The organism is Lactobacillus agrestimuris (assembly GCF_943193025.1).
GTDB lineage: Bacteria > Bacillota > Bacilli > Lactobacillales > Lactobacillaceae > Lactobacillus > Lactobacillus agrestimuris.
Genome location: NZ_CALPCQ010000017.1, coordinates 1 through 40,797 on the forward strand (window position 1 = coordinate 1; position 40,797 = coordinate 40,797).

The following is a 40,797-nucleotide window of genomic DNA, read 5'->3' on the forward strand; positions in this document are numbered from 1 at the left end:
ACCAGCATGGTCAGTATTTGATTTAGGAATATTTGCACAAAGCATTATGTTAGTTGCAATTAATAATGGTTTATCTGTTATGCCAGCACATTCATTAGTTTCATATCCAGATATTATTCGTAAATATGCTGAAATTCCAGAAGATGAATCAATTGGTATGGCAATTGGTCTTGGTTATAAAGACCGTAACGCTGAAGTAAATGATCCAAAATTCTACCCAGCAAGAGTACCATTTGAAAAGATTTTTAAATTGAAAAAATAGTATTGTTTTTTGATGATTGTGATTCATTGAAATTGTTGTTAAAAAGGTGACATAATTTTGAGTGATCCTGAAATAATTGAGAAGTTGATAGCTACCTTAGTTATCTTTGTTTTTGCTGCATTCTTTGTTGCAGCCGAATTTGCTTTAGTCCAAACACGTGTAAGTCAACTTGAAGATATGATTGCTAATAAGCAAGGAAATACCAAAAAGTTAAAGCGTGCTTTACATATGGTGCATAACTTGAATGAGTATTTATCCACAACTCAGGTTGGTACTACTTTAGTTGGAGCAATCCTTGGTTGGTTCTCTGCAGATACTTTTGCGGCAATGTTACAAAAATTGTTTAATTTTACTCCGATGAGCCCATCTTTGGTAAAGTCGGTGAGTGCAATTTTAGGCTTGATTTTGCTTACTTACTTAGAAGTTGTTGTAACAGAAATTGTTCCAAAAAATATTGCGATTGATATGCCAGTTAAAATGCTGATGGCTATTATTACACCACTTCAATGGTTCCATACGTTGGTGTATCCATTTGTTTGGTTACTTAACAGTAGTTCAAATGGGCTTTTAAAATTATTGGGTTTTCAATCTGCAGATGAAGAAAATCAAATCTATTCCCAATCAGAAATTATCAAATTATCTCGAAATGCCGTTCATGGTGGAGCTCTTGATAAGTATGATTTAACTTATATGGAGCGTGCATTTGAGTTAAATGATAAAGTTGCTAAAGATATCATGACAGACCGAACACGGTTAACGGTCTTAAATTCAACAGATACAATTGAACGTGCATTGAAGATGTACTTAGAAGAGGGATTTAGTCGTTTTCCAGTTGTTCGAGACAATGATAAGGATGATGTTGTTGGATACGTATATGCATATGATATCGTTCAACAAGCTCAAATTGATCAAACCGTCCCTGTAACTAGAATTATTAGGACAATTATTACTGTACCTGAATCAATGCCAATTCAAGATATTCTTCACTTAATGATTAAAAAGCATACTCCAATCGTGCTTGTAGTAGATGAATATGGTGGTACCAGCGGAATTGTGACTGATAAAGATATCTATGAAGAGTTGTTTGGAAGCGTTAAAGATGAAATTGATGATGTTTCAGATGACTATATTATCAAAGATAAAGACGGTAAGATTCATGTATCTGGTAAGACTACGCTTTATGACTTTGAACGATATTTCCACACAGATATGCAGGCCTTTCAGGATAGTGATATTATCACTATAGGTGGATATATGATGGAACATTATCCAGATTTAAAGAAAGGCTCATCAATTGATTTGGATGGCTATAAGTTTGTACTTGATAATATTGAACAAGGATTTATGCGTTGGTTTATTGTTAGTCCAATTTCTCAAGAAAATGATGATTCCGATCAATCAAATGATAAAAAATAGAAATATTACGGAAAAAGGCGTCAAGAGTGGCGCTTTTTTTTGATAATAATGATATAATTTTCAATATTAAGAATTCTTTTATGATGCGAATTGAAGGGTATACTAATGGTAAAAAGCGACAATATAGATAATATTATTGATCATAAATTATTTACACAAGAAGACATTCACAATATGTGTGTACGTTTAGGTAAGCAATTAACCGAAGATTATGCAGGTAAGAAGCCAATTGTGGTTGGTGCGTTAAAAGGTGCAATTTACTTTTTAACTGATTTAACCAGAGAGATGGATGTTGCCCATCAACTTGATTTCCTTGATGTTTCAAGTTATGGTGATGGTTTTGAATCAAGTGGTAAAGTTGAAATTATCACAGATTTATCAGCTGATGTAAAAGATCGTGATGTTTTAATCGTTGAGGATATCGTTGATACGGGTCTTACCCTTCAATATATGAAGGATTTGATTAAAAAAAGAGGAGCTAAGAGTGTAAAGTGTTGTGCTCTTCTTAATAAGGATGCTCGTCGTGAAAATGATGTTGTAGTAGATTATTATGGTTCCGATGTTGGTAATGAATTCGTTGTTGGATACGGACTTGATTTCTTAAATATGTACCGCAACTTACCATACATTGGTGTTCTTAAACCAGAAATTATTCAAAAATATGTGAATAAATAAAATTTAAAAATCAACAGAAAATTAGAAAGTAGCCATCGCAAATTTGCAATGACTACTTTTTTCATGGATAAATACCTGCTCTGATACTTGGTATTAGTGTGTATATTGGGTAAAATAGTAAAGAAAGGATGATTTCATGAAAAGATTTCATCATAAAGTCACTTTACCAGCAATTTTAGTTTTGTTGATTCTAGCAGTTGCTTTTTTAGTGATCGGATTCATTAACTTTAGAAAGCAAACTACTCAACCTGCTAATTCAAATCCAAGCGCGATTGGAGTCGAACTTGATCAAGATGTTGATTATGTTGATTTGCACAAATTACAAACTAATGGAATTTCGTTTGTATATTTAAGAAGTACTCAAGGCCGATCTTATTTTGATGAGAATTATTTATCATATCGTGATCAAATTTTAGGGACACAATTGGCTTTTGGAACTGAGATGTATTATAGTAATGAATCGACTGCTTTGCAGCAGTACAATTTCTTTATGAAAAAAGTAGAACACAATACTGGAAGTTTGCCAATAATGGTCATTCCGGCCGTAGAAAATCGTGATAAAAAGTTTTTACAATCGATGGCACATTTTACGAAAATGTTGGAAAACAATAGTAAAAAAGTTCTCATTGTAGTTGATGAAAAATATCATAATTTTTTTCCTAAAGGAACTCAGTTTGTTGCTGAAAGTAAAAAAAGACCAAGTAAAATTAAATATTCATTTTGGCGCTACACTACTAACGGTAGAGTAAATGATGTTGATGGATTAGAAAAAGGTGTAACTATGTATGCCTATAATGGTACGGTTGCACAGTATAAGCAGAAATATGGACAATTAACGCAATAATAATGTATCAAGAAAAAGTAAAAACAGTTTTAGAGAAAGAACACAAAAATAGGCCGACTTTAATTCAAACTGCAACATATGATGCAATTAAAAATGGTGCAAGTTTGGTCGCTCTTGCAAAGACAGGAACAGGAAAAACTTTGGCATATGCCTTGCCAAGTTTAGAAAGATTAGAACCTGGTCAAGCAAATAGTTTAGTTATTTTTGCACCAACCACTGAATTGGCCGTTCAAATTAGAAGAGCAATTAACCCTTATATTCATGCATTAGGTTTACGTGGGGTAAGTCTCGTAGGAGCAGGTAATCGTAAGAGACAGGAAGATAATTTAAAGAAGAAGCATCCAGAAGTTGTAATTGCAACTCCAGGAAGATTTTTTGATTTCTTTTCAAGTGGCAGAATTAAATTGAATCAGATCAAGACTCTAATTATTGATGAAGCCGATGATATTTTAGAATTTACTAAGATGAATTTGCTCAGTTCGTTAGGTCAAAATCTCGGTTCGGATTCTCAAATTCTTTTATTTGGAGCAACTGATTCCGAGATTACTAGAGAAGCCGAAGAATTGTTTGAACGTAATTTCTTACTAATTGATGTTAGAAAAGAACAAGAAACCGAAAATAAAAATTATTTTTTACAGGTTGATAATGCCCACAAGATTGAATTTTTACAGCGTCTTACAAGACTAGAGAATTTTAAAGGTATTTTATTCTTTGACTCAAATCAAACTATGCTTAAGTTTGCGGGAATTTTTTCTCACACAAAAACTAAGTTTGACTTATTGGCAACTGATTTTGGTAAAGAACGCCGACAAAAAGCTTTGCATAATTTGGCATCGGGTAAGACTAAGTTGTTACTGGCTACTGATTTAGCAGCGCGTGGTTTAGATATTCCAGGATTAACGTATGTCATCAACTTCGATATTCCAAGGGATGTAAATACCTATTTACATCGAGCAGGAAGAACTGGGCGAATGAATGCGGTTGGTTATGTTGTATCGCTTGGGAACGATCATGACTTTCGTGATTTAAAGAAACTATTAGAAGATCATGTTGAACTTACACGGGTATATTTCTCAGGTAATAAACTGACCACCAAATTGCCTAAAAAGAAGAAAAAAGTCGAAAAGATAACTAAAGAAGAACAGAGTGAAAATAAAGTAGTTAAAGTGAATAAGAAAAAGCGGAAAAAACGTAATAACAAAAATAAAGGGTATCATCCCCACTACTTGAAGGTGAAAAAATGAGTCGAATAGTAAAATGGCTGGAAGACTATATATTACCAATAGCCAATCGACTGGCACAAATACGTTGGTTAGTTGCACTTAGGAATGCGTTTATTTCTATGCTTCCTATTACAATTGCCGGATCACTCGCTGTGCTAGTCAAAAGCTTAATAACAGCGTCCAAAACTCAACTTGGATGGACGACATTTTCAGCCATCATGAGTCCACTTAGTATGATTAGTGATGTTGTGTGGCGTGGAACATATGCGCTTTTTGCCTTATTTTTAGCAGTAGCATTAGGTTATCAGTTAGCTAAAACATTTGAAATCAACCGCTTAATGGGGGCGCTTGTTTCACTTGCATCATTTATGATGAGCATTGCTAATTATGTGAAGGTTAAGATTCAAGGAAATGTAATTACTGCAAAAGATGCCTTCGATATTTCTCAATTTTCAACAACAGGAATTTTTACCGCAATTTTGTTTGGTTCACTAGGCTTTTTAATTTACTTTTTATGTTACCGAGCAAGATTATTGTTGCATATTAATGCCAATTTACCTCATGCAGAGCAGGTAGCGTTCGATGCATTGATTCCTGGAATAATTTCAATTTTTGGAATTGGAACTATCAATTACATTTTTCAAGTTACTACAGGAACTTATTTTGGAAATTGGCTGTTAAATTCAATCCAAGGACCACTCGTAAGAATGGGACAAGGTTTTGGAATGGTCGTACTTGTAACGGTTCTTGTGCAAGTATTCTGTTTCTTTGGATTCAATGGTCTTGGTGTCTTGGCACCAATTGTTGATTCGATTTGGTTGACAGCACAAAATATCAATATTACTGCAGCTAACAATGGGAAAATTCCTGATTATTTATGGGTCAGTGGATCTTTTAATGCTTTTGCCTGGTTTGGTGGAGCAGGGGGCACTCTTGCTTTAATAATTGCAATTTTAGTTTTCTCGAAGAGAAGCGATTATCGAACTGTTGCAAAAATTGCGTTAGCTCCGGGAATTTTTAATATCAATGAACCAATTGTCTATGGGATTCCAGTAATTTTAAATCCTGTTTATTGTATTCCATTTGTCGTTGCTCCTTTAGTTAATGTATCCTTTTCATATTGGATAACTAAGATGGGATTAGTTAATCCAGTTCAAGTGGCAGTTCCTTGGATAATGCCACCAATAATTGGACCATATTTAGCATGTAATTATGATTGGCGCGCAATTGTTTTAAGTATTATCAATATAATTATTGCGGTAGCAATTTGGACGCCATTTGTTTTTGCAGCTGATAAGATTGAAGCAGACGATAAACCACGTAATATGTTTGCAAGTATTGAATAAATTAAAAATAATTAGCTTTTATCAAGTATTTTTGATAAAGTTAATTATGGTATTGGTCTGGTAGCTCAGCTGGATAGAGCATCGGTTTCCTAAACCGTGTGTCGTGAGTTCGAATCTCACCCGGATCATTAAAAAACTAGGACAGCCGTCCTAGTTTTTTTGTTAATCTGGTCATCCTTATGGTTTAATAGATATAGAAAATTTAAAAGGATGAAATGAAGATGTTAACTCTATTATTAGCTGCAGCAGTCATCATAATTGGTAGTTTTTGTTTAGTCTTCGGTTTAGATAAAAAAAGACCCGCTAAAACTCGGAAGTATCTTTTATATACAGCTCTAATTTGTGTATTTATCGTTTGGGGATTAGCTACAGTTATTATGGCAAATCCAATGAAATAAGGAGTTTGAAAATGGCAAAAATTAAAGTAATGACGGTTTTTGGTACCCGTCCTGAAGCAATTAAAATGGCACCTTTAGTTTTAAAGTTAAAGGCTGATGATCGCTTTGATGAAGTGACAGTAGTTACTGCTCAGCACCGTGAGATGCTTGATCAAGTTTTGGAAATCTTTAAAATTAAACCTGATTATGATTTTAATATCATGCATAAAAATCAAACTTTGGCAGATATTACTTCTAAAGTTTTGACTGATATGAGTAGAGTAATTCAAGAAGAAAAGCCAGATATTGTTTTGGTTCATGGTGATACTACTACTAGTTTTGCAGCAGGACTTGCTAGTTTTTATGAACAAACTACTTTGGGTCACGTTGAAGCTGGTCTTCGTACTTGGAATAAGTATTCACCATTTCCGGAAGAAATGAATCGTCAAATGACTGATGATTTGACGGATTTATACTTTGCCCCAACTGAACTCTCAAAATCAAATTTAGTTAAGGAAAACCACAAGCAAGAAAATATTTTTGTGACAGGTAATACTGCAATTGATGCGCTTCAACAAACTGTCCAAAAAGATTATCATCATGATGTTTTGGATGAAATTACTCCGGGTAACCGCATTATCTTAGTTACTATGCATCGCCGTGAAAATCAAGGTGAACCAATGCGCCGCGTCTTTAGGGTGATGAAGCAAGTAGTTGATAGTCATGATGATGTTGAAATTATCTATCCAGTTCACTTATCACCAAGAGTACAAGAAGTGGCCAAAGAAGTACTTGGTGGCGATCCAAGAATTCACCTAATCGATCCGCTTGATGTAGTAGACTTCCACAATTTGGCTAAACGCTCATATTTCATTATGACTGACTCGGGTGGTGTTCAAGAAGAAGCCCCAAGTTTAGGTAAGCCAGTACTAGTTCTCAGAGACACTACGGAGCGTCCTGAAGGTGTTAAGGCAGGTACTCTAAAGTTAGTCGGCACTGAAGTTGAACCAGTTAAGAAGGCCATGATTGATCTTTTAGAAGATCAGGCAGCTTATGATGAAATGGCCAATGCCAAGAATCCATACGGAGACGGTCATGCATCAGACAGAATAATGGATGCTATCTATTATTATTTTGATAAAGAAAACCGGAATCGTCCGGAAAATTTTGAATAGTGACAGCAATTAAAAAAGTAGCAAGATTACTTGCTACTTTTTTGTTTTGCATGTTTTTCTTTTTGCTGTTCAACTCGCATTTTTGCTCGTTCGATCATCGTATGTTCCTGTTTTTGGAAAACTGAACGAGTAGTTAAGTAATTAAAGATACCAACTAAAATTTGATCAATAATTTTTACAAATAAAGCATTTAAATGAAGCCAAGATAATCCAACTAACATAATTAAGGTATCTGGAATTAAACTTAGTATTCGGTAAGTAAAAAATACTATTATTTTATGCCACGTTGAGTGGTCGTGATCGACATTATTTGTAAAAACCGCTTTTTGATTGAAATAAAATGAAGCCAAATTAGAAATTATAAATGCGACAGTATTCGCAATAATAACAGAATTATGCCACCAATTATGAAGAGCAACAAAGGCAATTGTGTTGATTAAAGCTGCTAGAAATCCAAAAATCATATATACCCAAACATTACGGTGTCTTTTAAAGATTTTTTCGCCTAGCTTACGAATATTAGCTTCATCTGTAATTACAGATTTACGTTTATCCATTTAATTTATCATTCATTTCTTCAGCCGCATGATCAATTAAATCGAGGGCTTCATCTTCAGGTGCATTTTCGATAGTTACAGGCTTAGTGACTTCTTTAGCACCAATCTTTTTAAATAATTTTTCAAAGTCAAAAACATTTTCACAGAAGTGTTCACCATAAGTTTTATCTCCTGAGCCCATTACGGCAAAATATTTTCCACTCAAATCTAATTCGGCAAGTTGTTCATAAAAGTCAGCAATTTCGTCAGTCATCTTACCTTCACCGTAAGTGTAGGTAACAAAAATACAGAGATCACTTTCTAAATAATCGCTAGCATCAGCAAAACTTACATCATTATTTTCTACATCAAAGCCGAAATCTTGTAAATCTTCTTCAAGTATTTCTGCCATATCTTCGTTATTTCCTGTCATGCTAGCATATACAATTGTCGCTTTCATGAAGCCCTCCATATTTTATTAATTACTTTTTTTATATGTATTATACATGAAAACAGAAAATATCAGTAATGCTTTAGTAAAGTTTTAAAAAACGTTATAATAAAAGTAACTTTCTGAAAAATATAAAAATAAAAGGAGAGAAAATATTTGATTACAATTAAATCTATTCGTGAACTTAAAGGAATGCAAAAATCAGGTCGTCTTTTGGCTTCAATGTTTGAAGCATTACGTGATGTTATCAAACCTGGAATTACTACTTGGGATATTGAAGAATTCTGTCAAGATTTTGTTTCAAGTCGTGGTGGTCGTCTTTCAGAACAAGGTTTTGAAGGCTATAAGTATGGTACTTGTATTTCAACTAATGATGAAATTGCTCACCAAATTCCAAGTAAGAAGCGTGTTTTAAAAGAAGGTGACATTGTTAAGGTTGATGTTACTTGCAATGTAGATGGATATGAAACTGATTCATGTACTACTTATCCAGTAGGAAAGATCTCAAAAGAAGATCAAGACTTAATTGAAACTACTAAAAAAGCAATGTACCTTGGTATTGATCAAGCTGTTCTTGGCAATCGTATTGGTGATATTGGTGCAGCTATTCAAAATTACGTTGAAGTTGAACATAATTATGGTGATGTACGCGAACTAGTTGGTCATGGTATTCAACCTACTATTCACGAAGATCCAGAGGTTCCTCATTGGGGTAAAGCAGGACATGGTTTGCGTCTTCGTGAAGGCATGACTATTACTTGTGAACCAATGGTTGAAGCTGGCGGAGACTGGAGAATTGATCAAAGAAGCGTTGATGATCCTAATGATGATTGGGTTTACTATGCAACTCCAGATGGTTCAAATTCTGCTCAATTTGAACATACTTTCGCAATTACCAAGGATGGTCCAAAGATTTTGACTTTGCAAAAGCCATATGATGGATATGAAAAATACATTCCACATTTTGATGAGATGGAAGATTAATCATTAATTTATGAAAACCATGCCTAAATCTCTAGGAGTCAAGATAGGACACGCATACAAATTAATAATGCAAATTATGTCTGAAGGAGAAATTACTCAAAGTGCAATTGTAATTGCATACTATATTTTATTTTCAATTTTTCCTATCATAATTATTGTCGGTAACATTTTGCCATTATTTCATATTGATACAGCGCCAATTGCAGATTATTTGAGATTAATTCTACCAGATGAAGTTTCAAAATTTATTATGCCTATCGTGATGTCACTGCTAGAAAGTCATTCTACAGGATATATTTCTTTTGGTATTGTGCTTGCGATTTGGTCATTTTCAAATTTAGTTAATGCAATTAGAATAGGGATGAATAAGCTCTATGATGTGCATAGAATTGAATTGAAATTATCAATGTTGAGTTTCTTATGGACAAGATCAATTACGGTGTTATTGACAGGATTATTAATCTTGGTTTTAACGGCAATCAGTTTGACTTTGATTTTTGGTCAGCAGATACTAGATTTATTGCATCCTATTTTTGGTTTTTCAATTGGTGAGATTAAAAAGATCTTTAGCTATCGTTATCCGGCAGTAATATTTATTATGACAATCGCAGTCGCATATTTAAATTATGTTCTGCCAAATATTAAAATCAAAAAGAAAGTAACTTGGCCTGGTGTATTCATTACAGTAATTGGTTGGATGCTTTTATCAATTGGTTTTAGTTTTTATCTTCATAATTTTCCTATCAGTTGGGAAAACTATGGAATTGTTGGAACTTTTATTATTTTCATGTTGTGGTTAAATTTGGCTTCATTAATGCTTTTAATTGGAACAAGTGTTAATGCTGCTATTGTCCGGAAAAGATATGGAAAAATGGATTTTACAGCTGGCAGAATAGCTTCAGTGATTCAAAAGAGAAGGCAATTAAATAATAAAAGTTAGTTTTTAATAGAAAGTGTGTATTTATGAAAGTCAGAAAAGCTGTTATTCCAGCTGCAGGCTTGGGTACTAGATTTTTACCAGCAACTAAGGCAATGCCTAAAGAAATGTTGCCAATAGTTGACAAGCCAACTATTCAATTTATTGTTGAAGAGGCAAAAAAATCTGGAATTGAAGATATCTTAATCGTAACTGGTAAAAACAAGCGCTCAATCGAAGATCACTTTGATGCAAATCCAGAACTTGAACAGGATCTTGAAAAAACTGGCAAAAAAGAATTATTGAAGCTAACTCAAGATATTACCAATTTAGGAGTTAATTTATATTTCACTCGTCAACCACACCCAGCTGGGCTTGGTGACGCAATTTTAAGAGCTAGAAGCTTTGTTGGTGATGAACCATTTGCAGTAATGTTAGGTGATGATTTGATGGCTGATAAAGTTCCATTGACTAAGCAATTGATTGATCGCTATGACAGAACTCATGCTTCAACTATTGCAGTAATGCCTGTTCCTCATGAAGAAGTTTCTAAGTATGGTGTGATTGAACCCGCAGATGAAATTGAACCAGGTTTAATCAATGTTAAGTCATTTGTCGAAAAACCACCTGTAGAAAAGGCTCCAAGTGATTATGCCATTATTGGTAGATATCTATTGACACCAGAAATTTTTGATATTTTAGCAACTCAAAAACCTGGTCGTGGTGGAGAAATTCAATTGACTGATGCAATCGATACGATGAACAAAACTCAAAGAGTATTTGCTCACGTATTCAATGGTGATCGTCATGATGTTGGTAACAAAGAAGGATACCTTGAAACATCAATTGAATATGGTTTAACCCATCCAGAAACTAAAGATGATCTTCGTAAATATATCATCAAATTGGGTAAAGAGTTAGAAAAAGATTCTAAGAATAATAAGTAAAATAAAACGAGTCAGAATAATCTGGCTCGTTTTTACATTATAGTAGCTTGACCTTTTTCAATTGAAATTTGCATTCCATATACAGGGATTTTTTCTTTTTTATCATTAACTATCCAAACAGTTAGAGTATGACAGTGGATGTTTTGAATTAATTTAAATAATTTTTTCTTAGTAAATGCTTCTTTACCAGGAATTAATAAGCACTCTGAAGCAGTTAATTTTACCTGACCAAGAGGAACTTTTTGATCATTCACTTGTAAGAGAAGTTTAGTTTCGGTGTTAATATTATTTAAAAATTCTACTAAGTTGTATAATCTCATTTTTACCCCTTTTCTATATGAAAATTGAAATGCTATACTTGTTGATATACTAATTTAAATAGAATATCAGGTGTTAAGATGAAGAAAAAGAAAGTTTGGATTTCACTTATAGCAATAATAGTACTTGTTGCTGCGGGACTAATTGGAGCAGGGATGTATTTCTTTAATGTTGCTTGTGTCCCAAGTAAAAAGAATTTTATTAGTGCAAATTCAGATGTGGTAAAGAAATCAGATCCATTATATCAAGAAAAGAAATGGTATTATGACCAAAAGAAAGATCATTGGTATATGAAGTCAGCCACTGATAATTATAAGTTAGATGCAAACTACATCCCAGATAAAAATTCTAAAAAAACTGCCATTATTTTACATGGATATATGAATAATAAGAACACTATGGCTGCTTATGCTAATTTATTTCATAAGTTGGGTTATAATGTTTTGCTTCCAGATGCTAGAGCCCATGGAGAAAGTCAGGGTAAATATATTGGATATGGTTGGGTTGAAAAAGCTGATGTGAAAAAATGGGTAAATGAAGTAATTGCCCATAATGGATCTGATAGTAAGATAGTTATCTTTGGTGTAAGTATGGGTGGTGCAACCACGATGATGACGAGTGGAGAAAAACTCCCTAAGCAGGTTAAAGCATTTGTTGAAGATTGTGGCTATACTAGCGTAAAAGATGAAATCGAGCATGAGGCACAGGATTTGTATAATATGCCAGCTATTCCAAGATTTCCATTAGTTGAGGTTTTAAGTGGAATTAATAAAGTTAAAGTAGGGTATTACCTAGCTGACGGTTCTTCAATAAATCAACTTAAGAAAAATAAACGGCCAATGCTTTTTATTCATGGTGCTAAGGATACATTTGTTCCAACCAAAATGGTTTATAAAAATTATGCGGCTTCACGCGGACCAAAAGAATTATGGATAGTTCCGGGAGCTAGTCATGCAAAGTCATACGCTACTCACCCTAAGACCTATGAGCAACATATAAAACAATTTTTGAATAAATATATAAACTAGGGGTATATGCAAGCGTTTACATTTATGGTATAGTAGGAGTGTGGAAGAGGTAAAAATTAATTTAACAATAAATATAAGTAAGTTTTTATCTCCAAAGAAGAATTGTATTGTTGGAAACAGTAGTCCATTTGATACTACTTAATCCAATTCAAAGTTACGTTAAATGTAAAGACCCGAACAAGTGAATGTTGGTTGCGATGATTATCTATCAGATGTCTAAAGTCGCGACTATCAATCGATAGTTTTACCTCGTCCACTATTACAAAAAACCAGCTATTCTTATGATAGCTGGTTTTTTGTATATAAATTATTTTCTTAAAGTAAGCTTTACAATACATTCACAACGTGGAGTTTGAGGTAACATATCGATATTTTGAATTAAACGTACATCATATTCTTCTGAAAGAAGAACAAGATCTTGTGCTAAAGTAGATGGATTGCATGAAATATAGACAAATGTCGTTGGCTTTACACGAAGAATGGTCTTAAGTAGGCTTTTTGCCAATCCTGTTCGTGGTGGATCAACGATTAAAGCATCAATAGAAAGTCCTCCCTTTTGAAGTTCAGGTAGTACCTTTTCAACACTTCCTTGAAAGTAGTCGGCGTTTCTAAGTTGATTTAATTTAACATTATGACGGGCATCTTCGACTGCTTCTGGAATAGTTTCAATTCCTACTACTTGTTTAACTTGATCGGCCGCAAGAATTCCTAATGTACCAACACCACTATAGGCATCGATTAAGGTTTGTTCCGGAGTTAAGTCAAGATATTTTAATGCTTCAGAATATAAGGTCACAGTTTGAACTGGATTTAATTGGAAAAATGCTCGAGGTGATAATTCAAACTTTTTACCTAAAATGACTTCTGTAATCTTATTTTTTCCAAAAAGCTTTTCAGTTTTATTTCCCCATACCTGTGGATTGCGCCAATCAGTTTCATTTTGGAAGACACTTACAACATTTGGTAGTTTCATAATGTCTTTAGCTAATGGAATCAAATTCTTAATTTTGTGTCCAACCGTAATTAAAGTTACTTGGATTTCTTTAGTTGCCTCAGATTGACGAACTACAACTGTTTTAATTCCATCCAAATGTTTCTGACGACTTGCAATAAAGACGTGATGTTTTTCAATTAACTTTTTGATTTCACGTTCAGTTTTTTGAGTACCGACACTTTGAGTTGGCATTTCTGGTAAGTCAATTAAGCGGTGTGAATTTGGTGCAAATAAACCTAACTTAACTTTACCATGATCAAGTTCAATTTGATATTGAGCTTTATTGCGGTAATGCCATTCATCCGGAGCCGGAATGGTATTTTTGATCTTGTATTTGTTGTAACCACGAGGATGGTACTTTTTCAAGGCTTCTAAAACATTGTCTTTTTTGAATTCCAATTGCTTTTTATATGAAAGGTGAGCTAATTCAAGTCCACCAATTTCAGGATTAACGCCGCTTGGAAAATCAACACGATCAGCACTTTTTTCTTTTATACGAACAAGTTCAGCATCGATGTAATGTGGATATTCTTTTACAATTTTTGCAACAACTACTTCATTTGGAAGAGCACCAGGAACAAAAATAATCTTTTTGCGGTAATATCCAATTCCTTCACCATTAATTCCTAAACGTTTAATAGTGATAATAACATTCTTTTCTTTTTCTTCTTGATTTCTGTGTTTGAAATTAGTATTTTTCTTCATTTTCATTTTCTTTCTACAATAATCTAACTAATGGTTTGCATTCTATTGTACTATGATAAAAAAGTTCTTAGCAAGGATTAGAAATATTTGTTAGCATTAATTATAAATAAAGGAAAGGTTGATCTCATGTCGACGATTACTAAAATTAGTAGTCAAAAAAGACCTGGACGTTACAATGTTTTTATCGATAATCAATATGCTTTTTCTGTTACTGAGAGAACTTTAGCCGAGTTTGTCTTACTTAAAGGAAAAGAAATTAGCGATGAAGAAATTGAGCGAATCCAGCAATTTGATGATGATGCAAGAGCCAGTGAGCTTGCAGCTCGCTTTTTAAGTTATGAGCCTAGGACTGTTTATGAAGTTTTGCAATACCTAAAAAAGTATAATATCTCTGATGAGGCAGCAAATGCGGCAGTTGAGCAATTAACTGAGTTAGGTTATATTGATGATGAACAGTATACTAAATTATTTTTGCAAAATAATTTACATGTTGGCTCTGATGGACCTAAGTCTTTGCAAAAGAAGTTGCAACAAAAAGGTGTGAATTCAGAAACTATTGCCATAGAAATAGAAAATATTCCTGAAGAAGAGTGGATACCAGTTGGGAAAAAAGTAATAAAATCCATGCAACATCAGGTCGGAAAACTTTCATCTAATGAATTATCGCAAAAAATGAAAACAAAATTGTTGTCTCATGGTTTTGATAGCTCATTGGCTAGTATAATTATTGATGAAACTGAATTAAACTTAGATGAGACGGATCAATTTGAGGCTTTGAAAAAACAGGGAATTAAGGCATTTAAACGTTTTAGAAAGTTCGATGAAAAAACGCGAAATTTCAAAATTAAACGCTACTTATATAGCCATGGCTTTTCAAGTAATGAAATTGATATGTTTTTGAATGGTGAAATTATTGATTTAGAAGAACTTAGTGAATATTAGGAGGATAAAATGAAAAAAGAAAATCTTAAAGAATTAACATTTGTTGGTCGTCCATTTGTGGAAACTATGATGGATGACCAAAAGACCTTTACACAAGCAAATGCTCAAATGGAAAATGATGAAGTTTTTAAAAAGTTTTTGAAAGATAATCAACTTGAAAACCAAAGAGCCAGCATGGTTATCTTTGGACCAGAAAACTTTATGTACTGGTATGGTGTAACTGTTGAAGGTAATGTAGAAGTTCCTGCTGGTCTCATGAAATTTGCTTTACCGGCAGCCGAAGTTGCTAAAGACGACGCAAACGGACAAATTAACGCCTTCGATGTACCGCTAAACTTTGTACTTCCTAAGTTTTTTGAAAAAGTTTCTGAAGCTGGATTTGAAGTCTATGAAAATCCAGGTGATAGTGAGACTCCATACTTTGTTCAAAACTTAGATTTAGATACAAAAAAGCTAGCCCAAATGTGGTACTTAAAGGCTAGCAAATAATACTAATGCTGGTTTGGATCAATTGAAAGATTGTCGTATTCAACGTATGCTCCAAGACAGGTTGAGACAAACATAACTAATAAAACGACTCCGGCTGCATTTCCAACAATTTGATCTAGAGTTAAAACTGATCTAACAAGGTATGTGGCTAAAAAGCATAAAACAAAGTCCAAAATGACATTGGCAACCAATAAGAAGTATCGTCTGCGAATACTAAAAAATCTTAAAAGCTGTCTAATGATACCATCGTGAGTTTGCATCGCAAGAAGATCAACTGGCCTTTGAATTGTTGCTTTAATTGCAAACATAATGATTGCGCCAACGAAGGCGCCAATAATAGTTCTTACTATTTCGCCTGAATGGAGAACTAGAGCATTATAGCCAATTCCGATAATTGCTAGACTACAAAAGTATGGTACTAACAATAAAAAGGTGAAGACTAGTAAAACATGGCTTTTTTTCATGATAATATACCTCATTTCTTATCAGTATTTTAGCATAATAATTGGACAAACATGCTATAATATGGGTATTTAGTGACATTTTAAAGAAAGAGAGTAACTAATTATGAGTAGCGACCCTGCTGCGGAAAATTTATTTAATCGTTTAAAAAATAGATTTTCAGGTGATAAGGCCGAGGGAAATCGTGAGCATTTAATAAAAGAAATTGAATCCCTACATAATAATCACCAAATTAATGATACAGAGTACTTAATGTTAGAAGGTATTCTTAATTTTCAAGGAAAGACGGTTCGGGAAGTGATGGTGCCCCGAACTGATGCCTTTATGATTGATGATGCAATCAGTTTTCAGGATAATTTAGATGAAATTTTACATCAGCCATATTCTAGAATTCCTGTTTATCATAAAGATAAAGACAAGATAATTGGAATAATTCATATTAGAACAGTCTTGAGAAAGGCAAGAGAAAAAGGCTTTGAAAATATTGATTATGACGATGTAATCAATGAACCTCTCTTTGCTCCCGAAACAGCAGATTTAGGTGAATTACTTGTTGAAATGCAACAGACTCAGCGTCAAATTGCAATTTTACTTGATGAATTTGGTGGGGTAGTTGGTATTGCTACAATTGAGGATTTAATCGAAGAAATTGTTGGTGATATTGATGATGAGGTTGATCGTGCAGAAGTCTTGTTTAATCAATTAGCACCAAATAAATATGTCATTTATGGAAAAATGCCATTAGATGATTTTAACGAACAATTTGAAACTAATATCACAATAGAAGACGTCGATACAGTTGCGGGATATGTCATTACTAAATTAGGGGTTATTCCCGCTAAGGGTGAAAAGCTCAAAGTTAAGTTAGATAATGGAATGACATTAACAACTGGTAGAATGAAAGGTTCTAGATTGTTAACTGTTATTTTGGACATTCCAGAAAAGCTAGAAAAGGAAGAAGCAATAGAAGATTAATGGATAAGAAATTACTAGATAAAGTAAAACTAGAAGAACATTTGCAATTATTTCTCACCCTGATGCAGGTAAAACAACCATTACAGAACAATTATTGTTATTTGGTGGGGTAATTAGACAAGCTGGTACAGTTAAAGCTAGAAAGACTGGAAATTACGCAACTTCCGACTGGATGGAAATTGAAAAACAACGTGGTATTTCGGTTACTAGTTCGGTTATGCAATTTGAATACAAAGGTAAAAGAATTAATATCCTGGATACACCAGGACACCAGGATTTCTCTGAAGATACTTACCGTACTTTAATGGCAGTGGACGCAGCCGTAATGGTGATTGACTCTGCTAAAGGTATCGAACCACAGACTAAGAAGCTTTTCAAAGTTGTTAAGCAACGTGGCATTCCAATTTTTACCTTTATGAACAAGTTGGATCGCGATGGACGTCCACCACTTGATTTGATTGCTGAAATCGAAGATTTACTCGGTATTGAGGGAGTAGCAATGAATTGGCCTATTGGTTCAGGTCAAACTTTAAAAGGACTCTACGATATTGCTAACAACCGTGTAGAGCTTTATCATAAAGATTCTGATGATCGTTTCATTCCACTTGATGAAAATGGTAAGTTACCTGATAGTAATGAATTAAGCCACGATCCACAATTTGAAGAAACTTTAGATGAAATTGAATTGGTAAAAGAAGCTGGTAATAAATTCGATCTTGATAAGATTGCTTTAGGTGATCAAACTCCAGTATTTTTCGGTTCGGCTTTAACTAATTTTGGTGTGGAAACTTTCTTAAACAGCTTCGTTGATTTAGCTCCGTCTCCAGAAAGCCATACAGTTAATGATGATGAAGAACTTTCTCCTGAAGATCCAGAATTTTCAGGATTTGTCTTTAAGATTCAAGCTAATATGAACCCACATCACCGCGATCGAATTGCATTTGTTCGAGTAGGTAGTGGTGAATTTAAAAAGGGCTTAGATGTTACCTTAGCTAGAACAGGTAAGCAAGTTCGTTTAAATAATGCAACTGAATTTATGTCTAGTGAACGTGTGCAAGTTAGTGATGCAGTAGCAGGAGATATTGTTGGTCTTTATGATACTGGTAATTTCCAAATTGGTGACAGTATCTATTCAGGTAAGCGCAAGATTGTTTATCCAGCTTTGCCAGAATTTACTCCTGAATTGTTTATGCGTGTTACAGCTAAGAATGTTATGAAGCAAAAATCATTCCACAAGGGAATGAATCAATTGGTTCAAGAAGGGGCTATTCAGTTATACCGTAATTACCAAACTGATGAATATATTTTGGGTGCGGTTGGTCAACTTCAATTTGAAGTTTTCAAATTTAGAATGCAAAATGAATATAATTCTGAAGTAGAAATGAGTAGTATTGGACATCGTGTGGCACGTTGGATTGATCCTGACCAATTGGATCCTTCAATGTCGAATTCACGTAACTTACTTGTTAAAGACCGTTACGGCAATCCATTATTCTTATTCGAAAATGCCTTTGCCGAAAGATTCTTCCATGATAAATATCCGGATGTTAAATTAACTGAAAAATTATAAAGAAAAAGCCTAGGCAAGAAACCTAGGCTTTTTAATTTACTTATCAATATGGATTTCAACTACGTGGCGACTTTTATCTACAGTCAAAGTGTAAGTTGTATCAGTATTTTTAACTAATCGTTTAATAACAAATTCAACTTCATCTTCGCGGATTCGACGATCATGATTTTCAAGCGCAATTCCAATTGCCGTTTTACTTTCAGTGTAAATTACAGAAGTATTTCCGAGAGAATACACTTTAACATAGTTTACATCAGTAGTGTTAAGCTGGCTTTCAACCAATCTAGAATAGCTATTAGTTACATCAATTAAATGCATGTATTTCACCCATTTCTTTTACTATTACCTTTATTCTTAGTATAACCTAAATTGGATTATTTTTAACAATAATATAAAAAAAGAGGAATTTTAAATTCCTCTTTTTATTCTAATCAATTACTTGTCTTGATCATTAATAGTAATTTTATTATCGACCAAATCTGCAAGTAAATTCTTACTTGTTGGATGATCAAGTTTAAAGTCAGCAACTTTATCTTCAATTTCTTCTTGAATAGTTCTTCTAAGTGGACGAGCACCCATAGCTGGATTGAAACCTTCATCAACAAGTTTTTCTTTAGCAGGTTCAGTGACTTCGATATGTAAGCCTTGATCCTTAACCATTTCGTTAGTATTGTCTAACATCAAGTTAACAATCTTAATCAAGTCATCTTTGGTTAATTCATTGAATTCAATTACGTCATCAAGACGGTTTAAGAATTCAGGCTTAAAGAATTGAGTCATTGAATTACGAGCTGAATCTATTTCTTCATCACTGTTTTCTGCAGCAAATCCAACACTAGCATTTTTAATACCTTGACCCGCATTTGAAGTCATAATGATGATTGTATCCTTGAATGAAACAGTTCTGCCTTGAGAATCAGTAAGGCGACCATCGTCAAGAATTTGTAAGAACAAGTTCATAACGTCAGGGTGAGCCTTTTCAATTTCATCAAGCAAGATAAGACTGTATGGATTATGACGAACTCTTTCAGTTAATTGACCAGCTTCTTCATAACCAACGTAACCAGGAGCTGAACCAATTAATTTTGAAACAGAATATTGTTCCATATATTCTGACATGTCGAAACGTATCATTGCATCGCTTGAACCAAACATTTGCTTAGCTAATTGTTTAGCAAGTTCAGTCTTACCAACACCGGTAGGACCAACGAAGAGGAAGGATCCGATTGGTCGACCAGATTTGTTAAAACCAATTCGATTACGACGAATAGCACGAGCAACCTTGTTTACGGCCTTATCTTGACCGATAACTTTACCTTCAAGATCTGATGCTAGGTTTTGTAATTGAGTTTCTTCTTGCTTTTGAATATCGCCGACAGGGATATTAGTCTTTTCTTCGACGATCTTATTCATGATCTTATCAGTGATTGTTGGGGCCTTATCAGGATCAACATTTTGATCTTTCATCTTATCGTATTTTTCGATTTGATCACGATAATATGCAGCCTTCTCATAGTCTTCGTTCTTTAAAGCATCTTGTTTAAGTTGTTGAGCAGCATTGATTCTTTCTTGCATCTTTTCCTTATCAATGTAAGGAATAGTCAAGTTCATTCTAGAACCAGCTTCATCAAGTAAATCGATAGCCTTATCTGGCAAGAAACGATCTTGAATATAGCGAGCCGATAATTTAGCAGCAGCTTCCATGGCCTCATCAGTATATTTTACATGGTGGTAATCTTCGTAACGTTTTTGAATACCTCGTAAAATCTTGATTGTTTCGTCAATTGAAGGTTCTTTAACTTCAACTGGTTGGAAACGTCTTGCTAAAGCAGAATCCTTTTCAATTTCACGATATTCCTTGATAGTAGTAGCACCGACTAATTGAAGTTCGCCACGAGCAAGGGCAGGTTTTATAATATTTCCTGCATCCATTCCGCCTTCAGCATTACCGGCCCCAACAATTTCGTGGATTTCATCAATGAAAAGAATAATATCATTTCTTGATTGAAGTTCACGAATTAATTGTTCCATTCTTTGTTCAAATTGACCACGAATTCCAGTACCTTGAACAAGTGAAACTACATTTAATGAAATAATTCGTTTATCTTGTAATTTAGCAGGGACAGAACCATCAACGATTTGTTGAGCCAATCCTTCAACAACCGCAGTTTTACCAACTCCGGCTTCACCGATTAAAACAGGATTGTTTTTAGTTCGTCTATTTAAAATTTCAATTACACGTGCAATTTCTTGATCGCGACCGATTACAGGATCGATTTTGCCCTTTTTGGCAAGCTCAGTTAAATCTGTACCATATTGATCAAGAAGTGATCGTCCACCTTGACCACCATTTCCATTGCCTCCACCCATTTGCATTTCTGGGCCTTGAGGACCTTGATTATAATTATTAGCAGAGTTTTGATTATTGCTATTCAAAGCGTTAAATAAATCATCAAAATCTCCAAAAAATTCATTATTATTCATATTTTTACCTTGATTTCGTAACTCTTGATAACAGTGTTGACATAAGTCAACTTCACGACTTTCGCCATTAACTTTAGTGTATAAATGAATAGACGCTGGTCGTTCACGACAGTTTTGACAAAGCAATTTATTACCGCCTTTCAGTTTGAGTTTATACAAATTGTATGTTTAGCACTCACTAAAGTCAAGTGCTAAACACCAAAAATGCTTATTTTTTGTAAGAAAAATTATTATCTTTATATTTTCTTATAAAATAGGGAAAAAGATAAATTTTAATAAAAAATATAGTAATATGAACTTGTTGAAAATATAGATTATAAGTAGGAAACGAGGAAAAATGGACTATCAAAAGATTCTAGATCAATTAGCCGATGGAGAACTAAAGGAATACGAAGTTGAGGCAAAAAGTGCCTTCGAATTCCAAAAAGCTTTAAGAAATTATGGCCGGCGTCAGAGTATTAGTGGACGTGCAAAAAGCGGCGGTAATATCGTGTACTATAATGTAAATGGCGCAGATTAAATGATGTAAACTGTTACATTTGTGTTGTATATTTTATAAAAAAATGATAATCTATTATCCGAATAGGTATTTTGATACCAGTTTAATTTTTCGAAAATAAAAGGAGATATTCAAAATGGAAAAACGCGATTTTCATATTATTGCAGAAACAGGTATTCACGCACGCCCAGCTACTTTGTTAGTTCAAGCTGCTTCAAAGTTTGGTTCAGACATTAACTTGGAATACAATGGTAAGTCTGTAAACTTGAAGTCAATTATGGGTGTTATGTCACTTGGTGTTGGTCAAAACGCAGATGTTACTATCACTGCAGATGGTGATGACGAAAAAGACGCATTAGACGCAATTGCTGACACTATGAAAAAAGAAGGTTTAGCTGAATAATGACCAAGACTTTAAAAGGAATCGCAGCTAGTGACGGTATTGCCGTAGCACCAGCCTATCTTCTTGTAGAGCCTGATCTTTCATTCAATAAGACATCAATCGATGATGTTGAAGCAGAAGTAAGTCGTTACGAAAAGGCTGTAGCCGATTCAACTAGTGAAGTGGAAAATATTCGTGATATTGCTAAGAAGAGCTTGGGTGAAGAAGAATCTCAAGTTTTTGATGCACACCTCATGATTTTAAATGACCCAGAATTCACTGGTGCTATTGGTGAACAAATCAAGAATTCAAAAATTAATGCAGAAGCAGCTCTTGATGAAACTGCTAAAAACTTCATTTCAATTTTTGAAGGTATGACTGATAATCCTTACATGCAAGAACGTGCTGCCGATGTACGTGATGTTTCAAAACGTATTATGGCTCACCTTCTTGGTAAGAAATTACCTAACCCAGCTTCAATTGATCACGAAGTTGTTGTTGTAGCACACGACTTGACTCCAAGTGATACTGCTCAACTAAACAAGAAATACGTTAAGGGCTTTGTTACAGATATTGGTGGTCGTACTGCTCACTCAGCAATTATGGCTCGTTCATTAGAATTACCTGCAGTAGTTGGTACTGATTCAGTTACCAAGGATGTTCAAGATGGACAAAACATGATCGTTGATGGCTTAGATGGTGATGTAATCATTGAACCATCTGAAGACCAAGTAAGGGAATACAAAGAAAAAGGCGAAGCTTTCCTTAAGCAAAAGGCTGAATGGCAAAAGTTAAAGGACGAACCTTCTGTAACTGCTGATGGTAAGAAATTTATCATTGCAGCTAACATCGGTACTCCAAATGACATGCCAGGTGTTCATGAAAATGGTGCTGAAGCTATTGGTTTGTACAGAACTGAATTCTTATACATGGATTCATCTGACTTCCCAACAGAAGATGCTCAATTTGATGCATACAAGTCCGTTATCGAAGGTATGAATGGTAAGCAAACTATCATTAGAACTATGGATATCGGTGGTGATAAGCACCTTGATTACTGGGATTTACCAGAAGAAATGAACCCATTCCTCGGTGTTCGTGCAATTAGATTGTCACTTCAAAATGAAGAAATTTTCCGTACTCAATTAAGAGCATTGCTTCGTGCTTCTGCTTATGGCCCATTAGGAATTATGTTCCCAATGATTGGTACTTTAGGCGAATTACGTAAGGCTAAATCTATCTTAAATGATGAAAAGGCTAAGTTAATTGATAAGGGTGTTAAGGTCGGAGACGACTTACAAGTCGGTATGATGATCGAAGTTCCTGCTGCTGCTGTATTGGCAGATCAATTTGCTAAGGAAGTAGACTTCTTCTCAATCGGTACCAATGACCTTATTCAATATACTTTGGCCGCTGATCGTGGAAATGATAGTCTTTCATACTTATACCAACCATATAACCCATCGGTTTTACGTTTAATTAAGCATACAATTGATGGTGCCCATGAAAATGGTATCTGGGTAGGTATGTGTGGTGAAGCTGCCGGTGATAGCACCATGTTCCCAATCTTGCTTTCAATGGGACTTGATGAATACTCAATGAGTGCAACTTCAATTCTTCGTATCAGAAGCTTGATGAAGAAGCTTAACACAGAAGATCTTAAGGAATTGGCTAACCAAGCATGTTTCGTTTCTGAAACAGCTGAAGACAATGAAAAGTTAGTTAATGACTTGATTGAAAAGCTTACAAAATAATAAAAATACAACTTGGTATGTACCAAGTTGTATTTTTTTATTAGTAGCTTATTATAAGATAAATATTCATGATTTCTTCACATTTAAGAGTTACAATATAGGTATCAACTTAAGATGTATAGCAGAGTTACTTATAAATATTTTGATAGTGGGCATGGTATACTTATTCAGTTGAAAGTTTTATTGTTTATTTTAGAGGAGCGTGATTATATGGTAGATTTATACGTGTCTCCTAGCTGTACCTCATGCCGCAAGGCAAAAGCTTGGCTTGAAAAACATGGTATTGAATATAAAGAAAGAAATATCATGTCCGAACCTTTGACAAAAGAAGAAATTTTACAAATTCTTCGTATGACAGAAAACGGTACTGAAGAGATTATTTCAACTCGTTCAAGAGCTTTTCAAGAATTGAAGATAAGTCTAGATGATTTATCAATTGATCGGTTACTTGATTTAGTAGAAAAAAATCCTAGCTTATTAAGAAGACCTATTATTATGGATGATCGTCGACTTCAAGTTGGTTATAATGAAGATGAAATTCGTCGATTCTTGCCACGTAGGGTTCGTCGTTTAGAGCTAGAACAAGCACAGAAGATGGTATTTTAATAGACAATAAGTCGATAAAAGCGCTAGTTCACAAGCTAACGCTTTTATTTTATTTAAAATTAAGAATACTTTGGTATACTATGTTAGTAAGAAATTTATGGAGGTGAAAATATGGAAATTAATCGCATTGATCAGAACACTATTCGTGTTCGTCTTTCTCGAGATGAACTTGAGGAACGTGGAATAGATGGTTTAGATATGTTAAGTGACCGTAATAAAATCCAAGATTTCTTTTATTCGATTTTAAGTGAAATTGATAGCGATCATGATTTTGCTCAAAATGAACCGATTTCTTTTCAGGTTATGCCCAATAATGGTGGCTTAGATTTATTAATCAGTAAGTCTAAAGACGGCGGCATTGGTAGCCTTCAAAAGATACTACAGGGGGATAAGGCTGAAAAAAATAATCATGCTGATGATGTACCAGATGAATTTTATGATTTATTAGATGATTCAAAGGAGAAGTCTGCCTCTGATAACTTTACTCAATTAGGTAATAGAAATGATCGACTTTCAAGAATTCAAGATGAAGCAGATAAAAATGATAAGAACTATCATCGTGCATATCTCTTTAATGATTTAAGTGAAGTGATTGAACTTGTAGATAATTTACAAGCAGCTGATATTGCTTCAAGTTTGTATTATAAAAATGGAAGTTATTTCTTAGAGTTGGCATTTTTAAATGAAGATTACTCTGAATTAAGTCCTAATGATGCATGGGCGATTGCTAATGAATATGGGATAAAAATCTCAGATCAGCATATTAATATGATTAAGGAGATTGGTGATTGTATTTTTAGACAAGATGCCTTAGGAAATATTCGCCACTACTTTCTCAATGTAAACAGAATTTAAAAATAATATTTAAGACTTTTTAAAGTTTGAAAAAAGCAGAAATTTTTCTGCTTTTTTTTCGTATTTAAACATGGGTGAGAAAATGTATGCAGCCATGTTAAATAATAAATTAGTCCTTGCAATTGAAGAAGAACAGATTATTAATTTGGGTAATAAAAAGATTAATTCGGAAAGGTACATTTGTCCACATTGTCAAAAAAGAGTCGTATTAGTTATTTCAGAAAAAAAGCAAGCTTTTTTTAAACATGTAACAAAGATTGATAACTTGCAAGGTGAAAAAGATGAGCATCGTACAAGTAAGTCACTTCTGAAGTCTGCCTTTACAGCAGCGGGATTTAATGCAAGAATGGAAGTTCCATTGCTTGAAGGACAACTGCGAGCAGATGTATTAGTATCAGATAAATTGTCCTTAGAGGTTCAATGTGCACCATTAAGCGACAAGGAGTATCAGCATCGCCATAAATTATATTTAGATGCAGGAATTTTAGATTTATGGATTGTAGGTAAAAGACATTATTTGAAAAAAAGGCTAAAAAAAACACAACTGATTTTCTTTCGGGAAAACCAGTTGTGGGGTCTTTATTATCTTGAAATAGATCCTTTTCATGAATATCTTCGTTTAAAGTATAATATAATGCTTGAACCTGTGACTTCGAATTTAAAATATCAAACTAAAATTTTTAAATTAGATGAAGTTGGAATTCGCAAGTTATGGAAGTTTAAACCTTATAAAAAGAAATATACTTTAAAACCTAAAAAGCAAAAAACTTACATTCATAAACAAATTTTACAAAAGACTAATTTAGGATTAAAAATTGCAGAGCAGTTGTACAAACACCATTTAACCCTTGATCAAATACCTGACCAAGTTTTTGAAAAATGGCGTAAGCCAACAGAAAAAAATAAGTTACTGCAATATTTAGATGAACTAAATTAATCGTAAATTATTATTAGTAAAGAAATCATTTAAGTTACTTGAAACTGCTTCAGTCTTTTTAAGACTAGGGGTTAAAAGTGTATCTAGAGTAGCTTGACTAACTATACCTTCTAATAAGACACCGCTATCGTCATCTTCGTTAAAGATGATAGTAGTTGGTGTTTTTTGAATTTGATAATCGTCAGCTAACTTTTGGTCTAACTTGATTGAACTTTGAACATAATCAGTTTTACTTAATGAAATGATTGATTCAAAGTTTAAACTCAGCCCTTCTAGAATTTCTTTAACTAATTCAATTGAAAAACATGAATTATCAATGTTCATCTTCTTTTGTAATTCGAATAGAAATTGTCTGGCTTTTTTATTACCATTTGATAGTTTAATCGCATGGTAAATTTCTAAAGCCTGATTGGCAGCCAAAGTGTAATATGAAACTCCGGATGTCTTTTGCTCTGATTTTCTACGACGAATGATATCATCCTTAACAATTTTCATATTAGTTATTGGCACGAATTGGAATCGTGCATCAATATGTAATCGCTCAATTGTGTCATTAATCTTCTTTTCGATATCATAACAATAGATACCAGTAGGATTGATAAAAAGAAAAATCTCAAACATAACTCTAACTCCTATATCATTTATCTCATAGATACTTTAACAAGAAATAAATCAAGAAACAAAGAATATGTTTCGTTTTCTGTACAAAAAAAGTTTTTACAACTAAATTGATTGCTTACGATGTTTCAAAGCACGCGAAATCTTATTTTTATTAGTATTCTCATTATTTTGTTTAAAAGAAAAATCGCGTTCCAGTTGTAAGAGAATCTTGTTGATTAGCTCCGGATTTGTATTTTCGATTTCAAGTTCAAAATCTTTGTATCCGTCAGGGTATACCGTAGTATCTAGAGTTAATTCGCAATTTTCGGGTCCATTCAACAAAATACGATTAGTTTTACTCCAAGCAAAAAGCCGTAACTTGCCTTCTATACCTGGAAAATTATCTTCTAAGTATTTGTCAATGTTACTGCCTACCGTTATTCTAGCACCATTTTGGGCATTTGTAACAAGATTTATAGCATTTTTTTTGCTTAACTTGTCATTTATTTCAATCACTTCATGAAAATTAGCTTGTAGTGGGTTTTTATCAGGTACTTTCATGGTTTGTTCAGCGCGATCATCATAAATTCTAATTCGTAAAGCAACTTTGTTTCTTCTTAGTTCCCAATCCTTCGTATCAAAGTAGTAATTTTCTTGATTAAAATCACTTTTGACAGGAAATGCTTTGCAAATGTTCTGATAGACAGATTCACTTAACAATGTTTTTGCTTCAATTTCACGATTTTTTGACAATTAAGGTCACTCCAATCTTTCTTATCTAATTATATGGTAAAATCAACTTGGTTTATAGAGAAAGGGATTTTTTTATGAATATCGATTGGGATAACTTCTTATGGCCTTATACTGAGGCCGTCCGTGAATTAAAAATAAAATTTCGCTCTTTTAGACAAAGTTTTTTGGCTAATGGAGAACATTCTCCAATTGAATTTGTTATTGGTCGAGTAAAGACAGTGGATTCAATTAAAGAGAAGATGACCAGAAGAGTAATTAGTCCTGATGTTATTGAAACAGATATGCAGGATATTGCAGGAATCAGAATTGTTACGCAGTTTGTTGATGATATTTATAAAGTTGTAGATTTAATCCATGAGCGTGATGATATGGAAGTTGTGGAAGAGCGCGATTATATAAAAAACGCAAAACCATCGGGCTATCGTTCTTATCACATGGTTATATCTTATACAGTCTATCTACCAGAAGGTGCCAAGAAATTAATTGCAGAAATTCAGATCCGCACAATGGCAATGAACTTTTGGGCTACTGTTGAACATACTCTTAACTATAAATATCAGGGTGAATATCCTGAAGATATTTCTGAACGGTTAAAGACAACTGCAGAAGCCGCATATCACTTAGATGAGGAAATGTCTTCAATTAAGGATGAAGTGCAAGAAGCACAGAAGATTTTTACAAGAAATAAAGGCAAGGAAAAATCATGAGAATCGCAGTTGCGCATAACAATAACGATGAAACGCTTAAAGTGGTTGCTGATTTAAAGGCTATACTTAAAAAAAAGAATGTTACTTACGATGAAAAATATCCTGATGTCGTAATAACTGTTGGTGGAGATGGAACTTTAATTAATGCTTTTCACCGATATATTCATCAAGTCGATTCGATTAGATTTATCGGTGTACACACCGGACATCTAGGATTTTATACTGATTGGCGAAGTTATGATATTGAAAAAATGGTTGATGCATTAATTTTGCGGAAACCAGAATCAGCTACGTATCCTCTTCTTGAGGTGACGATGATTACAGAGTCAGGAGAAGAAAGGCATTATTTAGCCTTAAATGAATCAGCAGTGAAACGGGTATCGCATACGCTTGAAGCGAAAGTTTATATTAATGACCAATTATTTGAAAACTTTAGAGGTGATGGACTATGTGTTTCAACGCCCACAGGTTCAACTGCTTATAGTAAATCACTAGGTGGCGCAGTTATTCATCCCCGTTTAAAAGCTTTACAAATGACTGAAATTGCTTCAATTAATAATCGTGTATTTAGAACTTTAGCTGCACCGATTGTAATTGCACCAGATCAATGGATTACGGTAGTTCCAAATACAGATCATTTTGTTATGACTGTTGATGGTGAAAGATTAAATGTGCGCAATGCAAAAAAGATTGTTTATCGAATTTCTAAGCACTCGATTCAATTCGATCGTTTTGGTCATCATCATTTTTGGTCTAGAGTACAAACAGCATTTATAGGTGATCAAGAAGAATGACATTATTTAAAATGGTAGTAAAGCAAAAGGATCCCAAAAAATTAGGATCTTTTTTGTTACATCAAGGTTTCTCGAAACAGGCGATAACCAAATCAAAAAATAGTAACGGTCAGATTTTTGTTAATCATAAAAGAAGATACACTAGTTTTAAATTAGCAATTGGGGATGAGGTAATATTTTTAACTGGGGAGGAAAAGAAAAATCCATGGCTTAAACCATCTAATAATAAACTGGATATTGTTTTGGAAAATAAGAATTATCTGGTTGTTAATAAGTCAGCTGGTGTATTAACTATTCCTTCTAGGTATGAGGACGACGATGCAGTGGTTAATAGGGCATTAGGTTATTTTGCTCAAAAGGGCGAATTAGACTTGAAACCTCACGTCGTTACTCGCCTAGATCGAAATACTTCAGGGCTAGTGTTAGTTGGAAAAAATGCAGTTGCACATGCTCGTTTTAGTAAATTAAGTAAGCATGATTTTATCAAAAAATACCACGCAATAGTCCATGGTAACTTTAATGAAAATGAATTAATTGGCCTAATTGATGCACCAATTGGAAAAGAGGGGACAGGTGTTAAGCGTTGTGTACTAGCTTCAGGTCAAAGATCTCAAACTGAATATAAAGTTTTAGACCAAGTTCCAGGTGCAAGTTTAGTAGAGTTAAGACTTTTAACGGGTAGAACGCATCAGATTAGAGTTCATATGACCTACTTAGGCCACGTTTTATATGGTGATAAATTATACGGAGCAGAAGATAAGTTCAATAGACAGGCATTAAATTGCTACTATTTAAGCTTTCCAGATCCATTTACTAATGAAAATGAGACTTTGTCTATTGAAGATCCAAAAGATATGATTAATTTATGGAGCAAGCTAAGTAAATAGCTTGCTCTTTTTATAAGAGAATTGATACTTAATTGACAATTGAATTAATTGATAATTGAAACCGCTTTTACTACAATAGACAATAGAAGATCTTAATACTTTACTTATACAGAAAAGAGGATCACTATGTATTATTCAAATGGTAACTATGAGGCTTTTGCAGATACTAAAAAGGCCGAAGGTGTAGATCATAAGTCTGCATATATTATTGGTAGTGGCTTGGCTGGACTTGCTAGTGCAGTTTTCTTAATTCGTGATGCAAAAATGAAGGGTGAGAAAATTCATATCTTGGAGGAATTGTCAGTGGCTGGTGGTTCACTTGATGGAACTGATCGTCCCGATGCTGGATTTGTAGTTCGTGGTGGACGTGAAATGGAAAACCACTTCGAATGTCTCTGGGATATGTATCGGTCAATTCCAAGTTTGGAAGTTCCAGGAGCCTCATATCTAGATGAATATTACTGGTTAGATAAAGAAGATCCTAATTCATCAAATTGTCGTTTGATTCATGATCGCGGTAAACGTTTGCCAACTGATGGCCAATACGGTTTAGGTAAATGTGCAAATGAAATTGTTAAATTAGTTATGACTCCAGAAAGTGAAATTGAGGGACAAACAATCGAAGATTTCTTTAGTGAAGATTTCTTTGAAACTAATTTCTGGATCTATTGGAGTACTATGTTTGCCTTTGAAAAGTGGCATTCACTTGCTGAAATGCGTCGGTACTGTATGAGATTTATTCATCATATTGATGGTTTACCTGACTTTACAGCACTTAAATTTAATAAATACAATCAATATGAATCAATGGTTAAACCAGTTTTAGCTTACTTAAATGATCATCATGTCGATATCCAATATAATGTACACATTGATAATATTTTAGTAGATCATGATGGTAAAAAGAAAATTGCTAGAAAGATTGTGATGACTAAAGATGGTAAACAAAGCGATATCGATTTAACTAAAGATGATCTTGTTTTTGTCACTAATGGTTCAATCACTGAATCATCTACTTATGGTGATCAAAATACTCCTGCTCCAATTACTCATGCAAAAGGTAGTTCTTGGAAATTATGGGAAAATATGGCCAAGCAAGATCCAGATTTTGGTCATCCAGATGTTTTCTGTGAGAATATTCCAGAACGTAGTTGGTTTGTTTCAGCCACTACAACCATGAAAACTAAAAAACTTGCACCATATTTTGAAAAGCTTACTAAGCGAAGTCTTTATGATGGACGTGTAAATACTGGTGGAATTATTACAGTAACTGATTCAAATTGGGGATTAAGCTTTACTATTCACCGTCAGCCACACTTTAAGAGTCAAAAGCCAAATGAAATTGTTATTTGGATCTATGCACTCTACTCAGATACAGAAGGTAATTACATCCATAAGAAGGTTACTGAATGTACTGGTAAAGAAATTTGTGAAGAACTTTTGTATCACCTTGGTGTACCAATGGATGAAATCTCTGAAGATGCTAGCGAGGAAAATATGAACACTGTACCTGTTTATATGCCATATATCACTAGTTACTTCATGGTTCGTCGTGATGGTGATCGTCCAGCGGTTGTACCAAAGGGATCAGAAAACTTAGCCTTTATTGGAAACTTCGCCGAAAGTCCAACACGTGATACTGTCTTTACAACTGAGTATTCAGTTAGAACGGCTATGGAGGCTGTATATACTTTACTCAATGTTGATCGCGGTGTTCCTGAAGTCTTTGATTCAATTTTTGATCTTCGCCAATTATTAAGAGCAATGTATTACATGTCAGATAAGAAGAAGCTAGTCGATCAAGAAATGTCACTTCCTGAAAAATTGGCTGTTAAAGCTGGAATGAAGAAGATTAAACGAACTTGGGTTGCTCAATTATTGAAAGAAGCAAACTTGTTATAAAACTGCTTAAAAAGCCTGAATTATTTTGGTTATGATAAGCCTTATGAAAAGATTGTTTTAATTTCAACTGATCAAAGAAAGACTTTTAATTTTAATCATGAATTCAAAGTTTACGAAGAAAAATAAAAAAGATTTAGGAATTTTCCTAAATCTTTTTTACGTGCTTTTTAATCTTATGTAGAACAATCAGTGCCAAGATTGCAATTATTGCAATAACAAGGAAACCTGCGACTGAAGCGAAGATTCTTTTGAGATTGAAATGTAAAATCGAGTCACCACCGTAAGCATATAAAAACGCCATGGGAATAACACCGATAGTAATTGGAATTATTCTTTTCTTAAAAGGTTTGTTAACTAAGTCATTTATGTAGGCTACAGTAGCACTAGGGATGAACGGCAGCATATAGCCGGCAGTTAAACCAAGTTGATGATATTTCTGATCCATAATTAGTTTATAGATTTTACTATGTTCAAACCTTTTTGGATTATATAATTTTTGCAAACCAAAAAGTAAAATTATTTGACCTAAAATACCACTGATCCAGTTAACGATAAATCCGAGGGTAGGTCCATATAAAATTCCGTTTAAAACGCTAGAAATACCATTTGAAAGACCTGGAATTGCAACAGCAATTGTATTAAGGGCAAACAAGAAAATCAAATCTTCTAAGCCATGACTTCGAACCATCTCCACTAAAATTTTTTCATTATGTGGGTCAAAATGAATTAATAATTTTATCTCGGGTAAAAAGCTTAAATATAAATGATAAAGAACTAGAAGACCGATTATTATTCCTAAGATGAACAATAATATTCGAGTAATTCTTTTCATAGGGCCTCCTTTTTTAATTGTGTTATATAATCATTTTACTCTAAGAAAAAAAGTATGGCTACTAGCCATACTCCCTTTGATAAAAATATTAAGCCCTAAAAACTACTCTTGTACCTTCTGGTACTGCAATTTCTTTTTGAATTGGAGTTAAAGAACCCTCTTTAGCATTTCGAGTATATAAAGTAGCATTGTTTGAATTTTGATTTGCCGCAACGACTAACGTTTCATCGTCATTCCAATTAAAATCACGTGGAAATTCACCAAAGGTAGATATTCTTTGAACAAGTGATAAAGTATGATCAGTATTAACAGCAAATACAACAATTGAGTCATTTCCACGGTTTGAAACATAGATGAATTTACCATCATTGCTAATTTTAATTGCTGCGGCACCATTGTGGCTTGTCCAATCTTCTGGAATAGTTGAATAAGTTGCAATATCCTCAAATTTCCAACTATCTTCATTGAATTTAACAACATTGATTTTGCTTGATAATTCTCCGGCTACATAAAAGTAATTTCCATCTTTAGAAAAGACAATGTGGCGATCGCCAAAACCAGGTTCATTTTTGTAACTTGCTAAGTGTTCAAGTTTATTTTTTTGATTTAAGCGATAAAAATCTATAGTATCATTACCTAAGTCACAGCAAACTAAGTTTCCAGCTGGAGTTTCATCAAAGAAGTGAGGGTGAGGTCCATCAACTTGTTCTGGGCGGGGTCCTAAAGTTTTTGCAATATGAGTGACGGAATCAAGCAATGAAATTTTACCTTCTTCAGTATACGAAAATACTGCGATTACACCAGTATGGTAGTTAGCAGTATATAGTAAATGCTTAATGCGGTTAATTCCAATATATGCAGGTGAAGATCCTGGACTTACATAACTATCTATTTTTTTATATTTACCATTTTCAAGTTTAAAGGAGCTAATTCCACCTTCTTTGTCACTAACTTTATCAATTGTAAACAGTAAATCTTTAGTAATCTGAAAATAAGTTGGTCCAGAGACTTGAATAATATTTTTTGCTTCCGCTAAGTGTTCAGTTTGATTCTCTTCGACAAGATTTAAGCTATAGATACCCCTTGAAACGGATTTTGTATAGCCACCAATTAATACTTCCATATGTACCTCCGTTTAATAATTATCTACTTATTATAAAACAAAAACACTTACGGGAAAAAACAAATAGTTTAAGGGCTCCAAATTAGTTAAGCGCTTTATCTTATGCTAAAATTATCGTAGTTCACAGTAAGGAGTTGGAAAATTATGAAATGGATTTCAAATATTGAAAAAATCGGAAAAAAAGCTGTTGATTCTGAAGATGGTATGGTAATCTTATTTGGCGAAGGTGTGAGTAAAGAATTGGCTGACGTATCAATAATTCAAAAATTTGATGCAGATAGTCCAGTTAAAACTTTTGTCTTTAAAAAAGGTGATACTTTGACTGTTGATGGTCAAACTTATGTAGCTAACTATGTAGGCCCAATGGTTGAAAGTAACATGAAAGCTTTGGGACATGCAACTTTATTCTTCAACCGCCCTGTACCTAAGGCTCCTTTGGCTAATGCCATTTACTTTGATCCGGATATTGAACAAGTATTACCTAATTTTAAAGTTAGTGATGATATTATTTATGAGCATATTTAAATTTAAGGAACTTAATGGAAAATAAAAAACGTAAAGCCACTTTATTTGATAAGTGGTTCTTGAATAATCGATTTAGTGTAATATTATTTAATCTCTTGTTGTTTTTCCTAATTATTTGGGTGTTCAACAAGATTTCTTTTGTCTTGAATCCAGCGTGGGTATTTATTAGCGCAATCTTACCTCCAATTATCTTAGCTGGGATTCAATTTTATATTATGAATCCAGTAGTTGACTGGCTTGAAAAAAGGTTTAAAGTGCCAAGAGTGTTGACAATTACATTACTCTTTATTTTTGTAGTTGTAATTTTGATTTGGATTATTAATACGATTATTCCGATTGTCCAAAATCAGATCAATGCTTTGATTGAAAATTGGCCTCATATTTGGAATGATGCGGTTAAGACAACACAAAAGGCTTTAAACGATCCGCGCCTTCAAAGTGTACGCGGTAATATAGATAATATGCTGGGAGATGCGCAAAAGACACTCTTTAAATCAAGTAAAGATACGATTAATACTACAATTGGAAATATTTCATCTGCAGTAAGTATTATTACTATGGTTGGAATGACATTGATGACCGCTCCATTTATATTATTCTTTATGTTAAAAGACGGTCATCAATTGCGACCATTTATTACTAAATTTGCTCCACAACGCTGGCAAAGTGGGCTTAGTGATCTTCTTCATGACATTAATAGTGCGGTTGCTGCTTATGTTAGAGGCCAATTAATCGTTGCTTTTTGGGTTGGAGTTATCTTTTCAATAGGATATAGCGTAATTGGTTTACCGTATGGATATGCCTTAGCGATTTTAGCCGCAGTATTGAATTTAATTCCATACTTTGGTACTTTTATTGCCTTTATTCCAGTTGTTGTAATCGGAATTATGACATCAGTACCAATGCTTATAAAAGTTTTAATTGTTTTTGCAATTGAGCAAACTTTGGAAGGAAGATTAATTAGTCCATTAGTAATGGGCAATAAGTTGGCAATGCACCCGATTACAACAATCTTGCTTTTAATTGGTGCAAGTGCTGTTTGGGGACTTTGGGGCGTTGTATTTGGAATTCCGCTATATGCTTGCTTAAAGATAATAGTTTCTCGAGTTTATAATTATTATCGTCAAGTGTCAGATGTTTTTAACGATGAGAACACAATTTCGAAAAAAACATCTGAAAATAGTGATAAAATGTTAAATACAAATAAATAAAAACGTGGTTTAAGTTAAACCGCGCTTTTTTACTAACAAGGGAGACTTTATGACTAATCACGTAGTTTTATATGAACCATTGATGCCTGCAAATACAGGTAATATTGCTAGAACTTGTGCGGGTACACATACTGTACTTGACTTAATTGAACCATTAGGTTTTCAAATTGATAATAAAAAAATGAAACGTGCAGGATTGGACTATTGGGATAAAGTTGATATTAGAAAGCATGATGATTTAAATTCCTTTTTAAAGACTTTAAAGCCAACCGATGAAATGTATTTAATTTCTAAATTCTCATCGAAGAACTATACTGATATTGATTATACTGATACAAATAGGGACTATTATTTCGTATTCGGTAAAGAAACAACAGGATTACCTGAAACATTTATGAGAGAATATTATGACCGCAACTTGCGGATTCCAATGTCTGATGATATTCGTTGTTATAATTTGTCAAATTCAGTGGCAATGGTATTGCTAGAAGCATTACGTCAGCAAGGTTTTCCAAATATGGAAACAAGTCATCACTATGAAAATGATAAGTTAAAGGACGATTATAATCGTCCTGGACGATACGAACGAAATTTAGGAGGAGAATAAATGGACTTTGAAAAACTAACTCCAGTCATGGTAAGAGCTTTTCACTATGATTTAAATGAAGAATTACAAGTTAAAAATGAAGTGAATGTTGCTTTTAGAAAAGCAGCTCGTCAAAATGAAGACGGTACAACTGATGAAGGTGAAGGCGGAAGTTACTTTGAAGTTTCAGTTGTCTTTGAAGTAGCTCCAAGTCCAGGTGAATTCACCGTTAGTGGTCAAATCAGTCAAATTGTTAAATTGAAGGATTACTATGGAGATGGTCAAGATCTAGATAATAGTGATTACAAACTTTTGAGTAGACCACTAGTAGAATACATTGAAACTTTAACATATGAAGTTACTCAAGTTACATTGGATCAGCCAGTTAACTTGAATTTTGAAGCTAACTTTTAAATTTATTAGGTGATGGTATATGCCTAAAAAAAGTAAAAAGAAAGTGTCCAAAAAAAGTAAAAAGCAAAAAGAACAAGATTTATATTGGGTAACTGCCGGAATTATTCAGATAATTTTAGCAGTTTTTGCTATTACTAGGGTTGGAGCATTAGGTAAACAAATTGCCAATCTGATTAGGGTATTCTTTGGCGACTCTTATATACTTGCAAGTGCGCTTTTAATTATTTTTGGACTGGTAATGGTAATTTATAATCAACCGGCGCATCTGAAAATTAAGAGAATTTTTGGCTTGATTCTATTATTTTTTGGAATTTTGTTGATTCAAAGTCAAATTTATTACTCTCATGAACTGGTTAATAGTGCTTTTATGAATGCTTTTTGGCATGAAATAGTTGGTGAATTTGGTCGTGCCAGTGTCACAGTATCTGTAGGTGGAGGACTAATTGGAGCAATTGGCTTTCAAATACTTTACCCACTTTTAGGAAAGATTGGGATTGATATATTTGCAGTTTTATTGATTCCAATTGGTCTTTTGATGTTTTTCGATGTGAAATATCGTACAGTAGTAAATAAACTCCAATTTATTGGTCAAGGCTTCGTAAATAAGAATAAAGAAGCAGGTAGTAAACTTAAGGACAAATACGGTGAAATCAAAGAAAAACAGCAGGAAAGAAAATTAGAAAGTATCTCTAATCCTGCAGAAAGTACTGAAAGAAGAAAGCATATTTTCCCGAGTGTTATTGACTTTAAAGGAAAAGAAAAACCAGCTGAAAAATCAGATTCTGTAGAAGAATTAGAAGATACAATGCCTGAAGTTGTTACACCGGAGCCAGTAAAAGAAGATCCTGAAGAGAGTGATCCATTTTTCGATAATGCTCCCGAACCTCAAATTCAAATTGCACCTCAATCTGGTAAAAGTCCGGCTGAGTCAGATAGTTTACCAAAGTCACACTCTTACGAAGATGAAGACCGTAAGTTAAAACAAGAACTAGAAAATGTTGATCATGGCGAACTAAAAACTCCTAAGGTCAATCCAACCTATAAGAAACCGCCGTTGACACTTCTTGACCCAATAAAAACTACTGATCAAAGTAGCGATAAAGAATTAATTCAAAAAAATACGCAAACTTTACAATCTACGTTTAAGAGTTTTGGAGTCAAAGTTATTATTAAAAAGGCAATTTTAGGTCCAACAATTACTAGATATGAAGTTCAACCTGCCGTAGGAGTTAAGGTTAGCCGAATTGTAAATTTAGCTGATGATCTTGCTTTAGCACTAGCTGCAAAAGATATCAGAATTGAAGCACCTATTCCGGGAAAACCATATATTGGAATAGAGGTTCCAAATCGAACTACCTCCATGGTATCCTTTAAAGATGTGATGGAACATCAGGATGCAAAAGCCAAAAAAGATCCTTTAGTAGTTCCACTTGGAAAAGATGTTTCTGGCCAAATAATTTCTGCTAATTTGGCTAAAATGCCCCACTTATTGATTGCTGGTTCTACTGGTTCAGGTAAGTCAGTGGCCATTAATACGATTTTAACAAGTATTTTGATGAAGGCTAAGCCTGAAGAAGTTAAATTGGTATTGATTGATCCAAAAATGGTGGAATTATCAGTTTATGGTGGAGTACCACATCTTTTAATTCCAGTGGTAACAGATGCAAAATTGGCCGCAAATGCATTACATAAAGTAGTTAAAGAAATGGAGCGTCGTTATAAGCTTTTTGCTGCAGGCGGTGCTCGTAATATGGCCGAATATAATAAAAAAGTTTTCGAAAATAATCAGGATAAAGAAAAACCTGCAATGGAAACCTTACCGACTATTGTTGTAGTTGTTGATGAACTTAGTGATTTAATGATGGTTGGTGGGCATGATGTTGAAGGTGCAATTGTTCGTTTAGGGCAAATGGCTCGTGCAGCTGGGATCCATATGATTTTAGCAACACAAAGACCGAGTGTAGATGTTATTACTGGTTTGATTAAGGCAAATGTGCCATCAAGAATTTCATTTGCAGTTTCTAGTGGTGTCGACTCAAGAACTATTCTTGACCAAACTGGTGCAGAAAAGCTTTTGGGACGTGGTGATATGCTCTACATGCCAATTGGTGCATCTAAACCTGAACGTATTCAAGGAGCTTATATTGCTTCTGATGAAGTTGAAAAAGTTATTTCCTGGGTAAAACAACAGCAAGAAGCTGAATATGATGAAAATATGATCCCACAAAAAGGTAGCTCAAAATCATCAGAAAATGATGACGAACCTGAAGATGAATTTTATAATCAAGCCGTTAGCTTAGTTAGAAAACAGCAATCTGCCAGCGTTTCTATGCTACAGAGAAGATTTAGAATTGGTTATAATCGAGCTGCCAGAATAGTAGATGAAATGGAAGCAAAAGGAATTGTTGGTCCATCTGAAGGATCTAAACCACGGCAAGTACTATTGCCTCCAGAAAAGGAAGAAAATGATGCTTAATATAAATGTAGCAATTGAAAAGAATGAAAAGTTTACAACAGCCAATCTTGGCTGTTTTTTGCGTTTCCCTTTGACTAAGCACAATTTGGCCTATGCAAGTTTACTAGCTAAAATGCAAATGAATGCAAGTTTGTTTTTTCCAAGAATTAGTAGTCAAGAGACAGCTTTTAAAAATTTATATGATATCCAATTTGAAGTAGTTCCACAATTATTTGGTAAAGAAATTGTATTGTCATATATCGCTAATTTTGTTGAGCCAACAGAACTTTTAGACCCAGATTATAATTATAAAAAAGTTATTTCGATTCTGGAAAAAGTTATTCTTCATCCAAGCTTTAACGATAAACTAATTGAGCTTTCCAAAGAGCAATTGATTTCAGAATATGATGAAATAATGAAGCGACCCGCTACTTTTGCTTTTGATAAGTTCTTTAAAATATGGTATCAAGATGACCCGGATTTTAGTGATAGCTTCATTGGATCAATTGAGGAAATTAAAAGATCCACTTCAAGTTCATTAACTAATTTCTACAAGAATTTGCGAGATGTTCCACTTTCAATAATTGGGATGGCCGAAGATAATAGGCAACTTGAGAATATTATTAAGTCTGGTTTTAAACATGCTGGTCTAATGAAAAAATTTGGGGTTGATGGTATTGCAATTTCTGCTAAAAAACGTGAAATAAGCAAGGTAGATGATCACCATAATCTTCAAGCTCAGTTAATGCTGGGTTATGCATATAATCAAAATATAAAAATTAGTTTTGAAGATCAAATATGTGGATTAGTGTTAGCAGAATATTTAGCAGGTGATCAGTCATCAATTCTGTTTAGAAAAGTTCGAGAAGAACTAGGTGCGGCTTACTCAGTTTCTGCTGATAATTATGCTAATAATAGTTTATTCTTGATTAATGCTGGAATAGAGCCCGCAATGAGTGAAAAAGTTCAGAGAGTAATTAATAACGAGTTGCAAAAAGTAGCGGATGGAGAAATTAATCTTGAATTATTACAATTAGCCAAAAGGAGTCTTATAAATGTTGAAACTGTTAACCGAGATCGGGAAAGTTGGATTTTGGCACAGCTTTTAAGAGAGCATTTATTTGCTAAATATCGGGAATTTGATCGTTTGGCTGCTATTAAGGCAATTGGTCCTGAACAAATTGAATCGTTCGCCAAGAATTTATATTTAAATGAAAGTTATGTTTTAAAATGATTAGACCTCAAATTATTAAAAAAAATTATTCATCTGAATTTGAAGCGAATATTTTATTAAGAAAAAGTTTTAAGCAGAAATTTTTTGGCATTATTATTGACTTTGGAAGCAGTGATCAGCAAAAATTACCAGGATCTGCTCATTTTTTAGAACATAAATTATTTGCTAAAGAAGATGGAGATATTGCTCATAAGTTTGAAGAATTAGGTGCAGATGTTAATGCATATACTTCTTTCAATGAAACAATGTATTATTGTAGCGGTATCAATCATACAAAAAAGTTAATTGATTTACTCTTTGAACTTGTTGGAAAACCATATTTTACTGAAAAAAATGTAAATCAGGAAAAGCCAATCATTCAACAAGAGCTGGCCATGTATCAAGATGAACCGAATTGGGAAATAAATAATGCTTTGATGATTCAAATGTTTGGTGATACTAATTTGGGGATTGATGTTGCTGGTACTAAATCTTCAATTGATGAAATGACTAAAGCAGAACTAATTAGAATATATAAGAAAAAATATATTGCGCCTAATATGAAATTTATTGCTACAGGTGATTTTTCTGACGAGGAAATTGAAGATATCTTTAAGCAAGTTGACAAATTACAATCAAAATA

At 33.7% G+C, this 40,797-nt stretch carries 43 protein-coding genes, 1 tRNA gene and 1 pseudogene; 34 read left to right on the plus strand and 11 right to left on the minus strand.

What is annotated here, in order from left to right; translation table 11 throughout:
• The 9 genes from NFR82_RS06150 to wecB all read left to right on the plus strand — a co-directional run.
• On the plus strand, nucleotides 1-262 hold a 262-nt coding region (locus NFR82_RS06150), incomplete at its 5' end, for a nitroreductase family protein (protein WP_251717419.1).
• A 57-nt stretch (nucleotides 263-319) separates the two neighbouring features.
• A complete protein-coding gene (locus NFR82_RS06155) occupies nucleotides 320-1,678 on the plus strand; it encodes a hemolysin family protein (RefSeq protein WP_251717420.1) in 1,359 nt (452 codons plus the stop codon).
• Nucleotides 1,679-1,783: 105 nt separating this feature from the next.
• Nucleotides 1,784-2,353, plus strand: a complete 570-nt coding sequence (gene hpt / locus NFR82_RS06160; protein ID WP_251717421.1) for a hypoxanthine phosphoribosyltransferase — start codon at nucleotides 1,784-1,786, stop codon at nucleotides 2,351-2,353.
• 136 nt (nucleotides 2,354-2,489) lie between these two features.
• Nucleotides 2,490-3,197: a GH25 family lysozyme gene (locus NFR82_RS06165; protein ID WP_251717422.1), complete on the plus strand. Its 708-nt coding sequence runs from the start codon at nucleotides 2,490-2,492 to the stop codon at nucleotides 3,195-3,197.
• A gap of 2 nt (nucleotides 3,198-3,199) precedes the next feature.
• Nucleotides 3,200-4,441, plus strand: a complete 1,242-nt coding sequence (locus tag NFR82_RS06170) for a DEAD/DEAH box helicase (RefSeq protein ID WP_251717423.1) — start codon at nucleotides 3,200-3,202, stop codon at nucleotides 4,439-4,441.
• Nucleotides 4,438-5,766, plus strand: coding sequence for a PTS sugar transporter subunit IIC (locus NFR82_RS06175; RefSeq protein ID WP_251717424.1), 1,329 nt, complete (start codon nucleotides 4,438-4,440; stop codon nucleotides 5,764-5,766). Before NFR82_RS06170 ends, NFR82_RS06175 begins: the two co-directional genes overlap by 4 nt.
• Nucleotides 5,767-5,820: 54 nt before the next feature.
• Nucleotides 5,821-5,894 (plus strand) — tRNA-Arg (locus NFR82_RS06180).
• 87 nt (nucleotides 5,895-5,981) lie between these two features.
• Nucleotides 5,982-6,164 (plus strand): hypothetical protein, encoded by a 183-nt coding sequence (locus NFR82_RS06185; protein ID WP_251717460.1) that lies wholly within the window; start codon nucleotides 5,982-5,984, stop codon nucleotides 6,162-6,164.
• An 11-nt stretch (nucleotides 6,165-6,175) separates the two neighbouring features.
• The gene (gene wecB, locus NFR82_RS06190; RefSeq protein ID WP_251717425.1) at nucleotides 6,176-7,318 is read left to right on the plus strand and encodes a non-hydrolyzing UDP-N-acetylglucosamine 2-epimerase; all 1,143 of its coding nucleotides are present in this window, start codon (nucleotides 6,176-6,178) and stop codon (nucleotides 7,316-7,318) included.
• A 26-nt stretch (nucleotides 7,319-7,344) separates the two neighbouring features.
• Here wecB and NFR82_RS06195 read toward each other — a convergent pair whose 3' ends face one another.
• Both NFR82_RS06195 and NFR82_RS06200 read right to left on the minus strand, forming a co-directional pair.
• Nucleotides 7,345-7,875, minus strand: a complete 531-nt coding sequence (locus tag NFR82_RS06195) for a GtrA family protein (protein WP_251717426.1) — start codon at nucleotides 7,873-7,875, stop codon at nucleotides 7,345-7,347.
• Complete coding sequence (locus NFR82_RS06200; protein ID WP_251717427.1) at nucleotides 7,868-8,314, minus strand: flavodoxin; 447 nt, start codon at nucleotides 8,312-8,314, stop codon at nucleotides 7,868-7,870. Before NFR82_RS06200 ends, NFR82_RS06195 begins: the two co-directional genes overlap by 8 nt.
• A gap of 147 nt (nucleotides 8,315-8,461) precedes the next feature.
• On the opposite strand from NFR82_RS06200, the gene map reads away from it, so the two are divergent.
• Genes map through galU form a run of 3 tightly spaced genes read left to right on the plus strand, consistent with a single transcriptional unit; the run spans nucleotide 8,462 to nucleotide 11,152 of the window.
• Nucleotides 8,462-9,289, plus strand: coding sequence for a type I methionyl aminopeptidase (map, locus tag NFR82_RS06205; protein ID WP_251717428.1), 828 nt, complete (start codon nucleotides 8,462-8,464; stop codon nucleotides 9,287-9,289).
• A gap of 10 nt (nucleotides 9,290-9,299) precedes the next feature.
• Nucleotides 9,300-10,229, plus strand: a complete 930-nt coding sequence (locus tag NFR82_RS06210) for a YihY/virulence factor BrkB family protein (protein ID WP_420908754.1) — start codon at nucleotides 9,300-9,302, stop codon at nucleotides 10,227-10,229.
• 23 nt (nucleotides 10,230-10,252) lie between these two features.
• A complete protein-coding gene (galU, locus tag NFR82_RS06215; protein ID WP_251717429.1) occupies nucleotides 10,253-11,152 on the plus strand; it encodes a UTP--glucose-1-phosphate uridylyltransferase GalU in 900 nt (299 codons plus the stop codon).
• Between the two features lie 32 nt (nucleotides 11,153-11,184).
• Here the strand turns inward: galU and NFR82_RS06220 are convergent, their stop codons facing one another.
• Nucleotides 11,185-11,472 (minus strand): hypothetical protein, encoded by a 288-nt coding sequence (locus NFR82_RS06220; RefSeq protein WP_251717430.1) that lies wholly within the window; start codon nucleotides 11,470-11,472, stop codon nucleotides 11,185-11,187.
• A gap of 78 nt (nucleotides 11,473-11,550) precedes the next feature.
• On the opposite strand from NFR82_RS06220, the gene NFR82_RS06225 reads away from it, so the two are divergent.
• Nucleotides 11,551-12,498 carry an alpha/beta hydrolase gene (locus NFR82_RS06225; protein WP_251717431.1) on the plus strand — a complete coding sequence of 316 codons (948 nt, stop codon included), beginning with the start codon at nucleotides 11,551-11,553 and terminating at the stop codon, nucleotides 12,496-12,498.
• Between the two features lie 307 nt (nucleotides 12,499-12,805).
• On the opposite strand, the gene rlmD is transcribed toward NFR82_RS06225, so the two are convergent.
• Nucleotides 12,806-14,197 (minus strand): 23S rRNA (uracil(1939)-C(5))-methyltransferase RlmD, encoded by a 1,392-nt coding sequence (gene rlmD, locus NFR82_RS06230; protein ID WP_251717432.1) that lies wholly within the window; start codon nucleotides 14,195-14,197, stop codon nucleotides 12,806-12,808.
• A gap of 126 nt (nucleotides 14,198-14,323) precedes the next feature.
• On the opposite strand from rlmD, the gene recX reads away from it, so the two are divergent.
• Nucleotides 14,324-15,139 (plus strand): recombination regulator RecX, encoded by an 816-nt coding sequence (gene recX / locus NFR82_RS06235; RefSeq protein ID WP_251717459.1) that lies wholly within the window; start codon nucleotides 14,324-14,326, stop codon nucleotides 15,137-15,139.
• Nucleotides 15,140-15,148: 9 nt separating this feature from the next.
• A complete protein-coding gene (locus tag NFR82_RS06240; RefSeq protein WP_251717433.1) occupies nucleotides 15,149-15,628 on the plus strand; it encodes a GyrI-like domain-containing protein in 480 nt (159 codons plus the stop codon).
• 2 nt (nucleotides 15,629-15,630) lie between these two features.
• Here the strand turns inward: NFR82_RS06240 and NFR82_RS06245 are convergent, their stop codons facing one another.
• Entirely contained in the window at nucleotides 15,631-16,092 is a 462-nt protein-coding gene (locus NFR82_RS06245; protein ID WP_251717434.1) for a hypothetical protein, read from the minus strand.
• A gap of 103 nt (nucleotides 16,093-16,195) precedes the next feature.
• On the opposite strand from NFR82_RS06245, the gene NFR82_RS06250 reads away from it, so the two are divergent.
• Both NFR82_RS06250 and NFR82_RS06255 read left to right on the plus strand, forming a co-directional pair.
• Nucleotides 16,196-17,065: a hemolysin family protein gene (locus NFR82_RS06250; RefSeq protein WP_251717435.1), complete on the plus strand. Its 870-nt coding sequence runs from the start codon at nucleotides 16,196-16,198 to the stop codon at nucleotides 17,063-17,065.
• A pseudogene (locus NFR82_RS06255) lies at nucleotides 17,065-18,635 on the plus strand (peptide chain release factor 3). The gene NFR82_RS06250 and the pseudogene NFR82_RS06255 overlap by 1 nt, the downstream one beginning before the upstream one ends.
• Nucleotides 18,636-18,671: 36 nt before the next feature.
• Here the strand turns inward: NFR82_RS06255 and NFR82_RS06260 are convergent.
• Nucleotides 18,672-18,953: a DUF1827 family protein gene (locus NFR82_RS06260; RefSeq protein WP_251717436.1), complete on the minus strand. Its 282-nt coding sequence runs from the start codon at nucleotides 18,951-18,953 to the stop codon at nucleotides 18,672-18,674.
• A gap of 117 nt (nucleotides 18,954-19,070) precedes the next feature.
• On the minus strand, nucleotides 19,071-21,245 hold the full coding sequence (locus NFR82_RS06265; RefSeq protein WP_251717437.1) for an ATP-dependent Clp protease ATP-binding subunit: 2,175 nt from the start codon (nucleotides 21,243-21,245) through the stop codon (nucleotides 19,071-19,073).
• 211 nt (nucleotides 21,246-21,456) lie between these two features.
• Here NFR82_RS06265 and NFR82_RS06270 point away from each other — a divergent pair, with 211 nt between their 5' ends.
• The 6 genes from NFR82_RS06270 (at nucleotide 21,457) to NFR82_RS06295 (ending at nucleotide 26,152) form a co-directional block, all read left to right on the plus strand.
• Nucleotides 21,457-21,639: a hypothetical protein gene (locus tag NFR82_RS06270; RefSeq protein WP_251717438.1), complete on the plus strand. Its 183-nt coding sequence runs from the start codon at nucleotides 21,457-21,459 to the stop codon at nucleotides 21,637-21,639.
• Nucleotides 21,640-21,754: 115 nt separating this feature from the next.
• On the plus strand, nucleotides 21,755-22,021 hold the full coding sequence (locus NFR82_RS06275) for a phosphocarrier protein HPr (RefSeq protein ID WP_144354944.1): 267 nt from the start codon (nucleotides 21,755-21,757) through the stop codon (nucleotides 22,019-22,021).
• Nucleotides 22,021-23,754 carry a phosphoenolpyruvate--protein phosphotransferase gene (ptsP, locus tag NFR82_RS06280; RefSeq protein ID WP_251717439.1) on the plus strand — a complete coding sequence of 578 codons (1,734 nt, stop codon included), beginning with the start codon at nucleotides 22,021-22,023 and terminating at the stop codon, nucleotides 23,752-23,754. Before NFR82_RS06275 ends, ptsP begins: the two co-directional genes overlap by 1 nt.
• 210 nt (nucleotides 23,755-23,964) lie before the next feature.
• Nucleotides 23,965-24,360, plus strand: coding sequence for a transcriptional regulator Spx (gene spx, locus NFR82_RS06285; RefSeq protein WP_251717440.1), 396 nt, complete (start codon nucleotides 23,965-23,967; stop codon nucleotides 24,358-24,360).
• Nucleotides 24,361-24,471: 111 nt separating this feature from the next.
• Entirely contained in the window at nucleotides 24,472-25,215 is a 744-nt protein-coding gene (locus NFR82_RS06290; RefSeq protein WP_251717441.1) for an adaptor protein MecA, read from the plus strand.
• A gap of 82 nt (nucleotides 25,216-25,297) precedes the next feature.
• Nucleotides 25,298-26,152, plus strand: coding sequence for a competence protein CoiA (locus tag NFR82_RS06295; protein ID WP_251717442.1), 855 nt, complete (start codon nucleotides 25,298-25,300; stop codon nucleotides 26,150-26,152).
• Here the strand turns inward: NFR82_RS06295 and NFR82_RS06300 are convergent.
• Both NFR82_RS06300 and NFR82_RS06305 read right to left on the minus strand, forming a co-directional pair.
• A complete protein-coding gene (locus tag NFR82_RS06300; protein ID WP_251717443.1) occupies nucleotides 26,144-26,773 on the minus strand; it encodes a DsbA family protein in 630 nt (209 codons plus the stop codon). The genes NFR82_RS06295 and NFR82_RS06300 overlap by 9 nt on opposite strands.
• Nucleotides 26,774-26,875: 102 nt before the next feature.
• The gene (locus NFR82_RS06305; protein ID WP_251717444.1) at nucleotides 26,876-27,505 is read right to left on the minus strand and encodes a CYTH domain-containing protein; all 630 of its coding nucleotides are present in this window, start codon (nucleotides 27,503-27,505) and stop codon (nucleotides 26,876-26,878) included.
• Between the two features lie 74 nt (nucleotides 27,506-27,579).
• On the opposite strand from NFR82_RS06305, the gene yjbM reads away from it, so the two are divergent.
• From yjbM to NFR82_RS06325, 4 genes are all read left to right on the plus strand, one after another.
• Nucleotides 27,580-28,212: a GTP diphosphokinase gene (gene yjbM / locus NFR82_RS06310; RefSeq protein ID WP_251717445.1), complete on the plus strand. Its 633-nt coding sequence runs from the start codon at nucleotides 27,580-27,582 to the stop codon at nucleotides 28,210-28,212.
• Nucleotides 28,209-29,006, plus strand: a complete 798-nt coding sequence (locus NFR82_RS06315) for an NAD kinase (protein ID WP_251717446.1) — start codon at nucleotides 28,209-28,211, stop codon at nucleotides 29,004-29,006. Before yjbM ends, NFR82_RS06315 begins: the two co-directional genes overlap by 4 nt.
• A complete protein-coding gene (locus tag NFR82_RS06320) occupies nucleotides 29,003-29,893 on the plus strand; it encodes an RluA family pseudouridine synthase (protein ID WP_251717447.1) in 891 nt (296 codons plus the stop codon). Before NFR82_RS06315 ends, NFR82_RS06320 begins: the two co-directional genes overlap by 4 nt.
• Before the next feature lie 126 nt (nucleotides 29,894-30,019).
• Nucleotides 30,020-31,795, plus strand: a complete 1,776-nt coding sequence (locus NFR82_RS06325) for an oleate hydratase (protein WP_251717448.1) — start codon at nucleotides 30,020-30,022, stop codon at nucleotides 31,793-31,795.
• A gap of 145 nt (nucleotides 31,796-31,940) precedes the next feature.
• On the opposite strand, the gene NFR82_RS06330 is transcribed toward NFR82_RS06325, so the two are convergent.
• Both NFR82_RS06330 and NFR82_RS06335 read right to left on the minus strand, forming a co-directional pair.
• The gene (locus tag NFR82_RS06330) at nucleotides 31,941-32,627 is read right to left on the minus strand and encodes a TVP38/TMEM64 family protein (RefSeq protein ID WP_251717449.1); all 687 of its coding nucleotides are present in this window, start codon (nucleotides 32,625-32,627) and stop codon (nucleotides 31,941-31,943) included.
• Between the two features lie 88 nt (nucleotides 32,628-32,715).
• A complete protein-coding gene (locus NFR82_RS06335) occupies nucleotides 32,716-33,750 on the minus strand; it encodes a lactonase family protein (RefSeq protein ID WP_251717450.1) in 1,035 nt (344 codons plus the stop codon).
• Between the two features lie 144 nt (nucleotides 33,751-33,894).
• Between NFR82_RS06335 and NFR82_RS06340 the strand changes: the two genes are divergently transcribed.
• The 7 genes from NFR82_RS06340 to NFR82_RS06370 form a co-directional block, all read left to right on the plus strand.
• Complete coding sequence (locus NFR82_RS06340) at nucleotides 33,895-34,275, plus strand: PTS glucitol/sorbitol transporter subunit IIA (RefSeq protein ID WP_251717451.1); 381 nt, start codon at nucleotides 33,895-33,897, stop codon at nucleotides 34,273-34,275.
• A gap of 14 nt (nucleotides 34,276-34,289) precedes the next feature.
• Entirely contained in the window at nucleotides 34,290-35,486 is a 1,197-nt protein-coding gene (locus tag NFR82_RS06345; RefSeq protein WP_251717452.1) for an AI-2E family transporter, read from the plus strand.
• A gap of 49 nt (nucleotides 35,487-35,535) precedes the next feature.
• Nucleotides 35,536-36,093 carry a tRNA (cytidine(34)-2'-O)-methyltransferase gene (locus NFR82_RS06350; protein ID WP_251717453.1) on the plus strand — a complete coding sequence of 186 codons (558 nt, stop codon included), beginning with the start codon at nucleotides 35,536-35,538 and terminating at the stop codon, nucleotides 36,091-36,093.
• Entirely contained in the window at nucleotides 36,094-36,486 is a 393-nt protein-coding gene (locus NFR82_RS06355; RefSeq protein ID WP_251717454.1) for a DUF1149 family protein, read from the plus strand.
• A 19-nt stretch (nucleotides 36,487-36,505) separates the two neighbouring features.
• Nucleotides 36,506-38,962: a DNA translocase FtsK gene (locus tag NFR82_RS06360; protein ID WP_251717455.1), complete on the plus strand. Its 2,457-nt coding sequence runs from the start codon at nucleotides 36,506-36,508 to the stop codon at nucleotides 38,960-38,962.
• A complete protein-coding gene (locus NFR82_RS06365) occupies nucleotides 38,952-40,175 on the plus strand; it encodes a M16 family metallopeptidase (RefSeq protein WP_251717456.1) in 1,224 nt (407 codons plus the stop codon). Before NFR82_RS06360 ends, NFR82_RS06365 begins: the two co-directional genes overlap by 11 nt.
• Nucleotides 40,172-40,797 (plus strand): M16 family metallopeptidase (locus tag NFR82_RS06370; protein ID WP_251717457.1); only part of this gene is annotated, 626 nt, incomplete at its 3' end. The genes NFR82_RS06365 and NFR82_RS06370, both read left to right, overlap by 4 nt.

Excerpts from the sequence above, each read along its gene's own strand:
- hpt (WP_251717421.1), top strand. The coding sequence starts at position 1,784 with ATGGTAAAAAGCGACAATATAGATAATATTATTGATCATAAATTATTT.
- NFR82_RS06165 (WP_251717422.1), top strand. The coding sequence starts at position 2,490 with ATGAAAAGATTTCATCATAAAGTCACTTTACCAGCAATTTTAGTTTTG.
- NFR82_RS06170 (WP_251717423.1), top strand. The coding sequence starts at position 3,200 with ATGTATCAAGAAAAAGTAAAAACAGTTTTAGAGAAAGAACACAAAAAT.
- NFR82_RS06175 (WP_251717424.1), top strand. The coding sequence starts at position 4,438 with ATGAGTCGAATAGTAAAATGGCTGGAAGACTATATATTACCAATAGCC.
- NFR82_RS06185 (WP_251717460.1), top strand. The coding sequence starts at position 5,982 with ATGAAGATGTTAACTCTATTATTAGCTGCAGCAGTCATCATAATTGGT.
- wecB (WP_251717425.1), top strand. The coding sequence starts at position 6,176 with ATGGCAAAAATTAAAGTAATGACGGTTTTTGGTACCCGTCCTGAAGCA.
- NFR82_RS06195 (WP_251717426.1), bottom strand. The coding sequence starts at position 7,875 with ATGGATAAACGTAAATCTGTAATTACAGATGAAGCTAATATTCGTAAG.
- NFR82_RS06200 (WP_251717427.1), bottom strand. The coding sequence starts at position 8,314 with ATGAAAGCGACAATTGTATATGCTAGCATGACAGGAAATAACGAAGAT.
- NFR82_RS06210 (WP_420908754.1), top strand. The coding sequence starts at position 9,300 with ATGAAAACCATGCCTAAATCTCTAGGAGTCAAGATAGGACACGCATAC.
- galU (WP_251717429.1), top strand. The coding sequence starts at position 10,253 with ATGAAAGTCAGAAAAGCTGTTATTCCAGCTGCAGGCTTGGGTACTAGA.
- NFR82_RS06220 (WP_251717430.1), bottom strand. The coding sequence starts at position 11,472 with ATGAGATTATACAACTTAGTAGAATTTTTAAATAATATTAACACCGAA.
- NFR82_RS06225 (WP_251717431.1), top strand. The coding sequence starts at position 11,551 with ATGAAGAAAAAGAAAGTTTGGATTTCACTTATAGCAATAATAGTACTT.
- rlmD (WP_251717432.1), bottom strand. The coding sequence starts at position 14,197 with ATGAAGAAAAATACTAATTTCAAACACAGAAATCAAGAAGAAAAAGAA.
- recX (WP_251717459.1), top strand. The coding sequence starts at position 14,324 with ATGTCGACGATTACTAAAATTAGTAGTCAAAAAAGACCTGGACGTTAC.
- NFR82_RS06240 (WP_251717433.1), top strand. The coding sequence starts at position 15,149 with ATGAAAAAAGAAAATCTTAAAGAATTAACATTTGTTGGTCGTCCATTT.
- NFR82_RS06245 (WP_251717434.1), bottom strand. The coding sequence starts at position 16,092 with ATGAAAAAAAGCCATGTTTTACTAGTCTTCACCTTTTTATTGTTAGTA.
- NFR82_RS06250 (WP_251717435.1), top strand. The coding sequence starts at position 16,196 with ATGAGTAGCGACCCTGCTGCGGAAAATTTATTTAATCGTTTAAAAAAT.
- NFR82_RS06260 (WP_251717436.1), bottom strand. The coding sequence starts at position 18,953 with ATGCATTTAATTGATGTAACTAATAGCTATTCTAGATTGGTTGAAAGC.
- NFR82_RS06270 (WP_251717438.1), top strand. The coding sequence starts at position 21,457 with ATGGACTATCAAAAGATTCTAGATCAATTAGCCGATGGAGAACTAAAG.
- NFR82_RS06275 (WP_144354944.1), top strand. The coding sequence starts at position 21,755 with ATGGAAAAACGCGATTTTCATATTATTGCAGAAACAGGTATTCACGCA.
- ptsP (WP_251717439.1), top strand. The coding sequence starts at position 22,021 with ATGACCAAGACTTTAAAAGGAATCGCAGCTAGTGACGGTATTGCCGTA.
- spx (WP_251717440.1), top strand. The coding sequence starts at position 23,965 with ATGGTAGATTTATACGTGTCTCCTAGCTGTACCTCATGCCGCAAGGCA.
- NFR82_RS06290 (WP_251717441.1), top strand. The coding sequence starts at position 24,472 with ATGGAAATTAATCGCATTGATCAGAACACTATTCGTGTTCGTCTTTCT.
- NFR82_RS06295 (WP_251717442.1), top strand. The coding sequence starts at position 25,298 with ATGTATGCAGCCATGTTAAATAATAAATTAGTCCTTGCAATTGAAGAA.
- NFR82_RS06300 (WP_251717443.1), bottom strand. The coding sequence starts at position 26,773 with ATGTTTGAGATTTTTCTTTTTATCAATCCTACTGGTATCTATTGTTAT.
- yjbM (WP_251717445.1), top strand. The coding sequence starts at position 27,580 with ATGAATATCGATTGGGATAACTTCTTATGGCCTTATACTGAGGCCGTC.
- NFR82_RS06315 (WP_251717446.1), top strand. The coding sequence starts at position 28,209 with ATGAGAATCGCAGTTGCGCATAACAATAACGATGAAACGCTTAAAGTG.
- NFR82_RS06320 (WP_251717447.1), top strand. The coding sequence starts at position 29,003 with ATGACATTATTTAAAATGGTAGTAAAGCAAAAGGATCCCAAAAAATTA.
- NFR82_RS06325 (WP_251717448.1), top strand. The coding sequence starts at position 30,020 with ATGTATTATTCAAATGGTAACTATGAGGCTTTTGCAGATACTAAAAAG.
- NFR82_RS06330 (WP_251717449.1), bottom strand. The coding sequence starts at position 32,627 with ATGAAAAGAATTACTCGAATATTATTGTTCATCTTAGGAATAATAATC.
- NFR82_RS06335 (WP_251717450.1), bottom strand. The coding sequence starts at position 33,750 with ATGGAAGTATTAATTGGTGGCTATACAAAATCCGTTTCAAGGGGTATC.
- NFR82_RS06340 (WP_251717451.1), top strand. The coding sequence starts at position 33,895 with ATGAAATGGATTTCAAATATTGAAAAAATCGGAAAAAAAGCTGTTGAT.
- NFR82_RS06345 (WP_251717452.1), top strand. The coding sequence starts at position 34,290 with ATGGAAAATAAAAAACGTAAAGCCACTTTATTTGATAAGTGGTTCTTG.
- NFR82_RS06350 (WP_251717453.1), top strand. The coding sequence starts at position 35,536 with ATGACTAATCACGTAGTTTTATATGAACCATTGATGCCTGCAAATACA.
- NFR82_RS06355 (WP_251717454.1), top strand. The coding sequence starts at position 36,094 with ATGGACTTTGAAAAACTAACTCCAGTCATGGTAAGAGCTTTTCACTAT.
- NFR82_RS06360 (WP_251717455.1), top strand. The coding sequence starts at position 36,506 with ATGCCTAAAAAAAGTAAAAAGAAAGTGTCCAAAAAAAGTAAAAAGCAA.
- NFR82_RS06365 (WP_251717456.1), top strand. The coding sequence starts at position 38,952 with ATGATGCTTAATATAAATGTAGCAATTGAAAAGAATGAAAAGTTTACA.